We start from the raw sequence: 55,534 nt of genomic DNA, 5'->3' as shown, positions 1-55,534 counted from the left end.
TCGTGATCGAGCCGTTTCCGGTGGTGAAGAAGATCAGGTTGCAGCCGCTGCCGATCTGGCCGGCCACCGACTCGAGGTCGTTGCCGGGACTGTCCATGAAGATATAGCCGTCGCCCGGCAGTGGTTCGCCGTAGTCGATCACGTGGTCGAGGCGGACCTCCCGCGGCAGCTTGCGGGCGGCGCCGATCGACTTCAGCACGATGTTGTAGAGCCCGCGGTACACGTTCCCGCCGGACGGGTTGCCCTCGGCCGTGTGCCCGTGCCAGCCGACGCGTTCCTTGAACGACTTGATCGTGGCCAGAAAACGTTTCGCGGTGGCCAGGTCGCGGACGTTCGTCAGCACGTACGGCTCGGCGCCGATCAGTTCGTCGGTCTCCGCGAGGACTGCCGTACCGCCGTGCCGGATGACCTCAGCGCTGACCTGACCGGCGAGCGGGTTCGCGGAAATTCCGGAAAACGCGTCAGAACCACCGCACTGCAGGGCGATCTTGAGGTCCGCGAGCGGGACCTCCTCGCGCTGCTGCGCGTCGACGACCGGCAGCCACGGCTCGATCAGCGCACCGGCGGCCGTCAGGTCGTGCTCGAAACCTCCGCTGCGGGTGAAGTACGCGTGCGGCACCTTGATCGACGGGTAGCCGTTCTCGGCCAGGAAGTTCTTGATCGCCTCACCGGAGACGACATCGCCCTCGGTGTCGACGATCAGGACGGCGCCGACGTTCGGGTTCAGCGTGAAGCCGCCGAGCGTGGCGAGCAGGAAATGCAGGTTGTTCGGGACCTCGTCCTCGCCGCCTTCGGTGTGCGCCACCGGTACGACGCCGTCGCCCGCGGCCGCACCGTCGAAGCGCCGGGCCAACTCGGTGACGAACCCGCTGCTGCGTGAACTGGTCGCCAGCAGTACGACGTGATTTCGCGTGCCGGCCGGGCCCTGCTCACGGGGATAGCCGAGGAACGTACCGGGCTGCTCGACGCTCGTCACCTGGGCACCGAAGTTCAGCGCCGACTCGTCCAGCTCGAACGGGTCGAGCGGTTCGTTGGTCGCACTCGGCTCCTCGGGCAGGCCCTCCACGCCGCGGGCAGTGACCGCTGCGAGGCTCGTCGGCGTACAGACGTAGTCGCCCGGGACCAGGTCGCGGGAGGCGCGCGCGAACGCGGTGTTCCACGAGGTCAGCGCGTCGCCGGTCGCGACCGGTGCGACCACGAAGCGGTGCCCTTCGAGCACGGTGTGCGGCAGCGTGATCGCCGTACCGTCGAGCTCGACCTCCGTGCCCGCCTCCAGCAGCCGGGAGGCGATCGCGACGTTGTCGCCGGGCTCGGGCAGGACGCCGATCTCTTCGAACCTCATCATTGCGCCTTCCGATAGCTTGCCCATGGTCTACTCTACGCAGAATCGTGCATGATGCACGATTACCAGTGTTACCCTGCCGAAACCTATGGGGTGGGGTCAAGACCGCGACCAGAATCCGGAGACACCTGATGAGCGAGCCAGTGGCACCGGTGGACCGGCGGCTGCTCCGGCGGCAGATGCTCGCCGACGACGTCTACGAGACCATCAAGACGATGCTGATGGACCACGTCATCCGGCCCGGGGCGCGGATCTCGATCGACGGACTCGCGCGGGAGTTCCAGGTGTCGTCGACGCCGGTGCGCGAGGCGCTGGCCCGGCTGGAGTCGGAAGGGCTCGCGGTCAAGGAGCCGCTGAAGGGTTACCGCGCGACTCCGCTGCTTTCCCTCGAGGAGTTCGACGATCTCTACCGATTCCGGCTCCTGCTCGAGCCCTGGGCGGCCCGGCGGGCGGCCGAACTGATCTCCGCCGAGGGTGCGGAACAGTTGCGCGCCGAGCTGGCGAACGCGGTCGAGCCGACGTCGAGCGACTACGCCGGGTACAAGTCGCTGACCGTGCACGACAACCGGTTCCATTCGCTGATCGCGTCGCTGTCCGGGAGCGAGCAGGTTCGATCGGCTTTCGAGCGGACCCACTGCCACCTGCACATCTTCCGGTTGCACTACGACCGCGACATCGGCCCCGAGGTCCTCACCGAACACCGCACGCTCGTCGAGGCGATCACCTCCGGCGACCCCGCCGCCGCCGAGGCCGCGATGACCCAGCACATCGAGAACTCGATGACCCTGCGGTTGCGCCACATCTACGAATGACCCGCCGCCCCTTCCCGCTGACAGTCCCACCGGAACTCACGGCGTACATCCTCGACTTCCACTGGGACCTCGAACGGCTGCACGCCCTCGACCTACCGACAGTCGAGCTACCGGTCGCCGACCTGACCCATCATCTCGACCTACCGTTCTGGGCGTACGACGGACCTTTCCAAGTCACGCCCCGCCAGGTCGCCGCGGACCCCGTCACGTACCGCGCGCAGCACGAACGCACCTTCGCCGCCGACCTATGCCACCCCATCGACGTCGTCCACCGGCCCGATGACCGCATCACCATCCTGGACGGCATCCACCGCCTGCTCCGAGCAGACCTCGAACACCACAGGACCATCACCGCCCGAGTTCTCCCGTGGTCCGAGCTGGACCACATCGCCGTACCGTCCTGAGATGGTCTAAGGACAGGAGGTAGTCGCTCGAATCGGGTCGGGCGCGGCCGGGGACAGGCTCAGCATCCCAACGGCGAGGGGACTACCTCCTGTCGTTACGTCACGCGGGGGCGTCGCCGTGGTCGGGGATTTCCAGCTGTACGCCGCCTTGGAGGGCGGACTGGTGGGCGTAGATGCCGGGGAGGGTGTAGCGGGCCGAGACCCAGGCGTTGATCGGGGGAAGGGTCTTGTCGGCGACTGCGCGGACGAAGTCGTCGGCGAGGAAGTGGTGGGAGCCCTCGTGGCCGTTGTGCAGGCCGGCGAACTCCTCCGGCAGGCGGGAGCGGTCGTGGACCGGGGACAGCCCGGAGCGGAACGCGTCCCGCAGCGCCGGGTCGACGTTCGCGAGGTCTGCGTCGTCCGCGGAACCGCTCGGCTTCGTCTCCATCAGCTGGCTGATGTCCTCGACGCCTTCCTTGTTCTGCCACAGGGTCGTGGTGGCGAGCTGCTCGAAGCTGCCCTCGGTGCCGAACACCCGCAGCCGCGACTCGCGGATGTGCGACGGGTACCCGACGCGGCGCATCTCGTTCGTCCGCATGATGCCGCCGTCGGCGAGCTTGAACAGCGCGGTCGCGTTCGAGAAGTCGTTGTCGAACTGGCTGACGTCCTTGTCGAAGACGCCGTCGCCGCGGTCGTCCTTGACGCCGATCGCCGACACGTGGGTGGCGTGCTGACCGGTCACCGAGAGCACGTTTCCGACGGCATGCGTCGGGTAGAGCAGCGGCGGGAACGACGCGGTCTTCTTCCAGTCGTCGCCACCGGAGTACTGGTACGCCGCATAGAACCCGAGGTCCATGTCGTGCACGTAATCGCCCTCGGAGTAGAACACCCGCCCGAACGCGCCGTCGGCGAGCTTCTGCCGGCAGTACACCGACGACGGGTAGTAGAAGCTGGTCTCACCCATCATGTAGGTGAGGCCGGTCTCCTTGACCAGTTCGATGATGCGCGCGATCTGGTCAGCCTCGATCGCCATCGGCACCGTCGAGTACACGTGCTTGCCGGCCTCGAGCGCCTTGATCGCCATCTCGCCGTGCAGCCAGCGCTGTGTGAAGATCGCGACCGCGTCCACGTCCGACTCGAGCATCTCCTCGAACGACGCATGCGTGACCTTGATGCCCTGCTTGGCGGCCATCTCGTCCGTCCGCTCGGGGATGACGTCGGTCAGCCGCACGTCGGACACGTCCGGGTGCGCGGACCACAGCCGCAAGAACGAAGGGGCGAACTGTCCGGCCCCGGCCACACCGATGCTGATTCCCATGCGGAAGAGCCAATCACACATTTATGTTCCATGGAAGAACATATTCAGACGTTGGAACGTGTGACTCCAACCACGCCCCAGCTCACTTTGAGGGGGTTATGAGGTGGGGGTTGTCCGTGGTGATGCCGTCTACGGCGAGGGCGGTGGCGTGGGCGAGGGTTTCGGGGTCGGGGACTGGCCAGGCGGTGGCTTTCAGGCCGGCGGCGTGGAGGTTGGCGACGGCCTCGGCGGTGAGGCCGGCGATTCCGCAGAGTGCCCACGTGGCGCCGGCGGCGCGGGTACGGGCGATGACGTCGGGGATGTCCGGCGTACGGCCGAAGATGTGGCCGGTCGTCACCTCGGGGAACGCCTCCCGGACGGCGAGCAGGATCTCCGGGTGGAACGACGTCACCAGGGTCCGCGCGGCCAGGGCAGGGTCCGACTTCAGGGACTGGGCCAGCAGCGGTACGGCGGCCTCGGCCTTGACCTCCGCCTGGAACCGTACGTCGATCGCCGCGACCGTCTCGGCCCACGTCGGGACCTGCTCACCGAGACCGGCATCCAGCGCCCACAGCTCCGCGAGCGTCAGGTCCGCGACCGCGCCCGATCCTGACGTAGTGCGGTCGACGGTGGCGTCGTGCATGATCACGAGCTCGCCGTCCGCGCTGACGCGCAGGTCGAGCTCGATCTCGTCGCAGCCGTCCGCCACCGCGCGCCGGAACGAGCGCAGCGTGTTCTCCGGTTCGGCCCCGAGCGCGCCCCGGTGGCCGGTGACGATCACAGCACCTTCTCCTCGTAGATCTGCGGCCAGTCCAACCTTGAGCGCGCACCAATCATTTCGCAGCCCCGGAAACGGTTGATGGGGGCTCAAAGTCCTACTACGCGGAGACGAGCCCCACAGGGTCCTTTCCGGTGAGGAAGGCGGCGACGGCCTGTGCTGCGATCGAGCCGGCTCGGTGGGCGGTCTGCCGGGTGGCGCCGGCGAGGTGTGGTGTCATCACGATGTTCGGTGCGGTCAGTAGCCGCGATCCCGCAGGCACCGGCTCGGACGGAAACACGTCGAACGCCGCCGCGCCCAACTGCCCCGACTCCAACGCGTCCACGGTCGCGTCGTAGTCGAGCAAACCACCGCGCGCGGTGTTCACCAGTACGGCGCCGCGCGGCATCGCATCGATCTGCTTGGCGCCGATCATGCCGCGGGTCTGATCGGTCAGCCGCGCATGCAGACTGATCACGTCGGACTGCGGCAGCAGCTCGTCGAGCTCGACCAGTTCGATGCCCTCGGGTGCTTGTTCGACGTACGGATCGGCGACCAGGACGCGGGCGCCGAACGCCAGCATCACGCGCGCGACCCGCTGCCCGATCGCGCCGTACCCGACCAGGCCTACGGTCGACCCGTCGAGCTCGCCGCCGCACTCGTCGTACGCGTAGAGATCGGAGCGCCATTCGCCCTGTTCCAGCGTCCGCTGCAAGCGTGGAAGGTTGCGCAGGGCACCCATCATCAGGGCGACCGCGTGCTCGGCGGCCGCGACCGCGTTCCGCCCGGGCGTCGAGGCCACGGCGATCCCCCGATCGGCCGCCGCGGCCACGTTCACGTTCACCGGACCGCCACGGCACACGACCAGGAAGCGCAGGTCGGGCGCGGCGTCCAGCACCCGCTCGGTGAACGGCCCCATCTGCGTCACCGCGAGCTCGACCCCGGCCAGCGCCTCGATCAGCTGGTCCTCCGCGTCACTCGCCTCGTCCACCTCGGCAACCCGCCCGTACGGCGTCAGCGGCCAGGGCAACGTCACCTCACGGAACTCGAACGCGACGTCCGGAATCGTGCTCAAAGCAGCGGCCAGCAGATCGTTCCGCACGAAATGGTCACCGGCGAGCAACGTCTTAACGGTTCTCATCGATTGAGTCGCGGCGCGAGCCTGTCGTTTGCTCTCGGAGCAACCGCGACTGCCTCCCCTCGGGATTGTCGGTGCAAAGTGTTTGGATCGGTGTGTGTCCCGGTTCCGGCTGTATCCGACTCCCGCGCTGCAGACTGCGTTGCTGGAGCAGTGCAGGTATGCGCGGCACGTGTGGAACCTTGCCCTTGAGCAATGGTCGATGTGGACTCGGGACAAGGGCCCGACGCCCGGATACGTCGAACAGGCTCGGCAGCTCACCGAGGCACGTGCCGCGTTCGCGTGGCTCAAAGCCGGCTCGCAGACTGTGCAACAGCAAGCCCTTCGAGACTTCGACCAGGCTGTGACAAGCTTCTACGCTGGCACTCGTCGACGACCGACCTGGCGCAAGGCCGGTCGGCACGAGGGATTCCGCATCGTCGGTGGTCAGGCGTCTCGAGTCGTCCAGCTCAACCGCAAGTGGGCCAGAGTGAACATACCGAAGGTCGGTTGGGTTCGATTCCGCCTCTCCCGCGCCGTACCTGATGCCAAGTCCTACCGCGTGACTCGTGACCGGGCGGGTCGCTGGCATCTTGCCTTCGCCACCGTCCCACCTCCGATCCCGGCGCCAGGCACGGGCGACGTCGGCGGCGTGGACCGCGGCGTCGCTGTGTCGGCGGCCTTGTCCACCGGCGAGCTCTTGACCTGCCCTCGGCCGCCCGAGACCGAAGAGGCGCGCCTCAGACACCTGCAGCGCCGCCTCGCCCGATCCTGCCGCGGCTCGAACAGGTGGCGACGGGTCAAGGCTGCGATCGCGAAGATGCATGCCCGTGCGCGTGACCGGCGCAAGGACTGGGTGGAGAAGACCAGCACCGATCTTGCCCGCCGGTTCGACGTCATCCGTGTCGAGAACCTGCGCATCGCTCAGATGATCAGACGCCCGAAGCCGAAGCCCGATCCCGAACGACCCGGTCTGTTCTTGCCGAATCGCCGCAGAGCGAAGGCTGGGCTGCACCGTGGCATTCTGGCCAGCGCCTGGGGTTCCCTGGTGCGTCGAATGGAGGACAAGGCGGCCGGACGACTCGAGAAGGTCAACCCAGCACACACGTCGCAGACTTGCAGCATCTGCGGGCATTGCGCTCCGGAGAACCGTGAGAGCCAAGCGGTGTTCCGGTGCGTGGCCTGCGGACACCAGGCACACGCAGACGTCAACGCAGCAATCAACATCGCGGCCGGACGGGCCGTCAGCGCACGCCAAGAGACGCCCGTACGGGTCTCGCCGAAGCGTGAACCTCAACTCGCTACCTCCGCGTAGTAGTTGGAATCCCCGTCCCAGGGCAGGGAGGACGTCAACGATCTCCTGTGAACGTAGGTGCTGGGTCGGACCAGCGTGGGCGGGCCGACTCGATGCGGCGCAGGTAGTGGGCGTAGCCCTCGGCGTAGAAGGCGGCGCGCGCCGGGTCCGGGTCGACCTGGCGGGTCTCCGCAATCCATTCGGATCCAGCGCTTTCCGGGTCGATCGCGCGCCGCGCGCAGATCACCGCACCCCGCGCCGCGACCTGCTCCGCTTCGGCGGTGTGCAACGGCGCGTTCAGTACGTCGGCGAGGATCTGGGTCCACTCGCTGCTCCGAGCGCCACCGCCGCACACGGTGACTCGACCGGTCCAGCCGGCTGCGTCGAGGCAGTGGCGGGCGGCGTACGCGATGCCTTCGCAGGTCGCCCGGACCAGATCGGCCGTCGTCGTGGACAGCGAGATGCCGTCGATCGTGCCGCGCGCGCGGGTGTCGACGAACGGGGCACGTTCACCCGCCTCCGACAGATAGGGCAGGAGCGTGACGCCGGACGCGCCGGGCGGGCTGTCCGCGAGCAGCGACGGCAGCTGATCGGTGGTGACACCAACGAGCGCGAGTACGCGGTCGAGGGCCGCCGTACCGACCATTGCGGGCATCGCGCGGAGCCAGACTCCCGGCGTCCACGTACCGAGGAACAGGCCGGCCGGCTCGCCGTCGACGGGCAGCTCTCGCGTGATGACCTGGCAGGCCAACGTGGTGCCGACCGTCAGCAAGGCGTCGCCGGGCTCCGTGACACCAGCTCCCGCCGCCGCGGCCGGAAGGTCGTACGGGCCGGCGGAAACGCGCGTTCCGGGCGCCATTCCGGTCGAGTCGTCACGCAGCTCACCGACCGGTCCGGCAGCGGCGACCGGTGCAAGCAGGTGACTGACATCGGACAGGCCCGTGGCCGCCAGCGCCTCGTCGTCATACCTGCCGGTCCTCGGGTCGAGGAACGGCGCCGACGCGTCCGACACGTCCGTCGCGCGGACACCCGTGAGCGCCTGCATCACGACGTCCTTGCAGTACGCCGCCGTACCGGCCCGCTCGATCACGTCGGGTTCTTCCGCGAGTACGGCGGACAGCAGCGGGCCGGATGCTCCGGGGAACATGCGATTTCCGGAACGCCGGAACACGTGTTCCGCGACCCCGTCCGCGGTCCACCGGTCGAGGATCGAGCTACTGCGCGCGTCCAGCCACGAGATCGCCGGGCGCACCGCCGTACCGTCCGGGTCGACCAGCCACAGGCCATCGCCCTGGGCGGTGATCGCGAGGACATCGGGACGGGTTCCGACGGCGGCCGCCAGTTCACCGACCACCTCGTTGACCGAGGCAACGATCTCGGCCGTCTCGTGCTCGAACCGCCCCGGACCGGGACGTACCAAGCGCGTCGGCCGCGCCGCCTCGGCAACCGGACGGCCGTCCGCGTCGAACGCGACGGCCTTCGTGACGGTGGTGCCTACATCAACGCCGATGTCCACGCACAACCCCCTCCTAGAGTTTGGCGACCTCCACAGTCGCGCCGTGGTCGCGCAGCGGTTCGATCAGGTCCTTCGGGGTCTTCTCGTCGACGATCACGACGTCGAAGTCGGTCAGCGGAGCGAGCCGGTGCAGGGCGGTGCGCTGCAGCTTGGCGTGATCGACCAGCAGCACCTTGGTCCGCGCCGAGCGCAGCATGGCCCGCTTGACCAGGACGATCTCCTCCTCCTGGTGGAACGCGTGCGTCGACGACACCGCGGACACCGAGCAGAACAAGAGGTCGGCGTGCAGCGCCTCGACCGCCTCTGCGCACGGAAGGCCCCCGAACGAGTCGTGGGTCGCCGAGTAGATCCCGCCGAGCGCCAGCAGCGTGACGTCTCGCAACTGCGCCAGCTTGGTGATCGCGGGCAGGAAGTTGGTTGCCACGGTCAACGGAGCGATGTCCTCGAACAGGTCGACCAAGGCCAGCGCGCTGGTCGAGTCGTCGAGCATCACCGACATCCCCGGCTCGATCATCGCCCGCGCGTGCCGGGCGATCGCGGCCTTCTCCGCGTGTGCGGTGTTCAGCCGGTACGCGACGTTGCTCTCGAACACGCTGGTCGGCTGCGCACTGACCCCGCCGCGGTACTTCCGCACCACGCCTTGCCGCTCGAGCTCGTCCAGGTCGCGGTGCACCGTCATCACGCTCACGCCGAACGCCTGGACCAGGTCGTTCGCCGACACCGAGCCGTGTTTCACGACGTACGCCGCGATCTCGGCCTGCCGGCGCGCGGGACGACTCAGTTCGGTGGCGTCGCCGTCGACATCGGTTGTCATGTCAGGGTCTCCAAAGGCAGAGGAGGAACGTTGTACGCCTCGAGACCCACTGTGCCGTCCTGCCAGCGCAAACGCACCAGCGCCGCGGGACCGAGTGCAGGTAGCAGTCTGCGGTAGTCGTTCAGTCGCAGTCCGAGCACCCTGCACACAAGCAGCCGGATGAGCGTGTTGTGCGCGACCACGAGAACCTTCTGGCCCTGATGCCGCCGCCCGATCTCGTCGAAGACCTCGCGCGCCCGATCGGCCGCCGCGACCGGGTCCTCGCCGCCCGGAAAGTGGTCCCGCACCGGGTCGAGCTCGAACGCCTTACCCACCGCCGGCGGCAGCTCGCTCAGCATCTTGCCCTCGGCCGACCCGAAGTCGACCTCGCGTAACCGGGCGTCCAGCGTGGGCGTCAGCCCGAGCAGTTCCGCGGTCGGCGTGATCGTCTGCCGCGCACGCAGCATCGGCGATGCCCACAGGGCGTCCGGCGCATAGTCCGCGGCCCAGTCCTTCAGTTGCTGCGCCTGCCGTACGCCGACCTCGTCGATCGGGAGGTCCGTGGAACCCGTGTACCGGTTGCCGTGGTGCCATTCGGTCCGCCCGTGCCGGGCCAGCACGATCGTCGTTCTCATCCCCGGTACCCCCGGCGGTCGAGTTCGGCGACAAACTCGCCGTACAGATCGTCAAGGCGTTCGCCGCGCGGCTCGAGGACGTGATCCACGCGGACCATCCGTCGCGCCGTCCCGGTGAGATCCGTCCCGCCGGACGCGGCCAGAACCGCCATCCCGTACGCCGGATCCGGGACGGCGGGAAGCTCTACCGGTACGCCGAGGACGTCGGCGCGAAGCTGATTCCAGTACCCGGCCCGGGTGGCGCCGCCGGTGAGCGAGACCGAGCGGACCGGGTCGGCACCGAGCGTCTCCAGGTGCTCGAACGCGAGTCGCTCGATGAACGCGACGCCTTGCAGCACAGCGGCGTACGTCTGCAGATCATCGGAGATCGTGCCGAGCGTGAACCGTTCGGCCTGCGGTGCGACGAAGGGGAATCGCTCGCCGGTTTTGGTGAGGGGGTAGGTGACTGCATCGATCGGGTGCGCGGCGCGATCCAAAGCGTCGAGGTCGGCGCCGGGAAGCAGTTCGGTGAGTACGCCGGCGCCGGTGCTGGACGCGCCGCCGGGCAGCCAGCCGCCGTCGGGGTGACGGTGGCTGTAGACAGCGCCGGTGGGGTCGGTCAGCAGCTCGGTGCTGACGCCTTTGAGGACGAGGGTCGTGCCGAGGACCGAGTTCCACGCGCCGGGAGCGAGGGCGCCGGCGGCGATCTGGGCCGCGCAGCCGTCGGTCATCCCGGCGTAGACGGGCACACCCATCGGCGTGCGACCGAGCTCGGTGCCGGGGCGGACGACCTCGGGGAACGCGGCGAGCGGGAGTCCGAGCTTGTCGAACGCTGCGGCCGGCCAGCCGTCGGCGATCAGGTCGTAGCCGGACTTGAGGGCGTGGCTGGTGTCGGTCGCGACCGGGTGACCGACGAGATGCGCCGCGACGAAGTCGGCGCTGTGGACGACGCGACGGTCGGTGAGGTCGAGCTCGAGGATCTTCGGGAGCGCCCAGGTGGGTTGCATGCTGGTCGCCCAGCGATCCGGGTCGGCGTCCACGATCTGGTCGCGACGGGCGGCCGCGCGCGCGTCGTCGTACATCAGGGCCGGTGTGACGGGGCGGCCGGCGCGGTCGGTGAGCAGGAAGGTGCCGGACGTGGAGCAGATCGCGATGCCGTCGATATCGGTCGCCCCGACCTCCGCGAGGACCGCGTCGACGGCGATCAGCCAGGCCTGGGGGTCCTGCTCGTGGCGGACGCCGTCACGGTGGCTGGCGAGCGGACGCGTTGCACGGGACAGAACGTGACCCTTGGCATCGGCCAGGACGGCACGCACACTTTGCGTGCCGAGGTCGAGCCCGATCCAGCCCACCACGAGCCTCCCAGATGAGTGTTATCTACGTTGATAACATAACACCAGAAGACGGTAAGAACGCGCCAGCCCTTGGCCGAAGGCGGACAGGAAACGGCTCCCGCAAGCCGGTCGGCCTGCGGGAGCCAGAAGCGTTGGGTCAGGAGTCCAGCTGGGTCAGGAGTACATAAGGACCAGGGCCGGGTCGGCCGTGGCCAACTCGAGCCGACCGGCGTCGACGGCGCCGTAGGCACCGATCGGGCCGTTACTGCGGCGACCGTTGCGGCTGAGCCAGAAGCGCCATCCGGCGGGAGCCTCGGGCCACGTCGGGTCCGGCGTCCAGCCGAGCGGCGGACGCCAGCCGGCCGTCGGCGGCTCCGGCCAGTCCGGCGGCGAGTTGAACTTGTGCACGGGCGGTCCCTCCGGATTCCCCAGCGATCCGCTGAGCGTGAACTGTCTGACAGGTCAACGATCTGGCGCACCGAACGTCACGGATAAATCTTCGTAAAGTTTCACCCGCCGTACGGGGACCCATCTCAGCACCGAAACCGCAACTCGGCAACCGTTCTCTCAACTACCGGACTGCACGTGCATCGGCAGAGCCATTAGTTGCCTCCTCCACAGACAACCCCCAGTTGTCCACAGCAACCACCCACATATCCACAGCTCGAGCTCGTTATCCACAGGCAGATGGTGAGGGCTAGGCGGCGTTGGCGCGGGTCTCGCTGAGGCGGGGTGGTGTGGCGCCGGCGGCGATCGACTGGTCGAGGGCGGCGAGTTCGGTGCAGGCGACGGCGATCGCCTCGGCCTGGGTGCGGCAGCCGTCGGCGTACCAGAAGGGGTCGTCGGGCTGCCGGTCGTCGGCGTCGTCGATGTCGGCGTACCAGCAATCGTGCCGGTAGTGCACGACCCGGACCTTGAGCTTCATGTGCGGTGAGACGCCCGCTGGCGGGCTTCGGTTCCTGTTTGAAGGGTTTACAACGTTGGAAGTCATCCGGTACAACCGAGAGCGAGACCGGTCCGCCCCCAGGTTTCGAGAGGTGTACGCCGATGAGACTGTTCCGCGTTGCCGCAGCCGCCCTGCTACTGCTCGGCGTACTCGCGCCGACCGCACCGGCCGCCGAGATCCAGGAGAAGGCTGTGACGTCGCAGACGTTCCGGAACCCGCTGAACCCGTCGGCAGACCCGTCGTTGATGTTCTACAACGGCAGGTACTACGTCGCGACCACGCGCGGCGACCGGATCGGGATCTGGTCGTCGACCAGCCTGGCGACCCTGCTCGTGCAACCCGAGCAGGTGGTGTGGCGGGACTCGGACACCACCCGCAACACGCAGATGTGGGCGCCGGCGTTCCGGCACGTCGGAAACCGCTGGTACATCTACTACACGGCCTCCGACGGCGTGGACGCCAACCACCGGATGTACGTGCTCGAGTCGGCCGGCGACGACCCGCTCGGCCCGTACAGCTTCAAGGCGAAGATCGCGGACTTCGGCGAGTACGCGATCGACGGCGAGCCGATCACGGTCAACGGGCAGCAGTACTTCGTCTGGACCGGCCCGGGCCGCGGACAGGGCGGACCCGCCCAGCTGTACATCGTCCGAATGAGCAACCCGTGGACCGCGACCGGCGACCGCGTCGCGATCCCGGCCGACGGCGGGTGCACCGAAGTACGGGAAGGGCCGACCCCGCTGTACGGCGCGACGCGCACGTTCCTGACCTACTCGACGTGCGACACCGGCAAGCCGGACTACCAGCTGTGGATGAAGAGCATCGCGAACGGCGCCGACCCGATGGTCGCGGCGAACTGGGTGCAGCACCCCGGCCCGGTCTTCTCCCGCAACGACGAGACCGGCGTGTGGGGTCCCGGGCACCACTCGTTCTTCAAGTCACCGGACGGGACCGAGGACTGGATCGCCTACCACGGCAAGAACACCAGCACCTACACGTACTCGTACCGCACGACGCGGGTCCAGAAGATCACCTGGAACGCCGACGGTACGCCGAACCTCGGCCGGCCGCTCGCCGCGGGCGCGACGCAGAGCCTGCCGTCGGGCGACCCGGGTTCGCCGAACTACTGGATCAACGACACCGACGCGGCCGTCGCCTACACCGGCGCGTGGAGCTCCGGATCCGGTTGTGGCAACCAGTGCTTCTGGGGCAACGACCACTGGAGCTGGGAACCGAACGCGACCGCGACGATCCAGTTCACCGGCACTCGCGTTGCCCTGCTGAGCGTGGTGGACACCGGCAACGGGATCGCGGCGATCTCGGTCGACGGCGGACCCGAGCAACGGATCGACTACTACAGCTCGATCCGCGTCGGCGAGCAGCTGATGTACATCAGCCCGGCCTTGCCGTCCGGCCCGCACACCCTGAAGGTGCGCGTGACCGGCGACAAGAACCCTGCCTCGACGAGTGCGGTCATCAGCCTCGACCGCATCGAGGTCTATTAGACGAACGTCTTGACGACGGTCTTCCCGTTCACCATCCGGAGGTGGCCGTCGTCGGTGAGCTGGAGGACGCTGCCGGCGCGGCGGGTCTCATACATCCAGGTGATGTCACCGAAATTGTTGAAGTTGTAGAACGTGCCGTCCGGTCCGACCGACCCGTACGACTCCGGCGCGTTCTTCTTCCCGGTGCTCCACAGGACCGTGGTGCCGTTCTTGTACAGCACCAGATTGCCGGTGGTCAGGAACTTGAGCGTGTAGATCCGGTTGACGGAGTACATGATCACTTCCCGGCCGCCCGGGTCCGGAGCATGGAGCTGGCTCTGCGGCATCAGCGTGCCGATCACCATGTGCCGGTTCCAGTTCGCCTTACCGCGGGTGTTGTAGATCGCGAGGTTCCCGTTGTCCGGCAGCACCAGCTTCGCGCCGACACTCTTGATGCTCATCGACCAGTACTTCGTCCGGCCGTAGACCATCTGCAGCGTCCCGTCCGTGCCCATGACCAGCACGGACCCGGCGCGTCCGGTCCCGGAGCTCCACAACCGCCACGACACCCCGCGCTGGAACAGCTTCGCCTCCCCGCGCGAATCCATGATCAACGTGTAGACCCCGTTGTGCGACCGGATGTACTGCCCGGCCAGCAGCTTCTGTCCCGGTAGCAGGGTGTCCGACACCGCCATTGTCTTCGCCTCGGCCGGTGCGCTTCCCACCAGCACGGCCCCACCCAACAGTGCCCCGACGGCCAGGACCCCGGCCACGAGTCGACGTACCATTTCCACACCCCTTGTTTTAGAAGAAGATCTTGACGACGGTCTTGCCGTTGACCATCCGGAGGTGGCCGTCGTCGGTGAGTTGGAGGACGCTGCCGGCGCGACGGGTCTGGTAGAAGAACGTGAGGTCCCCGAAGCTGTTCACGGTGCCGAACGAACCGTCCGGGTCGACCCAGCCGGACGCACCCGGGGCATTCTTCACGCCGGTACTCCAGAGTGCGGTGGTGCCGTTCTTCAGCAGCACCAGGTTGCCGGTGGTCAGGAACTTGAGCGTGTAGATCCGGTTGACGGAGTACATGACGACCTCGTCCCAGGCCGCGTCCGGGCCGGCGAGCTTGCTCTGCGCCATCAAGGTCCCGACCACCATGTGCCGGTTCCAGTTCGCCTTGCCGCGGGTGTTGTAGATCGCGAGGTTCCCGTTGTCCGGCAGCACCAGCTTCGCGCCGACACTCTTGATGCTCATCGACCAGTACTTCGTCCGGCCGTAGATGATCTGCAGCGTCCCGTCCGTGCCCATCACCAGCACCGAGTTCCGCTGCCAGGTACCCGAGGCCCACAGCGGAGCCTTCACTCCGCGCTGGTACAGCTTGACGTCGCCGGCCGGCTGCACGATCAACGTGTAGACCCCGCTCCGCGACCGGATGTACTGCCCGGGCAGCAGCTTCTGACCCGGTAGCAGGGTGTCCGACACCGCCGCCGTCTTCGCCTCGGCCTGGGTGCTCCCCACGACCGCGACCCCGCCCAGCAGCGCTCCGACTGCCAGAACCCCGGCCCACAACCGACGTACCACGCCGATCCCCCCTCTGTACGTTTGTGAGTGCTCAGTGTCCTGGGCGAAGAGGTCATCCCTTCAGACCGGACGCGAATCCGCGGATCACGTAGCGCTGCAGGAAGAGGAAGAGCAGCAGGATCGGGAGCGCCGCGAAGATCAGGCCGGCGGCGACCAGGCCGTAGTTCGACGTGTACTGGTTGACGAAGGCGAACACCCGCACCGGAACCGTCTCGTGACCGGAGCCGCCGAGGTACAGCAGCGGCGTGAAGAAGTCGTTCCAGATCTGTACGGCGTTGAGGATCAGCACCGTCCCGGTGATCGGACGCAGCAGCGGGAAGATCACGTGGGCGAACGCCTGCAGATGCGACGCGCCGTCGATCAGCGCGGCGTTCGTGTAGTCGGCCGGCAGCGAGCGGATGAAGCCGGTGTAGAGGAAGACCGTGAACGGCAACTGGATGCCCGTGTAGAACAGGATCATTCCCTGGTAGGTCCCGAGCAGCCCGAGATCGTCGACCAACTGGTAGAGCGGGATCATCCCGAGCTGGAACGGCAGGATGATCCCGACCAGGAACAGGATGTAGAGGCTGTAGCTCAAGCGGGTCGCCGTACGGGCCAGGAAGTACGCCGCCAGCGAGCCGAGCGCGATCAGCAACAGCACACTCACGACCGTGATCAACGTGCTGTTCAGCAACGCCGATCCGAGTCCGGCCGATCGCCAGGCCTCGCCGAAGCTCCCCAGCGTCGGCGGCGACGGCAGCGACAACGGCTTGTTCGCGATCTGCTGGGGATCCTTGAACGCGAGCGTGACCAGCACGTACACCGGGAACAGGAACCCGATCGCGACAGCGATCATCACCAGCTCCAGCACGAACGTCCGGGGGCGATACCTCATGCCGTCGTCTCCCTCGATCGCAGGTACCCGATCTGGATGAACGACACGGCCGCGACGAAGATCGCCAGGACCAGCGCGACCGCGGTGCTGTACCCGAACTTCCCGTACACGAACGCCTGCTTGTACAACACGGTCGACAACGTGTCGGTGGCGTACCCCGGCCCGCCGTTCGTCATCGCGATGATCTGGGTGAACAACGTCAACCCACCCACCGTCGACAGCATCACGTTGATCGTCACGGCCGGCGCGAGCAGCGGCCAGGTGATGTGCCGGAACCTCTCGAGTGTCCCGGCGCCGTCGACCATCGCGGACTCGAGCAACTCGGCCGGGACGCCTTCGAGCCCGGCCAGGAAGATCACCATCGAGTACCCGGCGCATTGCCAGATCACCGTGAACGCGACCGACCACAACGCGATCGACGGATCACCCAGCCAGTCCTGGCGCAGCGACCCGAGGCCGACCGCGCCGAGGCCCGCGTTCAGGCCCGCATCCGGCGCCGGGTTGTAGACGAACTTCCACAGGAACGCGACCATCACCGGACTCACCACGACCGGCGCGAAGAACACCAGCCGGAGGATCAGCCGGCTCTTGATCCGCGTGTGTACGCCGAGCGCCAGCAGCAGCCCGATCCCGTTCTGGACCACGACGATCGCGACCGTCAGCAGCAACGTGTTCCGCAACGCCCCGAGCGCCTGGTCGTCGTGCAGCAGCTGCTTGAAGTTGGCGGCACCAACGAACGACTTGGCGTTCCCGATCCCCGACCAGTCCGTGAACGCCGATCCCGCACCGGCGATGCTCGGATACAGCACCACCACCGCGTAGACCAGGACCGCAGGGACCGCAAACCACCACGGCGGCACGATCCCACTGCGCCGCCGGGTCCGTTTCGCCGCTTCCGTCCCGACCGCCACCACCGAAGCCGTCATGCGCCCTTCTTGTACGCGTCGTCCATCTTCTTCAGTGCGTCCTGCACCGTGGTCTTACCGCCGAGCAGTTGCTGTACGACGGCGAAGTGGGTCGGCTGTACTTCGGCGTTCGGCCAGCGCTGGTCCATGAACGGGACCGCCTTGTTCGCCTTCAGCGCCGGGAGGAACGACGTCAGCACGGGATCGACCTTCGCGTCGCCGTACAGCGGGACGCAGGAGACCGCCTCGGCCCAGGTGTTCAGGTTGTCCTGCTGACCGCAGAAGTCGAGGAATCCCTTGGCGTTGTCGGCCTGCTTGCTCTTGGCGCTGACCGCGATGCCGACCACCACACCGGCCGGGATCCAGTTGTCGGCGGCAACATCCGTCGCCGGGAACGGGAACATCGACAGGTCGTCCGGCGACGGCGCCGCGGCCCGGAACGCCGACAGCACAGCGGATACCTGGACCGCCATCGCGGCCTTCCCGGTACCGACCATCGAGGTCGCCTGTTCGTACGTCGTACCGTTCGGGTTGGCGTTGAAGTACCCCTTCTTCTGCAGTTCGAGGTACTTGTCCATCGCGTCGACCCAGCCGGAGTCCGCGAACGACGCCTGACCGGCCGTCATCTTGTCGTCGAAGTCGGGGGTCTTCGCGTAGACGGTGCCCGGGACCAGCGCGTACGGAATCAGCTGCGTGATCCACGGGGTCTGCGCGCCGAGCGCGATCGGAGTGATGCCCTTCGCCTTCAGCTTCTCGCAGACCGTCAGCAGCTCGGACCAGGTGGTCGGCGGCTCGACGCCGGCGGTCGCGAACGCCTTCTTGTTGTAGATCGCGCCGAGCATGCTGGAGCCAGGCGAGAAGATGTACGTCTTGCCCTCGTTCTGGAACGCGCCCTTGAACCCGGCCGGGATCTTCTGCGTCCAGGACTGACTACTGAGATCGGTGAGCAGCCCGGCCTTGCTCAGCTGGGCCATCGACATCGCGCTGCCGTTGCCGGGGTAGACCACGTGGACGTCGGGCGCGTTGCCACCGCCGAGCTGGGTCCGGAGCGCGGTCTGGACCTGGTCCGCGGGGGCGAACGACAGGTTGAAGTCGAACCCGGAGTGCCCCGTCTTGTACGCGTCGAGCACCTTGCGCAGGCCGGCCTCCTGGTCGCCGACGCCGATCACCTTCAGCGTGCCGCCGGACGACGAGCTGCCGTTGCCGCCGCCGCAGGCCGACAAGGCGCCGGCCAAGGTCGCACCACCGGCGAGTTGTAGGAGCCGCCTTCGGCTGACGGACCGTTCGAGTGCCATGGTTCCTCCTGAGCGCCGAAGTACCGGCCAATAATGTGAAGTAACCGCAAGATCGTGTTACTTTCGTCACGGGGACGCTACGTATGGCCCGAGAGGGTGTCAAGACCTCGTTGAAAGGATTCAGTCGGGAGCGGTGCGAAAAGCGCTCCACCGGGGTTTGGGAGCCGACCTACCTCGCCTGAGAAGATGGGCCACGTGCCCGTGACCGCCTTCCCGCATCCGGCCGGTACGACGTCCGTCGTACGGCCCGCACCGACCTGTGGACGGGTGCGAGCGTGAGACGAGTCCTCCTGGCCGGCCTCCTGCTGCTGGCCCTGGCGCTCGGCGCCGGAAGTGGCTACTACGCGGGCGACTACCTCGACACCCCAGAACCGACCGCCTCCGGCACCGCCGGCCCGCTCGGCGACATCTCGCCCTCGCCGACTCCGACGCCGACCGAACCCCCGCTCCCGGTGAAGACCCCGATCCCGAACAACCTGGACCCCCTCGAGACAGGGCTGAACTACACCAACCACACCTTCACCGTGACCCCGAAGGACGCGGAGCCCGTCCAGCTCACGATCGAGACCCCACAGGGCTGGAAGATCGCCGACAGGGATCCGAAACGCCCCGGCGAGGTCAAGTACCTCGACAAACTCAGGGAACGCGGCGTACGGGTCGAGGCAGTCGCACCGGCCAAGGTGACCCCCAAGGACGAGATGGCCCAGCTCATCGTTGACCTCAAGAAGAGCCAGGCACCGGAGAACGACGTCCAGGTCATCAGCGACACCACCGACGTGGTCACCGGCGACGACGGCGAATCCCGGTCGGTCGCCACGCTGATCTACACCTTCATCCCGGGCCAGACCCTGCGCTACGTGATCGTCCGCTGGATCGCCATCAACGGCGAACTCACCAACGTGGAGATGAGCATCACCGGCCTCCCCCAGGACGCCCCGGCCCTCGACGAGGTCCTCCAACGGGCAACCGCATCGGTCGGCGAGGTCGGCTGAACCCTTTTCACAGAATCGTTACTTATCCGGTGCAACCTCTGCGGGGGCTGAGGTGTCTTCTGTTAGTAGGTCTGGGGAGGTGGGGGCATGGCGAGAACGGTGAGTAGGCGCGCGATGCTCGGCGCCGGTCTACTGACGCTGGCGGGGGTAGGCGGAGCGGGAGGCTACGGCGTCGGCCTGTTCCTCACCAAGGAACCAAGCCTCGCCGGTACGGCGGCACCGCTCGCCGTGGGTTCCACCCCGGGTACGACGCCTACCCCGACGCCGACGTCGCCTCCGCGCAAGGTCACCTACGACAAGTCGCCTGCGCTGAATGCGGACGATCTGCACTACAAGAGCCAGACGTTCGAAGTGAAGAGCATGGTCAGGTCACGGGTGTCCGTGCGGATACCAAGCGGATGGGGCCTGACCCAGCCGGACCCGCCGAGGACCGGGCGGTTCACCGACCCCACCGGAAAGCGATGGATCCGGATCGAGGCGGGCTTCACGATCACGCGCCCCCCTGCGACGTCGATGCAAGCCCGCATCGCCGACCTGAACCGTCTGCAGGCCAACCAGATGCTGCACCTGATCTCACAGCGCGTGGACAGCCGTTACGCGACCATCACCTACACCTATGTACCGCCTCCGGAGCAGTCCCCCGAAGGCGTCCTGCGTTACGTCATCGTGCGTTGGGTTGCGGATGACAGTGGCAACTGCGCGGTCGAGATGAGCTCCACCGGCCTTCCCCAGGACAAGGACGCATTGCTCGACGTGCTGGACCACGCCACCGACAGCGTCGAACGCCGCGACACTCCGCTGTCAGGTTAGAGCAGCTGCGCGAGACCGCGACGGCTAGCCGCAAGCGGGCAGGGTGTTGCGCGCGAAGCTTCGCAGGTGGGTGGTGGACTTCTTGTCGGAGTCGGTCCTGCTGAACACATCGAACGTCCACGAGGCGGTCGACGCCCGAGCGATTGGCGTGGAGCGGGGCGGAGGTTGGGGAGGATTTCCCGCCCGATTTGGAAGGCAGATCTCCCCGATCCAGCCGTATAGGCAACCCGCCACCACGCAGCGTGCAGCCGGTCGGCGTCGCCGTGGAGTGATCTCAGTCGGCCGGCCAGATGGTGCGGAAGATGGTGGTGCGGAGGCGGTAGAACTTGCGGCGGGCGGACTGGAGCAGCGCCGGCGACGGCCGGAGCCGTTCGGTCGGAAAACGCATGGGGACTTCCTAGGGGGTGTACTGCACCGAATCGGCGATCGCCGTGGCCCGGTGGACATCCGATCCGGGTACGACCACCTGTACGAGGAGCGAGCCGTCGTCCCCGTGATCGACGACTCGTTGGAGCAGCACGATATCGGCACCGAAGCAGTCGGCGGACAACCGGTCGGTCACAGAGAGTTCACGGACCATGTGCGGCAACGGAGTGCCTTCGTTGCTGCACTGGTTGCCGTTCGGGACCGCCAGCTTCGACTTCGACACCCCGATGAACACGCCCGGTGTCTTCCCCGACCAGTCCGGATCGCGGCTGACCCGGAACGCGGGACCGGTGCCGGTGCCGCCGGGCAGGTTCCAGTCCGACTGGGCCATCGACTGCGCCCACGCCTCAGGCAGCGTCACCGAGAACTGGCCCTGTGAGACCTGGATCAGCTTGCGGCCCTGGAGGTACCAGTGGCCGCCGTACCCGACGCCGCCACCGACGACCAGCGCCAGCAGCGCGGCAACTACCCATCGCCCGCGCCTGCGCTTCCTAGGAGCCGCCGTCTCAGCCTCAGCGGCTGGCTCACTGGCGTCGGGCTCCACCGGGGCGCTCTCCACCGCGACCGTCTCGGCCTCCGCGGTCTCCGACGGCTCGGCGGGTTTCACGATTGTCGGCTGGTTCTCGTCGCTGAGCGCGGTCTTCGCGTCCAGGTCGTCGGACGCGACGGTGACCGTCTCGCGGGTCGACAGCGGGAAGTCGCGGGTGTTCTCGTCGAGCGCGCCGACGAGTTGCCGCGTGAACGACTGCACATCCGGCCAGCGCTTCTCCCGGTCCGGGTCGAGCGCCCGGACGATCGCGGCGTCGACCTCACCCGGCAGCTCGAACCCGAGCGAGCTCGGCGGCGGCGCAACCTTCACCCGGCTCGCGGCGCCCAGCCCGTCGACCTGGTGCGGGGACCGCCCGGTCAGAGCGGCGTACGCGACCGCGCCCAGCGAGTACTGGTCGGCGCGCTGGTCCAGCCGCTCACCGAGCGCCTGCTCAGGAGCGACGTACGACGGGGTGCCGCCGGGCATCGTGATGCGGGAGATCTCGTCGAGGGACTTGCCCAGCCCGAGGTCGGACAGCACCGCCCGCTCGCCGTCGTCGGTGCTGCGGAACAGGACGTTCGCCGGTTTCACGTCGCGGTGCAGCAGGCCGCGCCGGTGCAATGCCTGCAGGCCGCGGCCGACCTGGACGACCACGTCGACGGCGTCGGCGAGCGCCAGCGGCTCCTGCTTCAGGCGGTCGGCCAGCGTGCCGCGGTCGGCGTACGTGAGCACCAGGAACGGACGCCCGTCCTCGAGTTCGCCGACGTCGTGCACCTGGACGACGTGCTCGGACTCGACGCGGCGCAGGAACCGGCCTTCCTCGAGGAACCGTTTCCGGACCGAGTCGTCATGCCCCCAGTTGTCGGCGAGCACCTTGATCGCCACTTCGGCGTCGAGCTGCTCGTCGTGAGCGAGCCACACCGTGGCGAAACCACCTGAGCCCAGGCGTCGGCGCACGACGTACCGACCGAGTCTGGTTGGGACCCCCATAGAGGGCATTATGGGTCATTGAAGTGTCCCTCACCGGGGCCGATCGAGAGCAAAGGCGCAGATGAGCGAGAGCACGAGTCCGACCGACGACCTCGCCACCCTGGCGGAGCAGGCGCAGGCGGGCGACAAGAACGCGATGGACGACCTGCTGCGGCAGGTGTATCCGCGCGTCCTGCGGATCTGCCGCAGCGTCCTGCCGTACTCCGCGGACGCGGAGGACGCCGCTCAGGAGGCCCTGCTCAACATCGCCACCAAGATCAACTCGTTCTCCGGCCGCAGCAGCTTCTCGACCTGGGTCCATTCGGTCGCGGCGAACTCCGCGCGCTCGACGTACCGCAAGCTGAAGCGCACTGCCCAGGCGGCGCACAGCCCCGAGCAGATGGAGAAGCCGGACCCGCGCACCACGAGTGTGATCGCCGGCACCCGCCTGGATCTCCTGGAGGCCCTGGAGACCCTGGAGCGGGACCGCCCGCAGATGGTCACTCCGCTGGTACTGCGAGACGTCTACGGCCTGTCGTACGAGGAGATCGCCGCGGTGGTCGACGCCCCGCTCGGCACCATCAAGTCCCGGATCCACGACGCCCGCGAGGTCGTCCGCCCGCTGCTGCGCCCCAAAGACTGACCCAAGCCTGACCTGACCCGGGCATACCCTCGCGGTTATGACTGCCCGGGGGCTGCTGCACAACGGTGACTACCTGAAGCTGCTCAGCGGTCAGACGATCAGCTCGATCGGCTCCTCGATGAGCTCGTTCGTGTTCACGCTGCTCGGCCTGGCCATCACCGGTTCCCCGGTGCAGGCAGGTCTGGTCGGTACGTCGGCTGCGCTCGGGTCGATCGTGGCGGCGTTGCCGGGCGGCGCGCTGGCGGACCGGTGGAGCCGGCGCAGGATCCTGATCGGGTACAGCCTGCTCGGCACCGTCCTGTTCGGATCGGTGGCTGTCGCGGGCTGGCTCGGCCACCTGACCCTCCCGCACCTGATGGCCGTCGCCCTGGTCAACGGCGCGGGCTACAGCCTGTTCATGCCCGCCGAAACCGGTGCGCTGCGGCAGCTCGTTCCGGCCGAGGACATCGGCACCGCGCTCGCCGCCGCGCACGGCCGGCAGAACCTGGCGGGGCTGGCCGGCGCGCCACTGGGCGGCCTGCTCTACTCGATCGGCCGGGCGATCCCGATCGCCGTCGACGCGGTCTCGTATCTGGTGATGGCGATCATGCTCACCACGATCCGCCACCCGTTGCCCGCCACGAAGCCCGAAGGCGGCACGCACGAGCCGATGGTGAAGGCGATCCGTTCCGGGTTGACCTGGCTGCTCCGTCAGCGCGACCTGCGGACGATCGCGATCGTCGCGACCCTGCTGAACTTCGCCGCGAACGGGACGATCCTGGTGCTGATCCTGAGCATGCAGCAGCGCGGCGTACCGGCCACCGTGATCGGCCTGCTGGAGACCGCGATGGGCGTAGGCGGCCTGGCGGGCGCGTTCGCGGCGCCCAGGCTGCTGGCCAGGTTCAGCACCGGCAGGATCACCATCGTCGGCTCCTGGATCATCACGGTCGCCTTCGCCTCGACGGCGGCGAGCACACGGCCCGTAGTCCTGATCCTGCTGCCTGCGTTCGCGGTCTTCCTGCTGCCCGCGCTGAACTCCGGCCTGTTCGGCTACCAGATGCTGATCACGCCGGACCACCTGCAGGGGCGGGCGCAGAGCGCGTTCATGTTCATGGCCAACACCGCCGCCCCGCTGGCGCCGTTCCTCGGCGGTGTCTTCCTCGGCACTCTGGGTGCACGGGAGGCGTTGCTGATCTTCGGCGGGCTGCTCGCGGTCGGCTCCGTACTGCTCACGATCAGCCGTTCGATCCGCTCCATTCCGTTGCTCTCCGCGGTCGAAGCCGCCTGATTCGGGGGCTCCCGTTCCGGGCCCGGGTGTGCTCAGATGGGGAGCATGAAGAAGCTCATCAACGACCCGGCCGATGTTGTGAGTGAAGCGCTGCAGGGGATGGCGGCGGCGCATCCGGACCGGCTCCGGGTGGACCTGGAGAACCGGATCGTCTACCGCAAGGACGCGCCGAGACCTGGCAAGGTCGGCCTGATCTCCGGTGGCGGGTCCGGGCACGAGCCGATGCACGGCGGGTTCGTCGGGCTCGGCATGCTGGACGCGGCCTGCGCGGGTGAGGTGTTCACCTCCCCGGTGCCGGACCAGATGATGGCCGCGACCAAGGCGGTCGACGCCGGCGCCGGCGTACTGCACATCGTGAAGAACTACACCGGCGACGTGATGAACTTCGAGATGGCCGCCGAACTGGCCGCCGCCGACGCCGGCACCGAGGTGCTGTCGGTGGTGACGAACGACGACGTCGCCGTCCAGGACAGCCTCTACACGGCCGGTCGCCGCGGCGTCGGCGTGACCGTACTGCTGGAGAAGATCGTCGGCGCGGCCGCCGAGGAGGGCCGCCCGCTGCAGGAAGTCGCCGACCTGGCGAAGCGCGTCAACGACAACGGCCGCAGCATGGGTATGGCGCTGACGTCGTGCACCGTCCCGGCCGCGGGCAAGCCGACGTTCGAGCTGGCCGAGAACGAGATGGAGGTCGGCATCGGCATCCACGGCGAGCCCGGCCGGCAGCGGTTGCCACTGGCCCCGGCGCGCGACATCGCTGCGATGCTCGTCGACCCGGTGGTGTCGGATCTTCCTTATCAGCAAGGCGATTCGGTGATCGCGTTCGTCAACGGCATGGGCGGTACGCCGTTGCTTGAGCTGTACCTGATGTACCACGAGGTCGCGCAGCTCCTCGACCGCGCGGGCATCACGGTCGCCCGCTCACTGGTCGGCAACTACATCACCTCGCTGGAGATGGCCGGCTGCTCGGTCACGCTCCTGAAGGTGGACGACGAACTGGTACGTCTCTGGGACGCACCGGTGAACACCCCCGGCCTACGCTGGAACGCGTGAGCATGGGAGTCGATTCTTTCGTCAGCTGGTTGCGTGACAGCGCTCAGAGTCTGCACGAGCAGGCGTCGTACCTGACCGAGCTGGATTCGGCGATCGGGGATGCCGATCACGGCGCGAACATGGATCGCGGGTTCCAGGCGGTGGTCGGGGTGCTGGACGAGACGTCGTTCGACAGCGCCGACGAGCTGCTGAAGAAGGCCGGAATGACGTTGGTCAGCAAGGTCGGCGGGGCCAGCGGGCCGCTGTACGGGACGTTCTTCCTGCGGTTCGGGACCGCGCTCGCCGGGGCCGACCTGACGCCCGAGACGATCGGGAAGGGGCTGCACGCCGGGGTCGAAGGAGTGCTTGCCCGCGGCAAGGCGGAGCTCGGCGACAAGACCATGTACGACGCCTGGGCGCCCGCGCTGGACGCGTACGACGCCGCGGTGGCGGGCGGATCGGATCTCGGTACGGCGTTGACCGCTGCCGCCGAGGCCGCTGCGAAGGGCCGGGACGCGACGATCCCGCTGGTCGCACGGAAGGGCCGCGCGAGCTACCTGGGTGAACGCAGCGCCGGCCATCAAGATCCCGGCGCGACCAGTACGACACTGATCTTGGAGTCCGCGGCCCGAACACTGTCATGATCGGGATTGTGGTGGTGTCGCACAGCCGCGCGCTGGCCGATGCAGCGGTCGGGCTCGCCGCGGAAATGGTTGCCGAGGACAAGCGTCCGGTGATCGCGGTCGCCGCGGGACTGGACGCGACGACCTTCGGGACCGATGCGATGGCGGTCTCGGAGGCTATTGGTACTGCGGACAGTCCGGACGGCGTCCTGGTGCTGCTCGATCTGGGGAGTGCGGTGCTGAGCGCCGAGATGGCGCTGGAGTTCGTCGATCCTGATCTGGCTGGGCGGGTGCGGCTGACGAGTGCGCCGCTGGTCGAGGGCCTGGTGGCGGCGGTTGTCACCGCGTCGACCGATGCGTCGCTGGATGCGGTCGCCGCGGAGGCCGAGCGGGGGCTGGCCGGTAAGCAGGATCACCTTGGCGTCGCGACCGCGGACACCGCTTCGGTTGTTGAGGCGGATCGCACCGTCGAGGTTGTTGTCGGCAACGAGCACGGCCTGCACGCGCGGCCGGCGGCGCGGTTGGTGGGTCTCGTCAACAGGTTCGACGCGGTCGTGACGCTCACCGATCTGGATACCGGTAAGGGGCCCGTCGACGCGGGCAGTTTGAGCATGGTCGCGACGTTGAACGCGCAGCAGGGGCACCGGGTGCGGGTGGGTGCGAGCGGTCCGCAGGCGGCCGAGGCGCTGGCGGCAGTCGAGGAGCTGGCGCAACAGAACTTCGGCGACGGGCCTGGCGGCGCGGGTAGTGGCGATCGCTTGGGGCCTGCCGGTGGGGGTAGTTCGGTGGGGTCGCAGGTCGGCTCGGCTGCTGGTGGGTCGGGGCTTGATGTGGCGATCGGGCCGGCGGTTCTTGCGGGGGCTCAGGTCGAGCTGGGTGATTATGTTGCCGGGGACAACGAGCTCGCGAGGCTGGACGACGCGCTCGCGACCGCGGGCGACCAGCTCCGGGAACTGCGGGACGTGCACGGCGAGATCTTCGCGGCGCATCTCGCCTTGCTGGGCGATCGCAAGGTGCTGGACGACGTACGTGCTTCGATCGCGGCCGACGCATCGGCCCCGGTCGCGTGGCAGCAGGTGTACGACGAGCTGGCGGCCACCTTCGAACGGCTCGATGACGCGTACCAGCGCGAGCGGGCGCAGGACGTCCGTGCAGTGCGGGATCGCGTACTGCGACTGCTGGTCGGAGCGACCTACGAAGCGCCGACGGACGGCATCCTCGTCGTACCGGAGCTGGATGCGGCGACCGCTGCCACTCTCGACGCGATCCGGATCGTGGGCATCGCCGTACGGGCGGCCGGGACGACCGGGCACGGTGTGATCGTGGCTCGGTCGCGGGGGATCCCGTTGATCACCGGGATTGGAGACGTCGACGTGCCGCCCGGCGCGATCGTTTCGTTCGACGCTCGGACCGGGTCGTTCGAGGTCGCGCCGGACGAGGAGAGGGTCCGCGCGACGATCGCCGAGCGCCAGGGCGAGCGCGCGCAGGCAATCGCGGACGCCGACCGGCCCGCCACCAGCATCGACGGCCGGACGATCGACGTGCTCGTGAACGTCGGCGTCATCCAGGATGCCGTCGACGCGCATGGTGCGGACGGGTCCGGGCTGGTGCGGACAGAGGTGCTCTTCGGGGATCGTCGTACGGCGCCGACCGTCGACGAGCAGGTCGACGCGTTCCGCGCGATCGCACGAGCCCTCGGCGGTAAGCCCATCACGATCCGGACCTGGGACATCGGCGGCGACAAGCCGCTCCCGTTCCTCCCGCAGGACCGCGAGGCGAACCCGTTCCTCGGCGAACGCGGTCTTCGCGTGTTCCGCCGTCGTCCCGAACTGCTCCGCGATCAGCTCGAAGCGGTCCGGCGTACGGCGGCCGAAACCCCTGTGCACGTGATGTTCCCGATGGTGACGACCGCCGACGAGGTCGCGTGGGCGTTGCAGGAGCTCGGCCCGCGTGACGGGCTCGAGGTCGGCATCATGGTCGAGGTCCCCGCGGCAGCGTTGCGGGTCGGCAGTCTCGCGGCGGAACTCGACTTCGTCAGCATCGGCACCAACGACCTCACGCAGTACACGACGGCTGCCGACCGGACCAACGCCGCGGTCGCTCCGCTCGCGGACGGTCTCGATCCCGCCGTACTCCAGCTGATCGACCACGTCGTCCGCAACGCCGGCGTACGCGTCGCAGTGTGCGGGGACCTGGCCAGCGACCCGCAGTCCGCCGTACTGCTCGCTGCTCTCGGTGTGACCGAGCTGAGCGCTGTCGGACCACAGGTGCCGTTGGTGAAGGCCCAGCTACGGCAGGCCGACCTGGGACGGGTCGACACTGCCGCTGTGCTGGCGGCTCGCGACGCGGCTCAGGTGCGCGGGCTGCTGTAGTAGCGCAGCTCTACCAGGTTGAAGCCGGAGGTGCGCTCTGGCTTGACTGGGAGCGTGTAGCTCTCGCCAGGCTCGAGGTAGGTGACGTCCGGGCTGGCCAGGTCCAGGTCGACGACCAGGGCCGGGTAGGCGCCGGTGTGCCAGGTGTACGACTCGCCGGCCTCAGGGGTGACGTGCTGGACGCGCACGTCGTCCTCGTCGACAACTACCTTCGTGGGGATCTCACCGGCCTGCTCGAAACCTGCCTCGGCTGTGTCAACGCCGAAGTACGGGTCGCCGGAGGCCTCCTCGCCCAGGTCGAGCACCTCGATGAGGCGGTTGAGGTACAGCGCGTCGCCGTCGTTGGTGAGCATGTGCACCGGCGACACCGGGCGGTAGACCGATCCGCCGACCGTCTCGCTCAGCTCCCGCGCCGCACTGCCGTCCAGCCAGTCCATGTGGCAGGGCGAGGTCGAGAGGCACAGGACGACGTACGGGTTGTGGTGCAGGTGCCAGCCCTGGGCCTCACCGGGCTCCAGCTCCACCTCCCAGACACGGACGCGCGAGTTCTTCAGCAGCACGCGGGTCCCGATCTCACCGAGGACGACCTCCGTGCCGTCAGGGGCGGTGACAGTAGTACCGGCGGTCATGCGGTCTCCTCAATCGGTCGTTCCATCGCGACACCGGCGAGTGTGGTGCCGTCCGGCATCGGTAGCAGGGTGGACTGCACCTCGGTGAAGCCGAAAGCCTTGTAGAGCGGTACGCCGGGCAGCGTCGACATCAGTGCGAGCCGGGTGAACCCCTCCGCGCGGGCCGCCTCGGTGCACGCGGTCAGGATCGCCCGGCCGAGTCCACGCCGCGTCCAGTCCGCCCGGACGAACATCGCCCGGATGCGGGCCGGCTCCGTTGCAGGGTCCAGGAGCCGCTCGTCCGCTCCCGCAGTACTCGCGTTGAACAGCTTGTTCCGCCGGCTCCACCCACCACAGGCGACGACCTCACCACCCGCCTCGAGCACGTAGTAGGTGCCGTCGTCGATCAGCGCGGTGTCCAACGTGGTGATGTGCTCAGCCGCACTGGCTGTCTGCGCTGCGTCGTAGTACGCCGGAAACTGCGTCTCCACCGCAGCCCGAGCCAACTCAGCCACCGCAGCCCCATCCGCCACCACAGCCAACCGCAACACAGCCTCCACGCCCACAGGCTAGTTCACGCGTCAGCCGAGCCGCCACGCAGGCAGAACCCCCTCAATCACGCACAAACGGAGCCTTTCGGCGGGTTGTATATGCGTGGCGGTCCGCACGCGCGGTCATCGAACCCAAACAGAACGGTGCAGGAAGCTGCAATCTCAGTCACCGACATCAACTACCTCACCGGAGACGGTCCCAACCTTGGGACGCGGTGGTCCTGGTGCGGTAGGTCCACTCCTTGCCGTCTGGAGTGACCTGTGGGAACGACGTGACGCGTAGCCGCGCCGCACCCATCGGGATGAGCGTCACGGTCTCCACAGGTTCGTCTGACTTCGCTGGACCCGGTTGGAGCAGTCCCACCACGTCCTCGGTGTCTGTCTCCCACTGCGGGATCCGCCGGGCCAGCGTGGTGAGTGCGAGCGGCACTCCGTCCGTGGTGAAGGGGTTGTCGCCCGCCTCCCGTCGTACGACGTCGAATGACGCGTCGGCGACCAGACCGTAGTTCCACGGCGATTCCGGGTAGACGGAGAGCTCCGGCCACTCGTCTGTACCGCCGATGCGCTCGTAGCGTTCGTCGATCTGCAGCGAGTAGGTCAGCGGGCCGCGATCGACTGACACCGAGTGCTGGTTGTCGTCCCACACTCGCGTCGTGGTGCGCATCGGCAAGGTGAGCTCGACGCGATCGCCTGTGTGCCAGGTGCGGTCCAGCTTCATCCAGTCACCAGATGTCTGCACCTGTTGTCCGTTGACCTTCACGGATGCATCAGGAGCCCAGCCAGGACGCCTTAGATAGAAGGGGAATCGGACCGGTCGCTGCGTCTGCACCGTGAACGTAATGGTGTCCGAGAACGGGTACTCCGTGTCCTGGACGACACTGACCGTCTCACCCGCTCCGACTGTCGCGGTGACCTTGCTGGCGGCGTACATCGACGCAGCGAGACCGTTGTCCGTCGTGGCCAGCCAGAGCTCCTGCACGTAGTACGGCCAACCCATGCCGTAGTTGTGCGGGCAGCACCGGTACTGGTGTACGCCGTACTTGTACGACTGCATAGCGAACGGGTTCTCGAACTGCCCGTGCTTCGGCCGGTCGTCGAGCTGCACGCTGTTGGCACAGGTGATGTAGTGCACAACCTGCTGCTGGGGGTCGTACGACGCCGGCAGCGAGTTGAACGCCAGCTCCTCACATCTGTCCGCCCACGCAACGTCGCCCGTGAAGCGGGTGAGCAGCTCGCAGCTGTGCATCAACTCGACGATCCCGCACGTCTCGAACCCCTGTCGCGGGTCACCGAACCCGGGCCGCGAGTTCTCGTCGCCAGCGAACCCACCACCCGGGAACTGGCCGTACAAGCCCATGACCGTCGCATAGTTCCGGTACGTCGCCTCTCGGTGCTTGGCGTCTCCGGACAGCAGCCAGTACTGCAACGGCTCCCGAAACCCTTGCGCCAGGTTGACGTTGTGCCACGTAGGAACGCCGCCGACGTAGTCCGCGGACCCGTTGTGCATCTTCGTCACCAAGTCGAGCAGCCACTGCTCTCCGGTGCGGTTGTAGAGCCAGTAGGCACTGTCGATGTTGTCGCCCCAGCGGAACGCACCCCACGACCGGTTGAACACTTCCGGCGGCTGCGTGTTCTGGAACCGCAGGTACTTCGTCATGAACGGAATGACCCGCTCGTCGCCGGAGTACTCGTACCAGGATCGGAACGCGGCCAGCAGCGGCATACCCGGCCAGAAGTCCGGTCCGTTCTCCAGCGAGGTCCGCAGCCGCTCCGGGCCGAACCACCCGTCGGCTGCCTGGGTCGCGAGGATCCCGTCCATCCACCGCTGCGTCCTGGTCAGTACGCCACTGTCCCCGGTCACGTACCCGAGGTCACCGAAGCCCCGGAGCCAGTACGGCAGCTCCTCCCAGGCGTCCAGCGCCGGGTCGACCCAGCCGTTCTTCTCGTATACGAGGAAGTCCGAGATCTCGTCGTACCGGCCGCAGAGCCCGTCGACCTGCAACGCGAGCTGCTGCGCGAGCCAGCCGCGCGGCTCGATCGCACCGGGCGGAAGCTTCTGGAACGGGACCGGCTGGAGCGGAGCGCGCTGCGGGACGTAGTGCCCGCCGCGGCCGGCAGGTTCGGGCATGGCCATGGTTATCGGACCTTTCGGAGAGCGATCGACGGAAAAACCGCACACGTTTTCCGTGGATGACAACGTAGGACTGCCAACCGTGCCGGTCAAGCTCAAAGCGCAGGTCAGCGAGGTTGCCCAGGTGATCCTGCTAGGCTTCGCCGAACGACCGGAAGGAAACAAGGATGAAGAGGCCAGGCGTGCGGATGGCGGATGTCGCCGCGCTCGCCGGGGTGTCCGCCGGGACCGCGTCGAAGGCCCTCAACAACACCGGCCAGCTGAGCCAGGAGACCAGGGACCGGGTACGCCGGGCCGCGGCGACGCTAGGGTTCACGCCGGATGCCCGCGGCCGTGCGCTCTCGTCCGGCCGGACGTACACCGTGGCGCTGCTGACCACCGACAGCTCGGGCCGCTTCAGCATCCCGATCATGCGCGGCGTCGAGGACGTGCTGAGCGCGGGCGAGCTCGCAACCGTCCTCTGCGACACCCGCGACGACCCGCTACGCGAGCTGACCTACCTACGTTCTCTCGTCGCGCGCGGCGTCGACGGTATCGTCGTCACCGGCCGCCGGACCGAGCCGCGGCGGCGCATCGACGTACCGCTGCCTGTTGTCTACGCACTCGCCGCCTCCACCGACCCGGCGGACGCCTCGGTGATCGTCGACGACGCTGCCGGCGCGGCCGCGACAATCACCCATCTACAGGGTCTCGGCCGGACCCGGATCGCCCACATCACCGGCCCGGCCAACCACCGCTCCGCCGCCGAACGCGCCCAGGCCATCGCCTCCGCTCTCTGCACCGAGCCGCTCTACGGCGAGTGGAGCGAACGCTGGGGCCGCCAAGCCACTGATCTGGTACTGCGTCAGAACCCCGACGCGATCACCTGTGGCAGCGACCAGATCGCCCGCGGCGTCTGCGACCGCCTCCGCGAACTCGGCCACTCGGTACCCGAGGACATCGCGGTCACCGGCTACGACAACTGGCCCGTCATGGCGCTCGCCAGCCGCCCGCCGCTCACCACCGTCGACCTCCGCCTGGAAGACCTCGGCCGCCGCGCCGCCACGCTCCTGCTCGAAGCAATCGCCGGCAAACCACACCACGGCGTACTGCAACTCCCCACGCAACTGGTGACGCGCGAGTCGACCCTAGGAACCTGACTCCCGCCGCGGTTTAGAGGCCCACCGATACGCGTACACGACCCAAGCCACCGCAGGTACGCCGAAAATAGCCGCCGCAATCTCCCGCCCGAACACCAGGAACAGCAACCCAGCCAGCACAAACGGCACCGCCAACCACACGGCCCCGGCAAACGCCGCCCACCGCCACTTCCCAGCCTTCCGCGCCGGCGGCGTATACAACGAGGACACCGGCAACCCGGCCAGGGCGGGCTCCAGCTCCCCGTGCGTCACGGCACTGTTCACCAGGTCGACCCGCCGATGCAGCTCATCCTCGTCCAGCCGGCCGACGGCGAACTGCTCCGCCAACTCGTCGGTGGCGATCCGGCGTTCCTCATCGGTCAGCCGCACCTGAGCCATCCGCCGCCGTGCGGCGGCTGCCCGTGCCTCCTGGCCGGCAGCAGCAGCCAGCCCCATCAGATCGGACGGCTTCACCGGTCGCCGCTCCACCATCCGCCTCACCTCACCTCGTCCCTTCGAGTGTGCCAGACGGCCGCCAACCCGCAGGGGGGTCAGTTGAGGACGGACGGAAGGGTTGCCGTCCAGGCCTCGCGGAGTTCGGTGAGCGGGACCTCGAACTGGTCCTGGACGTCGAGGGTGTCGCCGGTGATGACACCGATCTTCGCGTGCGGGAAGCGGCGGGCGGTGCACATGTCGGTGAACCGCACCTCCTCGGTCCGCGGTACGGCGACGACCGCGCGGCCGGCCGACTCCGCGAACAGGAACAGGAACGGGTCCAGCCCGTCCGGCGCCCACACCCGCGCGCCGACGCCGCCACGCAGGGCGGACTCGACCAGCGTCTGGGCGACGCCGCCGTCGCTGATGTCGTGCGCCGCGTCGATCAGCCCGTCGCGGGACGCGTTGATCAGGATGTCGGCCAGCTGCTGCTCCGCCGCCAGGTCCACCGCCGGGGGCCGCCCGCCGAGGTGACCGTGGACGACGTGCGCCCACTCGGATCCGGACAGCTCCTCCTCGGTCTCACCGAGCAGGTACAGCTGGTGGCCCTCCATCTCGGCCGTGAACCCAATCGGCGTACGGCGGGTCACGTCGTCGATCACGCCGAGCACACCGACCACCGGGGTCGGCAGGATCGCGGTCTCGCCGGTCTGGTTGTAGAACGACACGTTCCCACCGGTGACCGGGATGCCGAGCTCCTTGCACCCGTCGACCAGGCCGCGGATCGCCTCGGTGAACTGCCACATCACCGCCGGGTCCTCCGGCGAGCCGAAGTTCAGGCAGTCGGTGACCGCGACCGGGCGGGCGCCGGTGGTCGCGACGTTGCGGAACGACTCGGCGAGCGCGAGCTTGGCGCCGGTGTACGGGTCGAGCTTGGCGAACCGGCCGTTGCAGTCGGTCGACACCGCGACGCCGAGGCCGCTGGTCTCGTCGACCCGGATCATCCCGCTGTCCTCTGGCTGCGCGAGCACCGAGTTGCCGAGCACGTAGCGGTCGTACTGGTCCGTCACCCAGGACTTGTCACAGAGGTTGGGCGAGGCGACCAGCGTGAGCAGCGTGTCCCGCAGCTCCGCGCCACTGCTTGCCCGCGGCAACTTCTCGGCGCCGTCCGCTTGCAACTCGTCCTGCCACGACGGCCGCTCGTACGGGCGGTTGTACACCGGGCCCTCGTGCGCAACGGTCTCCGGCAGTACGTCGACAACGCGCTCACCGTGCCAGTCGATCTCCAGCCGGCCGGTGTCGGTCACCTCACCGATCACGTCGGCCTGAACGTCCCATTTCTCGCAGATCTTCAGGAACGCCTCGACGTTCTCAGGGGTGACGCAGGCCATCATGCGTTCCTGCGACTCGCTCATCAGGATCTCTTCGGGCGACAGCGAGGCATCCCGCAGCGGCACCTTGTCCAGCGACACCCGCATGCCGCCGTCGCCCGCACTGGCGAGCTCGGAGGTCGCACACGACAGTCCGCCGCCGCCCAGGTCCTGAATGCCCTCGACAACATGAGCGGCGAACAGCTCGAGCGTGCACTCGATCAGCAGCTTCTCCATGAACGGGTCGCCGACCTGGACCGCGGGCCGCTTGGTCGGGCCGCCCTCAGCAAAGGTCTCCGACGCCAGCACGGACACTCCGCCGATCCCGTCGCCGCCGGTCTTGGCGCCGTACAGGATCATCTGGTTGCCGACACCGGTCGCGTTCGCGAGGTGCAGGTCCTCGTGCCGCATCACGCCGATGCAGAGCGCGTTCACCAGCGGGTTGCCCAGGTACGTCGGGTCGAAGACGACCTCGCCGCCGATGTTCGGGAGCCCCAGGCTGTTCCCGTAGCCGCCGACGCCGGACACGATTCCCGGCAGCACCCGCTTGGTGTCCGGAGCGTCCAGCGGACCGAACCGCAGCGGGTCCATCACCGCGACCGGGCGGGCGCCCATCGCGATGATGTCGCGGACGATGCCGCCGACCCCGGTCGCCGCGCCCTGGTACGGCTCGACGTACGACGGGTGGTTGTGCGACTCGACCTTGAACGTGACGGCGTACCCCTCGCCGATGTCGATGACGCCGGCGTTCTCACCGATCCCGGCCAGCATCTTCCCGGCCGGTGTCTCCTGCGGGATCTCGCCGAAGCGCTTCAGGTGAACCTTGGAGGACTTGTACGAGCAGTGCTCGCTCCACATCACCGAGTACATCGCCAGCTCGCAGCTGGTCGGGCGCCGCCCGAGGATGTCCCGGATCCGCTGGTACTCGTCCGGCTTCAGTCCGAGCTCAGCCCACGGCTGCTCGACATCCGGGGTGCTGGTGGCGTTACTAACGGTGTCGGTAGACACTTCAGGACTCCTGCACTAGGTGGGACTCAGGTAAAACGGTAGCGGGCTGAGTGGAGACCATCAGATGGGCTACCAGCAGCGGGAGGGCGAAACCGATCATGATCGCGGGTAGGGCGATGCCGGCGTCGTTGAGCAGCCCGCCGACCAGACCACAGACCGACATCGCGATCAGGGCCGGACGAATCATCGGGAAGCTGCCGTAGAAGTCTCGGTAGGACTGCGAGGGCACCCGGTCCGGGAAGACCGTGGCGAACATGCACGCGAGTACGGCGATCAGCATCAGCCAGCCGACCGGACTGCTGAAGAACATGACGGCCATCTGTAGCTTGCGGATGAACACGTCACTGACCTGCTCGTCGAGCAGACGCGCAAAGAACGTGCCGAAGTGGCTGCGCTGCTCTGCAGGACGCAGGTAGTCGAGGAAGGCAACCGCGGTGACGGCAAGCAGACCAGCCACTCCTACTGCGATCAGTGCGCGGAGCGAGATGCTCCCCCGCCACGTCAGCCACGCCATGAGCAGTACAGCCGGGACGAGCGCGATGATGCCACCGAAATCGGTCCCCCAACCCGGCTTACCGTCTACGACGATCGCAGCACCACCGATGATCAGTACGGCGATCGCAGCCTGCACCCCGCTCTTGTCGAGCAGCTTCTGCGCGGCCCACCCGGCGGTGACGAGCGCACCGACCGCAAGGGCCGCGAAGGTCGAGTTACCGAAGCCGTAGAACCGTCCGCCGATCACAGGTCCGTCGGCGTACATGCTGCCGAGCTGCATCGGCGTCCCGAGCACACCGTCGACCAGCAGGAGCAAGTACGCCCCCAGCGCCAGCCCGAGGAACGCCCACCTCTTCAAGACCAGTACTGCGATCGCTGCGGACAGCACGCTGATACCGATCGTCACGGCGTACAAGGAGAACCCGGGCGACGGCCAGCGCCACCAGACGGTCGCCTGTGCCAGGAAGACCGCGATGTAGAACCCGCCTTGCGTCAGCAACGTGAAGACCGCGGTACGGCGGGACGCGGGCGAGCGGCGGATCAAGAACCACAGCAGTGCGAGTACTTCGGCGCCGACGATCGTGAGCGCTACCGAGAACAGCACCGGTCGCGGCTGCTCGTACCGCTGGTTGGCGTCGAGGCGGTCCTCGATCACCGCGGCCGCGTTGGTGTGTACCTTGCCGGTGGAGCGGAGCTCCGTACCGTCCAGCGGACCCGCGGTCTCAGCGCCGGCCGGATCGACCGACTGCGCCCGCCCACGCAGGATTGTGGCGGTCAGATCGGTCAGCTGGATCAGACCGGGCCGACGGGTCGAGTCACTGGTCAGCCAGCGCGCACCGTCGTCCGGCGGCAACTGCATGGCGACCAGGGTCTGCTTGTGAGCGTCGTACGTCTCCTGGCTGACGCCGGCGAGCACCACCCAGCCACCGGCAGCACGGGCCTGCCCGACCAGGTCAGCGACGCGGGCAAGCGCCTCAGCCCGGCCCTCGCGCAGCGGGAGGACCCCGGCGTCGATGATTGCGTCACCGCAGCCGGCGCTCGCCAGCCGTTGCGGATCCACGTCGGCGGACCAGTTCGCCACAGTGCCGTCCGGCTTCGCGACCGCGATCGCCGCACCCGGACCGAACCCGCAGACGTTGTTACGGCTCACGCCGAGGCGGCCGATCGGCGCCCCGGTGTGGTGCTCGGCCTGGCGGTCGACGTACGTCTGCCAGTCGCTCACCTTGCCGTTGGTCACCGCAGGCAGGTCACCGCAGGACTGGTCGGGAACACTCCCCCACGCCCGGGTGCCCGCGCTGATCGTCAGCCAGCCGTCGATCGGGCAGGTGTGTGGGCCGGCCGTCTTCACCGACATCGAGCCGACGTTCGACTGGTTCACCAGCGCGGTCAGCTCCGGCGAGGCGTTGACGTCGCCCCAGGTCAGGCCGGAGACGCCGATCACCACGACCTTGGCGAACAGACCAGTAGGCTGCGCGGCCGCCGTACCGCTGCTCAGGAGCAGGACCGCCGCCGTCAGCAGGATGGCGCGAACCAGCCCGGTGAACCTCATCAGGAGGCGACGACGGCCTTCAGCACCGAGGTGAAGAAGCCCAGGCCGTCCGTGGTCGGGCCGGTCAGTGTCTCGACGGCGTGCTCCGGGTGCGGCATCAGGCCGACCACGTTGCCGCGCTCGTTGGTGATGCCGGCGATGTCGCGGTACGAGCCGTTCGGGTTGCCCAGGTAGCGGGCCACCACCCGGCCCTCGCCCTCCAGCCGGTCCAGCGTCGCCTCGTCGGCGACGAACGAACCGTCCTGGTTCTTCAGCACGATGGTGATCTCGTGGTTGGCGTCGTAGTCGCTGGTCCAGGCGGTGCTGTTGTTCTCGATCCGCAGCGTCTGGTCCTTGCAGACGAACTTGCGGTGGTGGTTCTTGATCAGCGCGCCGGGCAGCAGATGCGACTCGCACAGCACCTGGAAGCCGTTGCAGATACCGAGCACCGGCATCCCCTCGCCGGCCCGCTTGATGACGGTCTCCATCACCGGCGCGAACCGGGAGATGGCACCGGCGCGCAGGTAGTCGCCGTACGAGAAGCCGCCGGGCAGGACGACCGCGTCCACGCCGTGCAGGTCCTCGTCGCCGTGCCAGAGCGCGACCGCCTCGGCGCCGGCCACCGCCGCCGCGCGTCGGGCGTCGGCGTCGTCCAGCGAACCCGGGAAGGTGACGACCCCGATCTTCACTGTCCGTTCTCCACGTGCAGCGTGTAGTCCTCGATCACCGGGTTGGCCAGCAGCGTGTCGGCGGCCTTCCGGATCTCGGCGACCTGCTCCTCGGTCGCCTCACCGTCCAGGGTGATCTCGAAGCGCTTTCCCTGCCGTACGTCGGCCACGCCGACGAAGCCGAGCCGGCCGAACGCGCCGCGCACCGCCTTGCCCTGCGGGTCGAGGATCTCGGGCTTGAGCATGACGTCGACGACAACGCGAGCCACTGACTACTCCAGGTTCGTTGCGGGGTGACGCCTGAATCCTACCGACCCCGGCGTGGATTCCTGCATCCTGGACTATTCACTGAGTACATACACGCGATGTATAGTTCTGGTCATGGCCACTGCTGAGCTCGTCCTCGGGCTGCTGTCCGCCGGCCCGGCGCACGGGTACGACGTGAAGCGCGGCCATGACGCCTGGTTCCCGGACAGCCGGCCGCTCGCCTTCGGACAGGTGTACACGACACTCGGGCGACTGGAGCGGGACGGACTGGTCGAGGTGGTCGACAAGACCTCCGGCGGCGGACCGGACCGGACGGTCTACGGGCTGACGAACAAGGGCCGCGACCACCTGAGCGACTGGCTCAACGATCCGGTGCCACCGGCCTGGGGAAGTGCCGACGAGGTACTGCGCAAGCTCGTGGCAGCGATCCGGACCGGAGGCGACGCGGTGGGGTTCCTCGCCCGCCAGCGCGCCAGTCACCTGCGCCGGATCCGTGAGCTGCGGGAGACCCCGGCCGACAACGACCCGACCTCACCACTGGTCCGCGAGTACATCGTGGCCCATCTGGACGCCGATCTACGCTGGCTGGACGGCGCACTGGACCGCATCTCCGAGCAGAGGGGGGCTCGCTGATGAATGCTGCTCTGGAACTGGAACGAATCGAGTACGCCTACCGACGGAACACGGCGCTCCGCGGCGTCAGCCTGCACCTCAAGCCGGGCGAGGTCGTGGCAGTGACCGGTGCGAGCGGATGCGGCAAGTCGACGCTGCTGCACTGCGCGGCCGGCATCCTCACTCCGGACTCCGGTGCTGTGCACGTGGACGGTCAGGACCTGGCTGCTCTGCCGGAAGAGCAGCGTGCGGCGCTCCGCCGTACGAAGGTCGGCATCGTGCTGCAGTTCGGGCAACTGGTGCCGGACCTGCCACTGGTCGACAACGTGGCGCTGCCGCTCCTGCTGGGTGGCCATGAGCGCGGGGAGGCACACCAGGCCGCGATGAACTGGCTGGACCAAGTAGGCATTGCCGACGACGCCGACGCGGTGCCCGGCGAGCTGTCCGGCGGCCAGACGCAGCGTGCAGCAGTAGCGCGCGCACTGGTCACCGGACCGTCCGTCGTACTGGCTGACGAGCCCACCGGCAGTCTGGACAGTCGGGCCGGCCAGGAGCTGCTCGACGTACTGCTGGAGGCTGCCCGCTACCGGGGTGCCGCTCTGCTGATGGTGACGCACGACAACCTGGTCGCCGCGTCAGCAGACCGCGAGATCAGGCTGCGCGACGGCCTGATCCAGCACGAGGTGTCGCTCTGATGACGCTCGAGACACTGGTGCAGCTAGCGCGGTCACGGACCCCGGCGGACCGTAGCCGGGTTCAGCTGGCCACTGCTGCGCTCGCACTCAGTGGAGCCCTGCTGCTCGGCGCACTGCGCATCGTCCGCCTGGGGAAGGGTGAGCTGGGCAACGATGTCTACAGCAACTACATCGCCGAGAGCGGCCTCCGCTCCGGACTGATCGCGATCCTGATCATCCTGGCCGCCCTCACCGGAGGCCTGGCGGTCCAAGCCTTACGACTGGGTACGGCGGCCCGCGAACGGCGACTGACTGCGCTACGACTGGCAGGTGCCTCCCGCAAGCAGCTACGCCAGCTGACCGTCACCGACGCGGCCATTGCCGGTCTGGCCGGTGGACTGCTCGCTGGACCTGCCTACCTGGTCCTCAGCCTGCTGTTCGGTGCGCTACCCCTTATGGCCCGGGTCCTGCCCGGTGCAGAGCTGATGGACGCGGCTCTGTGGGTTCCTGTGGTGGTGATGATGACGGCAGCCGGTGCGTTGATCGGCAGCCTTCTGCACCGAGACGGTCCAGAGTCGCGGCAACCACAGTCCGCGACGCAGCGTCGTACCGGCATCATCGCTGGACCTGTACTGATCGCGCTCGGCCTGCTCGCCTCGCCGTACATGGGGTACGTGGCATCCACGATCCTGCTCGCCGGCCTGGCGCTGTTCTTCCTCAGCACCTCAGGAGTCTGGATCCGCGGGCTGGGGCGGCGGCTGCAGCGGTCCGGCGACCCTGCCAACCTGCTCACCGGTCTCCGGCTGGCGACCGACTCCCGGCCCGCCTCCCGGATCTGCATGCTGCTGGGCTGCTGCGGTTTCCTCGTCGGCACCTTGGCCAACGGGATCGCCGGCGTCCAGGTCGACGACAACCTGGGCGGTACCACCGCGTTCTACAGCACCGGTTTCGGTCTGACGATCGCCGGACTCGTCCTGGTCGCGCTGACCGCCATGGCCGCGTTGATCGTCGGTGTCGCCGACCAACTGGTCGACCAGCGCCGCCAGTTCGCCAGCCTGACCGCACTGGGCGTCGACCTCCCGTTCCTCCGCCGAGTCATCCGCCGCCAACTGACCGCGGTCGCTGCTCCCGCACTGGCCGCCGGTCTGCTGTTCGGCACGGTGATCGGCATCAACCGAGTAGCCGGTGGCGCGGTCGGGCCGTTCGAGCCCGGCACACTGCTGCTCGCGGCGATCCTGACGATCGCGGGCTGGCTGCTCGGTCACCTCGGCGGCACCGCCGCCGGTTTTCTGCTTCGCAACCAACTGCGGGACGCACTCGATCCCGAGAATCTGAGGGCCGCCTGATGAGCTCGATACCACTGGCAGTCCGACCCGCGTTGCTGCTCGGGGTGCCGAACCGGATCACGCTGGCCCGGACCGTGATCGCGATGGCGGTCGCGACGTACGCGTTCCGCACCGGCGATCTGCTCTGGCTGGTGATCGGGTACGTCGCCTACTGGTTCGGCGACAGCCTCGACGGCTGGGTGGCGCGCCGGCGGAACGAGGAGTCGCTGTCCGGTGCGGTGTTCGACATCGTCTGCGACCGGGCCTGCTCGTTCCTGCTGGCGGCCGCGTTCATGGCGACGTACCCGGACACGATCGGGCCGCTGGCGATCTACCTGGCGCAGTTCGGCGTACTGGACACCATGCTGACGTTCTCGTTCCTGCTCTGGCCGTGGATGCTCAGCCCGAACTACTTCTACAAGGTGGACCGGCCGATCTACGTCTGGAACTGGTCGAAGCCGGCCAAGGCGCTGAACACCGGCGCCGTGGTGGTCTCGCTGGTCGTCGCCGGGCAGACCGGTGCGCACTGGCTGCCGTACGTCGTCGCGGTCGCGGCCCTTGCGGTCAAGGTCGTCTCGTCGTACCGGCTGATCCAGATCCTCTGCGGCCGCACGGCCGCCGCCCCGGGTGAGGGACGATGACGGGGTGGACCCTGAACCACCCCTGGAAGGGGGCCTGAGTTCCGTGGCAACAGGGGGGATGGCGCTTAGCCTCGGTGTCATGTGGGTGTGGCAACTGGCACTGGCGGTGGGCTTCGGCATCGGCTCCGCCGTCATACCGTTCGTGAACGCGGAGGCGTACGTCCTCGCGCTCGGCGCCACGCATGCCCTGAACCCGGTGGTCGCCGCGATCGGCGTCGCGATCGGCCAGACCATCGGCAAGGTCGGGATGTTCCTGGCCGTGCGCCACCGGCCCGGCTACGCGGCCAGTAAGGCCAAGAAGGAGCCCAGGCCGGTCAACCTGGACACCCGCTGGGGCCGCTTCGTGCAGTGGAACCGCGACCTCAGCAAACGCCTCCTGGACGCCATGAGCGACAGCCGCTGGGGCGCGCCGGTCACGCTGCTGAGCGCGTTCGTCGGCATCCCGCCGCTGTACGGCGTGGCGCTCATCGGTGGCGCCTCGCGGATGCGGACCGTCGTCTTCGCGCTGTCGGTCCTGGTCGGCCGCAGCGGCCGCTTCGTCCTGCTCGCGCTGGGCGTGGGGCTCTTCTAGGCCTCGAACTTCAGCCCGGTCAGCTGCTCGTACGCCGCGATGTACGACGTCCTGGTCCGCTCGACGACCTCGTCGGTCAACGGCGGCGGCGCCTCACCGGACGTGCGGTCCCAGCCTGACTCGAACTGCAGCCAGTCCCGCACGATCTGCTTGTCGTACGACGGTTGCGGCTTGCCCGGCGCCCACTGGTCGGCCGGCCAGAAGCGGCTCGAGTCCGGTGTCAGCACCTCGTCGGCCAGCACGAGCGTCCCGTCCGCGCGGGCGCCGAACTCGAACTTCGTGTCGGCCAGGATGATCCCGCGCTCCTCGGCCATCGCCCGCGCCGTCGTGTAGATCTCGAGCGTGGCGTCCCGCAGGGCAGCCGCGGTGTCCGCGCCGACGGTCGCGACCACCACGTCGTACGACACGTTCTCGTCGTGCTCGCCGAGGTCGGCCTTCGTGGCCGGCGTGAAGATCGGGGTGCCGAAGCGCGAGCCCTCGACCAGACCGCCCGGCAGCGGGATCCCGCAGACCGCGCCGGTGGCGTTGTAGTCGAGCAGGCCGGTGCCGCTCAGGTACCCGCGGGCCACGCACTCCACCGGGTAGATCGCGAGCTTCTCGCACACCACGGCCCGTCCGGCGACCTCGGCCGGCACGTCCGTGGAGATGATGTGGTTCGGCACGTCCAGCTGCTCGAACCACCACAGGCTCATCGCGGTGAGCACCTTCCCCTTGTCGGGGATCACCGACTCCAGGATCCAGTCGAACGCGCTCATCCGGTCACTCGCGACCATCAGCAGGTCGCCGGACTCGAGCTCGTACAGGTCCCGGACCTTGCCGGAGTGGAGGTGCTTCGCACCGGGAATCTCAGGCGCCTGCGGAAGTGTGGTCACGGGCCCGATTGTTCCATCCGGCTACTTGCGGGCTCGCAGGGCCACCAGCTTCCCGCCGACGGTGAGCAAGGCGTCGCGGATCGTGCAGAGGATCGGACTGTCTGTCTGGTTCAGGCGGCCGACGCTGCGGGAGCGCTTCACCAGCTTGGTCGTCGCGGGCCGACGTTCGGCGTCGTACGCCGTCAGCGCCGCCGACAGATCGCTGGTCCGTCCGAGTTGCCGGGCTAGCGCACCGGCGTCCTCGATCGCGGAGCAGGCGCCGCGACCCAGGTTCGGCGTCATCGCGTGCGCCGCGTCGCCGAGCAGCACCACCCTGCCCTGCACGAACGGCACCAGCGGCACCGTCAGGTCGTAGATGTCGTTCTGCAGGATCTTCTCGCTGCCCGCGATCAACTGCGGCAACGGATCGTGCCAGCTCTCGAACACGGTCGGCGCACTCTTCGTGCCGGCCGGCTGGTTCGCGGTCGCGTACCAGTAGAACCGCCCGTCGATCAGCCGCGCGAACCCGAACAGTTGCCCGCGGCCCCAAGTCTCGCCACCACCGTCGTCGAGGTCCATGTCCGCGATCCCGCGGTACGCCGTGAACCCGGAGTACCGCGGCCCTTTGTACTGCGGATACATCGCTCCCCGCACCGCGCTCCGGATCCCGTCCGCGGCCACCAGGAGATCCGCCCGCAGCTCACCGTTGACCGTGACCCCGTCCGCGTCCTGCGTCACCGTCCGTACGTCGTACCCGGTCCGGACCGTCACCGCCGGACCGAACTCGGCCGTGATCAGGTCGTGGAGCTGCGCGCGATGGATCATCACCGGCAACTCCATGCCGAGATCGGCCGCGCTGACCACCCAGCGACCGTCGGGCTTGCGTATCCCGGCCGGCTTGGACTGCACCGACGCCTTCTCGACGCCCTTGACCCCGAGCTCCTCGAGCACGGCGACCGCCGACGGCCAGACCGAGATGCCGGCCCCGACCTCACCCAGCTCCGGAGCGCGCTCCAGGACTGTGACCTGCCGGCCACACCGTTGCAGCGCGACAGCAGCGATAACCCCTCCGATACCCGCCCCGACCACGATCGCCGTACTCATGATCTCGACTCTACATCTGTAGAGTTCGGTTGGGAAGTGCGAGACTGTGCCATGTGACGAAAGAGGTTCCGCGGGGTGCGGATCGGCAGGACGCCATCGCGGACGCGGCGATCCATCTCGTCGCGACCCGCGGGCTGCGCGGCCTGACGCACCGCGCCGTCGACGCCGAAGCGGGCCTGCCGCCGGGCTCCACGTCGTACTACCTGCGGACGCGGAACGCCTTACTGACCGCATGCGTGCGCCGGATGCTCACCCGGGACGTGGCCGGGATGCCGCCACCCGGAGCGGATCCGCTCGAACTGATGGTGGCCATGACGGTCGGACTCGCGCAGGCGCGGCCGGACGATCTGGTCGCGCGGTACGAGTTGTCGCTGGAAGCGAGCCGTCAGCCGGAGCTCCGGGCCACGATCGACGAGGGCGGGCGGCAGTTGCGGGCGATGCTCGCACAGTTGCTGGCCGAGCTCGACGTACCCGAGCCGGAGGCGGCGGCGTGGCCGGCCGCCGCGATGATGGACGGACTGCTGTACGACCGGGTCGCCGGCGTCGGCACCACGCTCTCACCAGAAGCGTTCGAGGCCGCCGTACGACGCTCTGTCACGGCGCTGATCGCCGGACTCAGAGACGGTCCGTGACCGCGACGAAGGTGAAGTAACCGACGCCGAGCAGCATGCCCACGTGGCCTAGGACCGAAAGACCCGCGCCGGAGCCCCAGGCGTCACTCTGCGCATCCTCGGAGTGCTTCCCGGCGCTCGGCAGCCAACGGGCCAGAATCAACAATCCGATGACCGTCAGCAACCACCAGCCGACCAGCATCAGCAGAGCGATCTCGCGCCGACCGGTGATCAGGGCAACGACCCAGCCGATCAGCGTGATCACTCCGACCACGGTGTGCAACCGCAACAGCGTTGCGGAGTACCCATGCCGGCCGGCGCCGTGACCGGTGCCGTCGACAACAGTCCCGCCGAGCCGGACGCGCGTGATCAGTACGACGACCGCACCGAGCGCGGTCAGGAACCAGGTGACGTTCGACCATTCCACGCACCGTTCCTACCCCACCCCACGACCCGACGAACCATTCCGCGTGTCGTCCCACCCATCTCCCCCACCAACTTTGTGCACCCACCAACCACTTTTCAGCCTCCGAGATGGTTGATGGGTGCCCAAAGCCGCCGGTACGGCGAGGCCCGGCGGGCCGAGTGTCCGCTCGGGGCCCGCCGGGCTGAGTGGGGCGCGCGAGGGTCAGCTGGTTCGCGTTTGGCCCGGGACCTGCTGCGTGCCGCTGCCTTGCTGCGTACCCTGCCCCTGCTGAGTTCCCTGGCCTTGCTGGGTTCCCTGGCCTTGACCTTGGCCGGGGAGTGTGCCCTGGCCGGTGCCTTGGCCGTTGCCCTGGGGGAAGCCGCCGCGGAAGCCGCCGCCGGGGCCGCCGACCTGGCCCTGCTGGTTGCTGGTGCCGTCCCACGAGTGCCCGACCGCCATGCCGCCGAGGAAGGCCAGCACGGCGAGAACCGAACCGGCGCCGGCGAGCACCAGATTGCTCGGCCGCCCACCACCCTTCACAACCTCAGGCTGCTGCGGTGCAGGCTGCTGCGCAGCGGGGTTCTGCGCTGCCGGGTTCGGGGTGGCCGGGTTGTTCTGGGCGGCCTGCGCCGCCTGGAACTGGGCTTCTGCGGACTGTGTCATATTCATGCTCCTGTTCCGGTGGAAAGGTCGTACACGGTGGTGCTGCCGACGGTCTGGGCCGTGAAGTTCTCGCTGACCCAGGTGGCGATCTCGCTGGAGGTGCCGTCGCGGCCGCCCATCCGGCCGCCACCGTCGCCACCGCTGCCGATGAAGTAGTGAACCTTGCCCTGGGCAACCAGCTCTTTGAACTCGGCGAGCGACGGCGCCGGGTCGGTCCCGTTGAACCCGCCGATCGCCATGATCGGCTCGCCGGACGCGATCTGCACCGGCGCGGCCCCGTTCGCGGTGACTGCCGCGGCGGCCCAGGTGTAACCCTTCGCGCCCTGCTGCAGCAGCGTCACCAGCTCACTAGAGACTCCACTGATTCCGCCACCACCAAGGAATCCGCCCATACCGCCACCACCAGGCCCTTGCTGCTGCGTGGCACCAGTGCCTGTGCCCGGCTGTTGCGTCGTACCGGTGCCGGTCTGGCCTGGCGGCGTACCCGTCCGGCCGTCACCGCCCGTGCCACCGCGTCCGCCACCCATACCGCCCATGCGACCGGCACCCGCCGGTCCAGCGGACGGCAGCGCACCGGCGTGCGCCGTGTTGATCGTCGCGACCGAATACGCCGTCGGTCCGGCCAGCGCGCTCACCGTGAGCAGCGCCGCCGTGAACAACCCGGCCCGCCGAGCCGCCGTACGATGCATCTTCAACTCAGGCAGCAGCATCAGCAACCCGGCGGCCACCACACCGGTGGCCAGAATCACCCAGCGCAACCACGGCTGCCACGTCGGCGTCTGGTTCAGCAACGCGAAGCTCCACCCGGCCGTCAGCAGGATCCCGCCCGCCAACGTTGTCCGTGGCAACCATTCCGTACGCCGCTTCCAGAGGGTCGACATCGCCGCACCCATCAGCGCACCGATCGCCGGCGCCAGCGCGATCATGTAGTAGCTGTGGATGATGCCCTGCATGTAGCTGAAGGTCAGGCCGGTACCGAGCAGCCAGCCGCCCCACAGAATGGCGAACGCCCGGGTCCGGTCGGTCCGCGCAGCCTTGCCCGCGGCAACGACCAGCACGATCGTCGAGAGCAGCGCGGCCGGGAGCAGCCAGGAGATCTGTGACCCGAACTCACCACTGAACAAGCGCTGCACCCCGGTCGCACCACCCCACATGGCACCGCCGCCGCCACCGCCACCGCCGACCGAGCCGGTCTCGTTGCCGGTCAACCGGCCGAGGCCGTTGTAGCCGAGGGTCAGTTCGAGAATGCTGTTGTTCTGCGAGCCACCGATGTACGGGCGCGCCGACGCCGGTATCAGCTCGACGATCGCGATCCACCAGCCCGCACTGACGATCAGCGAGACCAGCGCGAGCACACTGTGCAGTAGACGCTTGCCCAGCTTGGGCTTTCCGGCGACCAGGTACGCCAGGCCGAACGCCGGCAGGATCAGGAACGCCTGCATCATCTTGGTCAGGAACCCGAAACCGACCAGCGCACCGGCCAGAATCATCCACCGCGCCGCGTGCTTCTCGGAGTCGATCGCCCGCGTCACCGCCCACGCACCGGCGCACAGCAGCAGGATCAGCAGCGCGTCCGGGTTGTTGAACCGGAACATCAGGACGGCGACCGGCGTCAGCGCGAGGACCGCCCCGGCCAGCAGCCCGGCGTTCGCGGAGAACCACCGGCGCACCGAGACGTACACGAACCCGACACTCGCGACGCCCATCAGCGCCTCGGGGATCAGCATGCTCCAGGTGTTGAACCCGAAGATCCGCCCGGAAAGACCCATCACCCACAGTGCGGCCGGCGGCTTGTCCACGGTGATGAAGCTCGACGCGTCGAACGACCCGAAGAACCAGGCCTTCCAGCTCTTCGACCCGGCCTGGACCGCGGCCGCGTAGAACTCGTTCGCGTAGCCGTTCTTGGACAGGCCCCACAGGTACGCGATCGCGGTCAGCGCCAGCAGCCCGCCGTACAGGACCTTGTCCTTTCCGAGCGTGTACTGCGTACTGATCGCCCGAGGTCTGCTCGCCTCGACGGGATCGGTCAGTGTTGCCATGTCAATTGCTCCGGGTGTTTTCGAGAACCGCCGGGGGTTCGAAGGTGGGGATGGTGGGTGCGTCGTCGTCGAAGACCCAGGCCTGGAAGAGGCTGAACCGGACGATGGTCGCGGCCAGGTTCGCGACGGTCAGGACGGTGATCTCGACCGCCTGGTGCGGTGCGGAGACCGCGGTGTGCAACAGCCAGAGCGAGGCCGCGGTCAGGCTCCACCCGATTCCGAAGGTGACCAGCCCGCGCAAATGATGCCGCCAGCGGCCTTCCACGCCGCGCACGCCGAACGTGATGCGCCGGTTGAGCGCGGTGTTGCCGACCGCGGTGATCAACAGCGCCAGCAGGTTCGCCACCTGGGCCGGCATGCCCTGGCGGAGGACGAGATAGAGCAGCGCGTACGCCGCCGTACTCAGCACTCCGACCGCGCAGAACCGCAGGACCCGCGCCGCCATCGCCGTGCGCGGATCGAGGATCCGCGGCCGGCCGTACTTCTGCCGGATCGGCTCCAGGTCGACGCGTCCACGTGCCAGATCGCGCATCAGCCGGGCGATCCCCCGCAGGTCCTCGCCCACCGTCTTCGCGATCGCGACCCGGGAGTCGAGGTCGTCGATCCAGTCCACCGGTACTTCGTGGATCCGCAGCCCGGCCTGTTCCGCGAGCACCAGCAACTCGGTGTCGAAGAACCAGCTGGTGTCCTCCACCAGCGGCAGCAGTTCGCGCGCCACGTCGGCGCGGATCGCCTTGAACCCGCACTGTGCGTCGGAGAAGTGCGCGCTCAACGTTGCTCGTAGCAACAGGTTGTACGAGCGCGAGATGAACTCCCGCTTCGGCCGCCGGACCACCCGGGAGCTCTTCGCCAACCGGGTGCCGATGGCAACGTCACTGTGCCCGGCCAGCAGCGGCGCCACCAGCGGGAGCAGGGCGTTCAGGTTGGTGGACAGGTCGACGTCCATGTAGGCGAGCACCTCGGCGGTGCTTGCGGACCAGACCTGTTTCAGCGCGCGGCCGCGCCCGGACTGCTCGAGCCGGACAACCCGGACCCCGGGCAGCTCGGCGGCGAGCAGCGTAGCGATCTCATATGTCGCGTCCGTACTTCCGTTGTCCGCGATGCAGACCTCGGCCGGAAACGGGAAAGCGGTGTCGAGGAACTCCCGCAACCGTCTGATATTCGGTCCGAGGTCGTTTTCCTCGTTCTTGACGGGTACGACGATCTCGACCCGAGGATGACCTGGAATCTGCATGTCACCGATGCTGTCCGGTGAACCTGAGTCAACCCCTCCGCGTGGCTGGCAGTTTCCTGGCAGTTACCGAGTGCGACGCAACCAGAGCAGCCCGAGCACCGGCAGCACCAGCGGCACGAAACCGTAGCCCTGCCCGAAGTGCGACCACACGGTCGCGTCCGGGAAATCGTCCGGTACGGCGTAACTGAACGCGCCGATCCCGATCACACCGACCAGCTCGATCGCGATCGCGGCGGTGGCGACCTTGCGCGACACCACGGTCGCCTTCGCCAGCGCGAACGTCGCGGCGCAATAGATGACCGCGGCAACGGCCGACAACAGGTACGCGATCGGGGCGTCGCCGAACTTCGTCGCGATCTGTACGCCGGCCCGCGCGGTCGCCGCCAGCGCGAACACGCCGTACACCGCGATCAGGATCCGGCCGGGCCCGTGCTTCGTGGCCGCTGGATCGGTCATCTCAGACCGCCCACAGGTCGTGCAGCCGCAGCTCGAGGATCGGGATCACCAGACAGGCGATCGCCAACGCGCCGGCGCCCCAGCGGCTGCTCTCCGCGAGCGCCCAGAACGCGCCGATCGGCAGGATGATCAGCGAGCCGATCAGGTACCCGATGAAGAACGGCCCGGACACATCGCGGTCGGTACCGGCGTACTGCGCGATCCCGACGACGAGTTGCGCGACCAGTCCGACCTCGATGACCCCGACCGCGCCCAGCACGGTCCAGTCGATCCGCTTGTCCCGGGCCGCCAGTACGACGGCGTACACCATCGCAAGCAGCGCCAACGCGACGAGAAACCAGGTGAGCGGTGCGAACACGAGTTAGAGGATGTCACCCGGGGTGTAGGCGGCTGCTTCGGGGTGGCGCTTGGCAAGTTCGTCGATCTTGGCGACGACCGCGGCGACCTGAGCGACGGCCGCGCCGGTGAAGGACAGCGGCTCGCCGACGATGCCGACGATCTGCTCCTCGGTCAGTCCGAGGCGGCCGTCGACGCCGAGGCGGTGGAACAGGTCGTTCGCCGCGAGACCCTTGCGCAGGTCGAGCGCGGTGGAGACAGCGTGCTCCTTGATCACCTCGTGCGCGGTCTCCCGGCCGACACCGTTCTTCACGGCAGCCATCAGCACCTTGGTCGTGGTCAGGAACGGCAGGTACCGCTCGAGCTCGCGCGACACCACGGCCGGATACACCCCGAACTCGTCCAGGACGGTCAGGAACGTCTCGAACAACCCGTCCAGCGCGAAGAACGCGTCCGGCAGCGCGACCCGGCGTACGACGGAACAGAAGACGTCGCCCTCGTTCCACTGGTTGCCGGCCAGCTCACCGGCCATCGACGCGTACCCACGCAGGATCACCGCGAGACCGTTGACCCGCTCGCAGGACCGGGTGTTCATCTTGTGCGGCATCGCCGAGGAGCCGACCTGGCCCTCCTTGAAACCTTCGGTGACGAGCTCGTGCCCGGCCATCAGCCGGATCGTGGTCGCCAGGCTCGACGGCCCCGCGGCCAACTGCACCAGCGCGGACACGACCTCGTAGTCGAGCGACCGCGGGTACACCTGGCCGACGCTCGTCAGCGTGTGGCTGAACCCGAGGTGCTGGGCGATGTCCTGCTCCAGCTCGTCCAGCTTGGCCGGGTCACCGCCGAACAGGTCCAGCATGTCCTGCGACGTACCCACCGGGCCTTTGATGCCGCGCAGCGGGTACCGCTCGATCAGCTCCTCGATCCGGGCGACCGCGACCAGCAGCTCGTCGGCAGCCGACGCGAACCGCTTGCCCAGCGTGGTCGCCTGCGCGGCCACGTTGTGCGAGCGCCCGGTCAGCACCAGCGCCGCGTGGTCGGCGGCCAGCTGGCCCAGCCGTACGGCGGTCGCCACCGCACGGTCCCGGACCAGCTCCAGGCCGGCGCGGATCTGGAGCTGCTCGACGTTCTCGGTCAGGTCACGACTCGTCATCCCCTTGTGGATGTGTTCGTGCCCGGCGAGCGCGCTGAACTCCTCGATCCGCGCCTTCACGTCGTGCCGCGTGACCCGCTCACGGTCCGCGATCGACGCCAGGTCGACCTGGTCGACCACGCGTTCGTAGTCCTCGACGACCCCGTCCGGAACCGCGACCCCGAGCCGGCTCTGGGCCTTCAGTACGGCGACCCAGAGCTTCCGCTCGAGCACGATCTTGTGCTCCGGTGACCACAGCTCCGCCATCGACTGACTGGCGTAGCGCGCGGCGAGAACGTTGGGGATCCGGGGTTTGGTCACGAACCCCATTCTCCCAGACGGCGACTACTTGACGGTCACCAGACCACAGAGCAGCGAACCGGACAGCGTGCACACCCGGTACGAGCCCGAGGGCAGATTCTTCGGCATGGCCAGCGTGTACGGACCGGCGCCCGTGTACGACGGGACCTCCATACCCATCTCACCCGTCATCCGGACCGCGTACGGCGTGGTCGGGTCGCCCGGGATCTTGGCGATCAGCGTGTACAGCGCGACGTCCGGCTTGGACGCCGAGGCCAGCGAGAAGGTCACGCCGCGGACCTGCTTGTCCGGGAACGAGGCGACGAACTGGCCGCCGGTGACCGAGGTGATCGTGGCCGCCGACTTCAGCCCCAGCGGGCCGGCCTTCTGGACCGCCGGCGCGGACGGCACCGACTCCACCGACGGCGGAACCACGGCGTTCGTGGGCACCGGGCTGTCGGCCACGGGGGTGTTGTTCGCCGCCGGTCGGAGCGTCGGGACGATCGCGACGGCGCCGACCACCGCGGCGGCACCGATCACGGTCAGACCGGCGGTCCGGCGGCGCTTGCGGGTCTTGGCCGTGGTCAGAACGGAGTCGAAGTCTCCGGCGGACTCGGCGGCGCGGCGGTCGGCCAGCGCCTGCAGGTCGTCCTGCAGATCAGGCATGGTCGTCACTCCTCAACAGCAATGAATCGGACAGGGTGTCCCGGGCGCGGGACAGGCGCGATTTGACCGTGCCTTCCGCGATTCCGAGCGTGTCCGCCACCTGAGCCACGCTCAGGTCACAGACGTAATGGAGGACGACGACCTGCCGGGTCGGCATCGGCAGGCCGGCGAGAGCCTGCTCGAGATCACCGGCGTACCGTTCGGCGGGGTCCGGGACGTGTTCGGCCGGCAGCCGGTGGAACAACTGCGTGAACCGATTGCCGTCCCGGTGCCTGTTCGCGGCCAGCCGCACGGCGACCAGGCGAACCCAGGCCTCCGGAGCGTCGTACCGCGACACCTTCTCCCAGCGGGGCACGAGCCGGACGAACGCCTCTTGGACAATGTCCTCGGCCTCGGCGCGTGACCCGGTCAGCAGCGAGATCACGCCCACCAGCCGCGGCTGATGGGCGCTGTAGAACTCTCGCAGCCCCTCCGTCTCCATACCCACCAACACCCCCGACTTCTCTGTCCGGTTCCATCGAACTTCGACTTTATCCGGAGCGGCCGTCGGGAGGGGAGGTCAGACGGTGATCTCGCCGCGCTCGGCCTTGAGGGCGATGTCGGTGCGGTGCTGCGAGCCCTTGATCCGGATCTGACTGACAGCGGCGTACGCGCGTTGGCGGGCCTCGGCGAGGTCCTTGCCGACGGCGCTCACCGCGAGCACGCGGCCGCCTGCCGTCACGAGCTCCTCGTCGTCGAGCGCCGTACCCGCGTGGAAGACGCGGACGTCGCCGCTCTCCGCCTGCTCGACGCCCGTGATCGCGTCGCCCTTGCGCGGGCTCGACGGGTACTTCTTCGCGGCGACGACCACCGCGACCGAGGACGCGTTCCGCCAGCTCAGGCCACCGTGGTCGGCGAGCTTGCCGGTCGCGGCGGCGTACAGCAGGCCGCCCAGCGGGGTCTTCAGCATCGGCAGCAGCGCCTGCGTCTCCGGGTCACCGAAGCGGCAGTTGAACTCGATCACGCGGACGCCACGTGACGTCAGCGCGAGACCGGCGTACAGCAGGCCGCTGAACGGAGTACCGCGGTGGCGGAGCTCGTCGATCGTCGGTTGCAGGACGTTCTCGGTGATGTCGGCGACCAGATCCTCCGGTGCCCACGGCAACGGCGTGTACGCGCCCATGCCGCCAGTGTTCGGGCCCTCGTCGTTGTCACCGAGGCGCTTGAAGTCCTGTGCAGGCTGCATCGGCAGCACGGTCGTCCCGTCGGTGATTGCGAACAGCGACACCTCGGGACCGTCCAGGAACTCCTCGATCAGCACCTGCTCGCACTGCGCCGCGTGCGCGAGCGCCTCCTCGCGATCCGAGGTGACGACCACACCCTTACCCGCCGCGAGCCCGTCGTCTTTCACGACGTACGGCGGCCCGAACGCGTCGATCGCCGTCGCGGCCTCCTCGGGCGTGGTGCACACGTACGCCCGCCCGGTCGGCACGCTCGCGGCAGCCATCACGTCCTTCGCGAACGCCTTCGAGCCCTCGATCTGCGCGGCCTCCATGGACGGCCCGAAGACCGCGAACCCGGCCTCCCGCAACGGGTCGGCCAGCCCGGCCACCAACGGCGCCTCCGGCCCGACGACCACCAGATCGGCGCTCAATTCCTGGGCCAGCGCGACAACCGCGTCGTGGTCGGAGATGTCCACCGGACGGCAAACGATCGTCTGCCCGTCGTACGCCGGTCGCAACACGGCAATCCCCGGGTTGCCCGGCGCCGCCACGACCTGCTCGACCTCCGAATCCTGGGCCAACGCCCAAGCCAGAGCATGCTCGCGGCCACCCGACCCGATCACCAAAACCTTCACGGGCGCTCAGCCTAGCGTGCCGTACCTCCTCGGCGGACGATGAGTCCATGACGCTGTTACTGCTGGCCGCGCTCGCGGTCGGCGCCGGACTGGTGGTCCGACGCTGGTGGCTGTTGATCATTCCCCCGGCGATGGTCGCCGGCGGACTTCTGCTCCTGGCGATGCCGGGGAGCAGCATCGATCCCGACAACCCACTCCTGTTCGTCGCACTCCTGCTCGAACTGTCCCTAGGCGCCGGCCTCCTGACTGCCCGCTCAGTTTTAGCTAGACGAGCAGCTTGACCTTCGCGAACGGCCGGCAGTGGGTGCAAGGATGCGGGCATGGAACAGGTATTGAGCCGGCCGGAGGCGTCGAAGGCGGTCGAGGGCTCTGGATGGCGTTTCTTGCTGGGCACTTTGCGAACGTCCGTCCCAGTCGGGTCGTTGGCTCAGGCGACCGCCTTGGCAGCGGATGCCGTCGCGGTGTGCGGTGACGACGCCGACCAGCACCTTCGGGTCGACGCCCGCCCCGATCGGGTCGTCTTCACTCTCCAGTCGTTGGAGCACGCAGCGGTGACCACCCTGGATGTCGAACTCGCGCACCGGATCTCTGCCACCGCTGACAGTTCCGGGTTTCTCACGGGGCCCGAGATCGGAACGGGGGCACCGCGATCCGTCCAGATACTGGAGATCGCGATTGATGCACTCGACATTGCCGGGATCCGGCCGTTCTGGAAGGCGGTGCTGGGCTATACCGCCGAGGCGGGTGCCGATGGACCGGAGGATCCGCTCGTAGACCCGGTCGGGCAAGGTCCGGCGTTCTGGTTCCAGCAAATGGACCAGCCACGCCCGCAACGCAACCGCATCCACTTCGACATCTCCGTCCCTCACGACGAGGCACCACAACGCATCGAGGCCGCACTGGCAGCCGACGGCCGACTCGTGTCCGCGACCCGCGCCCCCGCCTTCTGGGTACTCGCCGACCAGGAAGGCAACGAAGCCTGCGTAACCACCTGGCAAGGCCGAGACAACTGAGGTTCGCTTCCAACGTGCTGGCGCGTAGTTCCAACCTGCTGGCGCGCATCGACTCGCCGGCCGGCCGTGGTCACCAGCGACATCGGCTCCTGAGCATGCTCGACCGCCAGGTGGATCTTCGTCGCCAGCCACCCTGAGAGGACCCAGCCCGCGCCACCGGCTCCCGCCACGTCTGTCGATTTCCTCTTGTGGATAAGGGATTCATGCCTCAACTCGATTTGAACGAGACCCGATCGTGATCTAGAATAGAACACATGTTCGAAGGCGATCTGGACGAGCTCGACACCGCGGACCTGTTGGCCGCGGCGTCGGAGTTCGGCCGGGTCCAGGACCGGGCCGGGGTGCGGGTGCTGGAGGCCGCGCTGGTCTTCGCCGACCGTAACGCGGTCGTCTGGGCCGAGCCGCTGCCGGGCTACGAACGTATCCACGTCTACGGCGGCGACGGCTGCCCCGGCGTCGCCGAGTTCGCACCCATCGAGCTCGGCGCCGTCCTGCGCATGTCGAGCGGCGCGGCCGCCGCGCTGATCGGCGAGGCACTCGCGCTGCGGCATCGCCTGCCCAGGACCTGGGCCGCGGTCCTGGACGGGAACGCCGTCGCCTGGCGGGCCCGCAAGATCGCCCACGCCTGCCTGGCGCTGTCGCTCGAGGCCGCCGCGATCGTTGACCGCCGCGTCGCCGGGATCGTCAACACCGTCACGCCAGGTGCTCTGGACAAGATCGTGAAGGCTGCCGTGTGGGAGGCCGACCCCGAGGCGGCGAAGGCCGAGGCCGAGGCGGCCGCACGGATCCGAGGTGTGTTCGTGGCTCCGTCCGATGACGACGGCACGAAGCGGTTCTGGGTGCGCGCCGCGGCCGGTGACGTGATCCGGTTCGATGCCACGATCGA

Annotated in this window: 57 protein-coding genes and 1 pseudogene (2 of these 58 only partly in view); 22 read left to right on the top strand and 36 right to left on the bottom strand. The window is 68.3% G+C overall.

Translation table 11 applies throughout. The annotated features are described in order from the left end of the window. Window positions 1-1,345, bottom strand: partial view of a UxaA family hydrolase gene (locus ACWF0M_RS27410; RefSeq protein WP_452238584.1) — the start only. Its footprint begins 1,370 nt before the window's first position; only the first 1,345 of its 2,715 coding nucleotides appear in the window; its start codon is at window positions 1,343-1,345; its stop codon lies beyond the left edge, outside the window. Between the two features lie 128 nt (window positions 1,346-1,473). Here ACWF0M_RS27410 and ACWF0M_RS27405 point away from each other — a divergent pair, with 128 nt between their 5' ends. Further along, on the top strand, window positions 1,474-2,154 hold the full coding sequence (locus ACWF0M_RS27405; RefSeq protein ID WP_452238583.1) for a GntR family transcriptional regulator: 681 nt from the start codon (window positions 1,474-1,476) through the stop codon (window positions 2,152-2,154). Further along, complete coding sequence (locus tag ACWF0M_RS27400; protein ID WP_452238582.1) at window positions 2,151-2,558, top strand: hypothetical protein; 408 nt, start codon at window positions 2,151-2,153, stop codon at window positions 2,556-2,558. The genes ACWF0M_RS27405 and ACWF0M_RS27400 overlap by 4 nt, the downstream gene beginning before the upstream one ends. 100 nt (window positions 2,559-2,658) lie before the next feature. On the opposite strand, the gene ACWF0M_RS27395 is transcribed toward ACWF0M_RS27400, so the two are convergent. From ACWF0M_RS27395 to ACWF0M_RS27385, 3 genes are all read right to left on the bottom strand, one after another. Continuing rightward, window positions 2,659-3,855, bottom strand: coding sequence for a Gfo/Idh/MocA family protein (locus ACWF0M_RS27395; RefSeq protein ID WP_452238581.1), 1,197 nt, complete (start codon window positions 3,853-3,855; stop codon window positions 2,659-2,661). A gap of 82 nt (window positions 3,856-3,937) precedes the next feature. After that, window positions 3,938-4,615, bottom strand: coding sequence for a glycerophosphodiester phosphodiesterase (locus ACWF0M_RS27390; RefSeq protein ID WP_452238580.1), 678 nt, complete (start codon window positions 4,613-4,615; stop codon window positions 3,938-3,940). A gap of 97 nt (window positions 4,616-4,712) precedes the next feature. Further along, window positions 4,713-5,732, bottom strand: a complete 1,020-nt coding sequence (locus ACWF0M_RS27385; protein ID WP_452238579.1) for a 2-hydroxyacid dehydrogenase — start codon at window positions 5,730-5,732, stop codon at window positions 4,713-4,715. Between the two features lie 94 nt (window positions 5,733-5,826). Here ACWF0M_RS27385 and ACWF0M_RS27380 point away from each other — a divergent pair, with 94 nt between their 5' ends. Then, complete coding sequence (locus tag ACWF0M_RS27380; RefSeq protein ID WP_452238578.1) at window positions 5,827-7,023, top strand: RNA-guided endonuclease InsQ/TnpB family protein; 1,197 nt, start codon at window positions 5,827-5,829, stop codon at window positions 7,021-7,023. Between the two features lie 34 nt (window positions 7,024-7,057). On the opposite strand, the gene ACWF0M_RS27375 is transcribed toward ACWF0M_RS27380, so the two are convergent. The 6 genes from ACWF0M_RS27375 to ACWF0M_RS27350 all read right to left on the bottom strand — a co-directional run bounded on the left by ACWF0M_RS27375 (window position 7,058) and on the right by ACWF0M_RS27350 (window position 12,184). Beyond that, window positions 7,058-8,518 carry an FGGY family carbohydrate kinase gene (locus tag ACWF0M_RS27375; protein WP_452238577.1) on the bottom strand — a complete coding sequence of 487 codons (1,461 nt, stop codon included), beginning with the start codon at window positions 8,516-8,518 and terminating at the stop codon, window positions 7,058-7,060. 13 nt (window positions 8,519-8,531) lie between these two features. After that, a complete protein-coding gene (locus ACWF0M_RS27370) occupies window positions 8,532-9,332 on the bottom strand; it encodes a DeoR/GlpR family DNA-binding transcription regulator (protein WP_452238576.1) in 801 nt (266 codons plus the stop codon). Further along, a complete protein-coding gene (locus ACWF0M_RS27365; RefSeq protein WP_452238575.1) occupies window positions 9,329-9,946 on the bottom strand; it encodes a histidine phosphatase family protein in 618 nt (205 codons plus the stop codon). The genes ACWF0M_RS27370 and ACWF0M_RS27365 overlap by 4 nt, the downstream gene beginning before the upstream one ends. Next, window positions 9,943-11,277, bottom strand: coding sequence for an FGGY-family carbohydrate kinase (locus tag ACWF0M_RS27360; protein WP_452238574.1), 1,335 nt, complete (start codon window positions 11,275-11,277; stop codon window positions 9,943-9,945). Before ACWF0M_RS27360 ends, ACWF0M_RS27365 begins: the two co-directional genes overlap by 4 nt. 156 nt (window positions 11,278-11,433) lie before the next feature. Further along, window positions 11,434-11,667, bottom strand: a complete 234-nt coding sequence (locus tag ACWF0M_RS27355; RefSeq protein ID WP_452238573.1) for a hypothetical protein — start codon at window positions 11,665-11,667, stop codon at window positions 11,434-11,436. A 289-nt stretch (window positions 11,668-11,956) separates the two neighbouring features. Next, on the bottom strand, window positions 11,957-12,184 hold the full coding sequence (locus ACWF0M_RS27350; protein ID WP_452238572.1) for a hypothetical protein: 228 nt from the start codon (window positions 12,182-12,184) through the stop codon (window positions 11,957-11,959). A 122-nt stretch (window positions 12,185-12,306) separates the two neighbouring features. Here ACWF0M_RS27350 and ACWF0M_RS27345 point away from each other — a divergent pair, with 122 nt between their 5' ends. Next, complete coding sequence (locus tag ACWF0M_RS27345; protein WP_452238571.1) at window positions 12,307-13,710, top strand: glycoside hydrolase family 43 protein; 1,404 nt, start codon at window positions 12,307-12,309, stop codon at window positions 13,708-13,710. On the opposite strand, the gene ACWF0M_RS27340 is transcribed toward ACWF0M_RS27345, so the two are convergent. The 5 genes from ACWF0M_RS27340 to ACWF0M_RS27320 are packed head-to-tail and all read right to left on the bottom strand — an operon-like array spanning window position 13,707 to window position 18,338. After that, a complete protein-coding gene (locus ACWF0M_RS27340) occupies window positions 13,707-14,477 on the bottom strand; it encodes a hypothetical protein (protein ID WP_452238570.1) in 771 nt (256 codons plus the stop codon). The genes ACWF0M_RS27345 and ACWF0M_RS27340 overlap by 4 nt on opposite strands. A gap of 16 nt (window positions 14,478-14,493) precedes the next feature. Beyond that, a complete protein-coding gene (locus ACWF0M_RS27335; RefSeq protein WP_452238569.1) occupies window positions 14,494-15,264 on the bottom strand; it encodes a hypothetical protein in 771 nt (256 codons plus the stop codon). Window positions 15,265-15,316: 52 nt separating this feature from the next. After that, a complete protein-coding gene (locus tag ACWF0M_RS27330; protein WP_452238568.1) occupies window positions 15,317-16,138 on the bottom strand; it encodes a carbohydrate ABC transporter permease in 822 nt (273 codons plus the stop codon). Beyond that, complete coding sequence (locus ACWF0M_RS27325) at window positions 16,135-17,064, bottom strand: carbohydrate ABC transporter permease (RefSeq protein WP_452238567.1); 930 nt, start codon at window positions 17,062-17,064, stop codon at window positions 16,135-16,137. Before ACWF0M_RS27325 ends, ACWF0M_RS27330 begins: the two co-directional genes overlap by 4 nt. After that, window positions 17,061-18,338, bottom strand: a complete 1,278-nt coding sequence (locus ACWF0M_RS27320; protein WP_452238566.1) for an ABC transporter substrate-binding protein — start codon at window positions 18,336-18,338, stop codon at window positions 17,061-17,063. Before ACWF0M_RS27320 ends, ACWF0M_RS27325 begins: the two co-directional genes overlap by 4 nt. A gap of 275 nt (window positions 18,339-18,613) precedes the next feature. Here ACWF0M_RS27320 and ACWF0M_RS27315 point away from each other — a divergent pair, with 275 nt between their 5' ends. Further along, window positions 18,614-19,330, top strand: coding sequence for a hypothetical protein (locus tag ACWF0M_RS27315; RefSeq protein ID WP_452238565.1), 717 nt, complete (start codon window positions 18,614-18,616; stop codon window positions 19,328-19,330). 87 nt (window positions 19,331-19,417) lie between these two features. Next, window positions 19,418-20,140, top strand: a complete 723-nt coding sequence (locus ACWF0M_RS27310; protein WP_452238564.1) for a hypothetical protein — start codon at window positions 19,418-19,420, stop codon at window positions 20,138-20,140. A 397-nt stretch (window positions 20,141-20,537) separates the two neighbouring features. On the opposite strand, the gene ACWF0M_RS27305 is transcribed toward ACWF0M_RS27310, so the two are convergent. Then, window positions 20,538-22,085, bottom strand: a complete 1,548-nt coding sequence (locus tag ACWF0M_RS27305; protein ID WP_452238563.1) for a serine/threonine-protein kinase — start codon at window positions 22,083-22,085, stop codon at window positions 20,538-20,540. A 61-nt stretch (window positions 22,086-22,146) separates the two neighbouring features. On the opposite strand from ACWF0M_RS27305, the gene ACWF0M_RS27300 reads away from it, so the two are divergent. The 6 genes and pseudogenes from ACWF0M_RS27300 (at window position 22,147) to ACWF0M_RS27275 (ending at window position 27,998) form a co-directional block, all read left to right on the top strand. Then, window positions 22,147-22,707, top strand: a complete 561-nt coding sequence (locus tag ACWF0M_RS27300) for an RNA polymerase sigma factor (protein ID WP_452238562.1) — start codon at window positions 22,147-22,149, stop codon at window positions 22,705-22,707. Between the two features lie 37 nt (window positions 22,708-22,744). Then, the gene (locus ACWF0M_RS27295; protein ID WP_452238561.1) at window positions 22,745-23,974 is read left to right on the top strand and encodes an MFS transporter; all 1,230 of its coding nucleotides are present in this window, start codon (window positions 22,745-22,747) and stop codon (window positions 23,972-23,974) included. 45 nt (window positions 23,975-24,019) lie between these two features. Then, a complete protein-coding gene (gene dhaK, locus ACWF0M_RS27290; protein WP_452238560.1) occupies window positions 24,020-25,024 on the top strand; it encodes a dihydroxyacetone kinase subunit DhaK in 1,005 nt (334 codons plus the stop codon). A 2-nt stretch (window positions 25,025-25,026) separates the two neighbouring features. Beyond that, complete coding sequence (dhaL, locus tag ACWF0M_RS27285; RefSeq protein ID WP_452238614.1) at window positions 25,027-25,647, top strand: dihydroxyacetone kinase subunit DhaL; 621 nt, start codon at window positions 25,027-25,029, stop codon at window positions 25,645-25,647. Continuing rightward, window positions 25,644-26,045 (top strand): annotated as a pseudogene (gene dhaM, locus ACWF0M_RS27280) (dihydroxyacetone kinase phosphoryl donor subunit DhaM); the annotation flags it as partial. The gene dhaL and the pseudogene dhaM, both read left to right, overlap by 4 nt. Further along, window positions 26,022-27,998 carry an HPr family phosphocarrier protein gene (locus ACWF0M_RS27275; RefSeq protein ID WP_452238613.1) on the top strand — a complete coding sequence of 659 codons (1,977 nt, stop codon included), beginning with the start codon at window positions 26,022-26,024 and terminating at the stop codon, window positions 27,996-27,998. The pseudogene dhaM and the gene ACWF0M_RS27275, both read left to right, overlap by 24 nt. Here the strand turns inward: ACWF0M_RS27275 and ACWF0M_RS27270 are convergent. The 3 genes from ACWF0M_RS27270 to ACWF0M_RS27260 form a co-directional block, all read right to left on the bottom strand. Further along, a complete protein-coding gene (locus tag ACWF0M_RS27270) occupies window positions 27,977-28,627 on the bottom strand; it encodes a hypothetical protein (RefSeq protein WP_452238559.1) in 651 nt (216 codons plus the stop codon). The genes ACWF0M_RS27275 and ACWF0M_RS27270 overlap by 22 nt on opposite strands. Next, on the bottom strand, window positions 28,624-29,166 hold the full coding sequence (locus ACWF0M_RS27265; RefSeq protein ID WP_452238558.1) for a GNAT family N-acetyltransferase: 543 nt from the start codon (window positions 29,164-29,166) through the stop codon (window positions 28,624-28,626). The genes ACWF0M_RS27270 and ACWF0M_RS27265 overlap by 4 nt, the downstream gene beginning before the upstream one ends. Window positions 29,167-29,341: 175 nt before the next feature. Beyond that, window positions 29,342-31,291 carry a beta-L-arabinofuranosidase domain-containing protein gene (locus tag ACWF0M_RS27260; protein ID WP_452238557.1) on the bottom strand — a complete coding sequence of 650 codons (1,950 nt, stop codon included), beginning with the start codon at window positions 31,289-31,291 and terminating at the stop codon, window positions 29,342-29,344. Between the two features lie 164 nt (window positions 31,292-31,455). Here ACWF0M_RS27260 and ACWF0M_RS27255 point away from each other — a divergent pair, with 164 nt between their 5' ends. After that, window positions 31,456-32,427 (top strand): LacI family DNA-binding transcriptional regulator, encoded by a 972-nt coding sequence (locus ACWF0M_RS27255; protein ID WP_452238556.1) that lies wholly within the window; start codon window positions 31,456-31,458, stop codon window positions 32,425-32,427. Here ACWF0M_RS27255 and ACWF0M_RS27250 read toward each other — a convergent pair. Genes ACWF0M_RS27250 through purS form a run of 5 tightly spaced genes read right to left on the bottom strand, consistent with a single transcriptional unit; the run spans window position 32,416 to window position 38,179 of the window. Next, complete coding sequence (locus tag ACWF0M_RS27250) at window positions 32,416-32,898, bottom strand: DUF1707 SHOCT-like domain-containing protein (RefSeq protein ID WP_452238555.1); 483 nt, start codon at window positions 32,896-32,898, stop codon at window positions 32,416-32,418. The two genes, ACWF0M_RS27255 and ACWF0M_RS27250, sit on opposite strands and share 12 nt — an antisense overlap. Window positions 32,899-32,957: 59 nt before the next feature. After that, window positions 32,958-35,219, bottom strand: coding sequence for a phosphoribosylformylglycinamidine synthase subunit PurL (purL, locus tag ACWF0M_RS27245; RefSeq protein WP_452238554.1), 2,262 nt, complete (start codon window positions 35,217-35,219; stop codon window positions 32,958-32,960). Window position 35,220: 1 nt separating this feature from the next. Beyond that, window positions 35,221-37,263, bottom strand: coding sequence for a hypothetical protein (locus tag ACWF0M_RS27240; protein ID WP_452238553.1), 2,043 nt, complete (start codon window positions 37,261-37,263; stop codon window positions 35,221-35,223). Further along, a complete protein-coding gene (gene purQ, locus ACWF0M_RS27235; protein WP_452238552.1) occupies window positions 37,263-37,931 on the bottom strand; it encodes a phosphoribosylformylglycinamidine synthase subunit PurQ in 669 nt (222 codons plus the stop codon). The genes ACWF0M_RS27240 and purQ overlap by 1 nt, the downstream gene beginning before the upstream one ends. Continuing rightward, entirely contained in the window at window positions 37,928-38,179 is a 252-nt protein-coding gene (gene purS, locus ACWF0M_RS27230) for a phosphoribosylformylglycinamidine synthase subunit PurS (RefSeq protein WP_452238551.1), read from the bottom strand. The genes purQ and purS overlap by 4 nt, the downstream gene beginning before the upstream one ends. A 112-nt stretch (window positions 38,180-38,291) precedes the next feature. On the opposite strand from purS, the gene ACWF0M_RS27225 reads away from it, so the two are divergent. The 5 genes from ACWF0M_RS27225 (at window position 38,292) to ACWF0M_RS27205 (ending at window position 42,000) form a co-directional block, all read left to right on the top strand. After that, window positions 38,292-38,810, top strand: a complete 519-nt coding sequence (locus ACWF0M_RS27225) for a PadR family transcriptional regulator (RefSeq protein ID WP_452238550.1) — start codon at window positions 38,292-38,294, stop codon at window positions 38,808-38,810. After that, entirely contained in the window at window positions 38,810-39,484 is a 675-nt protein-coding gene (locus ACWF0M_RS27220) for an ABC transporter ATP-binding protein (protein ID WP_452238549.1), read from the top strand. Before ACWF0M_RS27225 ends, ACWF0M_RS27220 begins: the two co-directional genes overlap by 1 nt. Beyond that, complete coding sequence (locus ACWF0M_RS27215; protein WP_452238548.1) at window positions 39,484-40,809, top strand: FtsX-like permease family protein; 1,326 nt, start codon at window positions 39,484-39,486, stop codon at window positions 40,807-40,809. Before ACWF0M_RS27220 ends, ACWF0M_RS27215 begins: the two co-directional genes overlap by 1 nt. Beyond that, on the top strand, window positions 40,809-41,429 hold the full coding sequence (locus ACWF0M_RS27210; RefSeq protein ID WP_452238547.1) for a CDP-alcohol phosphatidyltransferase family protein: 621 nt from the start codon (window positions 40,809-40,811) through the stop codon (window positions 41,427-41,429). Before ACWF0M_RS27215 ends, ACWF0M_RS27210 begins: the two co-directional genes overlap by 1 nt. Window positions 41,430-41,508: 79 nt before the next feature. Next, on the top strand, window positions 41,509-42,000 hold the full coding sequence (locus tag ACWF0M_RS27205) for a hypothetical protein (RefSeq protein WP_452238546.1): 492 nt from the start codon (window positions 41,509-41,511) through the stop codon (window positions 41,998-42,000). Here the strand turns inward: ACWF0M_RS27205 and ACWF0M_RS27200 are convergent. Together ACWF0M_RS27200 and ACWF0M_RS27195 are read right to left on the bottom strand one after the other, a co-directional pair. Beyond that, window positions 41,997-42,872, bottom strand: coding sequence for a phosphoribosylaminoimidazolesuccinocarboxamide synthase (locus ACWF0M_RS27200; RefSeq protein WP_452238545.1), 876 nt, complete (start codon window positions 42,870-42,872; stop codon window positions 41,997-41,999). The genes ACWF0M_RS27205 and ACWF0M_RS27200 overlap by 4 nt on opposite strands. Window positions 42,873-42,893: 21 nt before the next feature. After that, entirely contained in the window at window positions 42,894-43,955 is a 1,062-nt protein-coding gene (locus tag ACWF0M_RS27195; RefSeq protein WP_452238544.1) for an FAD-dependent monooxygenase, read from the bottom strand. Between the two features lie 53 nt (window positions 43,956-44,008). On the opposite strand from ACWF0M_RS27195, the gene ACWF0M_RS27190 reads away from it, so the two are divergent. Continuing rightward, complete coding sequence (locus ACWF0M_RS27190; RefSeq protein ID WP_452238543.1) at window positions 44,009-44,587, top strand: TetR/AcrR family transcriptional regulator; 579 nt, start codon at window positions 44,009-44,011, stop codon at window positions 44,585-44,587. Here ACWF0M_RS27190 and ACWF0M_RS27185 read toward each other — a convergent pair. The 10 genes from ACWF0M_RS27185 to purD all read right to left on the bottom strand — a co-directional run bounded on the left by ACWF0M_RS27185 (window position 44,571) and on the right by purD (window position 53,635). Next, on the bottom strand, window positions 44,571-44,993 hold the full coding sequence (locus ACWF0M_RS27185; protein WP_452238542.1) for a hypothetical protein: 423 nt from the start codon (window positions 44,991-44,993) through the stop codon (window positions 44,571-44,573). The two genes, ACWF0M_RS27190 and ACWF0M_RS27185, sit on opposite strands and share 17 nt — an antisense overlap. 201 nt (window positions 44,994-45,194) lie before the next feature. Next, window positions 45,195-45,635: a hypothetical protein gene (locus ACWF0M_RS27180; protein ID WP_452238541.1), complete on the bottom strand. Its 441-nt coding sequence runs from the start codon at window positions 45,633-45,635 to the stop codon at window positions 45,195-45,197. Window positions 45,636-45,637: 2 nt separating this feature from the next. Further along, window positions 45,638-47,674, bottom strand: coding sequence for an ArnT family glycosyltransferase (locus tag ACWF0M_RS27175; RefSeq protein WP_452238540.1), 2,037 nt, complete (start codon window positions 47,672-47,674; stop codon window positions 45,638-45,640). A 1-nt stretch (window position 47,675) separates the two neighbouring features. After that, window positions 47,676-48,908: a glycosyltransferase gene (locus ACWF0M_RS27170; RefSeq protein WP_452238539.1), complete on the bottom strand. Its 1,233-nt coding sequence runs from the start codon at window positions 48,906-48,908 to the stop codon at window positions 47,676-47,678. Between the two features lie 63 nt (window positions 48,909-48,971). Continuing rightward, window positions 48,972-49,364 carry a hypothetical protein gene (locus ACWF0M_RS27165; protein ID WP_452238538.1) on the bottom strand — a complete coding sequence of 131 codons (393 nt, stop codon included), beginning with the start codon at window positions 49,362-49,364 and terminating at the stop codon, window positions 48,972-48,974. 1 nt (window position 49,365) lies between these two features. Continuing rightward, window positions 49,366-49,722, bottom strand: a complete 357-nt coding sequence (locus ACWF0M_RS27160; protein WP_452238537.1) for a hypothetical protein — start codon at window positions 49,720-49,722, stop codon at window positions 49,366-49,368. A 3-nt stretch (window positions 49,723-49,725) separates the two neighbouring features. Then, entirely contained in the window at window positions 49,726-51,162 is a 1,437-nt protein-coding gene (gene purB, locus ACWF0M_RS27155) for an adenylosuccinate lyase (protein WP_452238536.1), read from the bottom strand. Between the two features lie 15 nt (window positions 51,163-51,177). Beyond that, window positions 51,178-51,798: a hypothetical protein gene (locus tag ACWF0M_RS27150; RefSeq protein ID WP_452238535.1), complete on the bottom strand. Its 621-nt coding sequence runs from the start codon at window positions 51,796-51,798 to the stop codon at window positions 51,178-51,180. After that, complete coding sequence (locus ACWF0M_RS27145; RefSeq protein ID WP_452238534.1) at window positions 51,791-52,279, bottom strand: SigE family RNA polymerase sigma factor; 489 nt, start codon at window positions 52,277-52,279, stop codon at window positions 51,791-51,793. The genes ACWF0M_RS27150 and ACWF0M_RS27145 overlap by 8 nt, the downstream gene beginning before the upstream one ends. A 78-nt stretch (window positions 52,280-52,357) precedes the next feature. Further along, complete coding sequence (gene purD, locus ACWF0M_RS27140; protein WP_452238533.1) at window positions 52,358-53,635, bottom strand: phosphoribosylamine--glycine ligase; 1,278 nt, start codon at window positions 53,633-53,635, stop codon at window positions 52,358-52,360. A gap of 47 nt (window positions 53,636-53,682) precedes the next feature. Between purD and ACWF0M_RS27135 the strand changes: the two genes are divergently transcribed. The 3 genes from ACWF0M_RS27135 to ACWF0M_RS27125 all read left to right on the top strand — a co-directional run. Then, entirely contained in the window at window positions 53,683-53,916 is a 234-nt protein-coding gene (locus ACWF0M_RS27135) for a hypothetical protein (RefSeq protein ID WP_452238532.1), read from the top strand. A 39-nt stretch (window positions 53,917-53,955) separates the two neighbouring features. Beyond that, window positions 53,956-54,648 (top strand): VOC family protein, encoded by a 693-nt coding sequence (locus ACWF0M_RS27130; RefSeq protein ID WP_452238531.1) that lies wholly within the window; start codon window positions 53,956-53,958, stop codon window positions 54,646-54,648. A gap of 254 nt (window positions 54,649-54,902) precedes the next feature. Then, a protein-coding gene (locus ACWF0M_RS27125) for a DUF222 domain-containing protein (RefSeq protein WP_452238530.1) crosses the window boundary here: on the top strand, window positions 54,903-55,534 show its 5' portion. The gene runs 1,348 nt beyond the window's last position; only the first 632 of its 1,980 coding nucleotides appear in the window; its start codon is at window positions 54,903-54,905; the stop codon falls past the right edge of the window.

The sequence above is a fragment of the Kribbella sp. NPDC055110 genome (assembly GCF_053607525.1).
This window is presented reverse-complemented; position numbering and strand designations above follow the sequence as displayed.

Coding starts and splice junctions, on each gene's coding strand:
- ACWF0M_RS27210 (WP_452238547.1), top strand. CDS start 40,809: ATGAGCTCGATACCACTGGCAGTCCGACCCGCGTTGCTGCTCGGGGTG.
- ACWF0M_RS27300 (WP_452238562.1), top strand. CDS start 22,147: ATGAGCGAGAGCACGAGTCCGACCGACGACCTCGCCACCCTGGCGGAG.
- ACWF0M_RS27135 (WP_452238532.1), top strand. CDS start 53,683: ATGACGCTGTTACTGCTGGCCGCGCTCGCGGTCGGCGCCGGACTGGTG.
- ACWF0M_RS27260 (WP_452238557.1), bottom strand. CDS start 31,291: ATGGCCATGCCCGAACCTGCCGGCCGCGGCGGGCACTACGTCCCGCAG.
- ACWF0M_RS27215 (WP_452238548.1), top strand. CDS start 39,484: ATGACGCTCGAGACACTGGTGCAGCTAGCGCGGTCACGGACCCCGGCG.
- ACWF0M_RS27345 (WP_452238571.1), top strand. CDS start 12,307: ATGAGACTGTTCCGCGTTGCCGCAGCCGCCCTGCTACTGCTCGGCGTA.
- ACWF0M_RS27150 (WP_452238535.1), bottom strand. CDS start 51,798: ATGCCTGATCTGCAGGACGACCTGCAGGCGCTGGCCGACCGCCGCGCC.
- ACWF0M_RS27330 (WP_452238568.1), bottom strand. CDS start 16,138: ATGAGGTATCGCCCCCGGACGTTCGTGCTGGAGCTGGTGATGATCGCT.
- ACWF0M_RS27325 (WP_452238567.1), bottom strand. CDS start 17,064: ATGACGGCTTCGGTGGTGGCGGTCGGGACGGAAGCGGCGAAACGGACC.
- ACWF0M_RS27295 (WP_452238561.1), top strand. CDS start 22,745: ATGACTGCCCGGGGGCTGCTGCACAACGGTGACTACCTGAAGCTGCTC.
- ACWF0M_RS27400 (WP_452238582.1), top strand. CDS start 2,151: ATGACCCGCCGCCCCTTCCCGCTGACAGTCCCACCGGAACTCACGGCG.
- ACWF0M_RS27305 (WP_452238563.1), bottom strand. CDS start 22,085: ATGGGGGTCCCAACCAGACTCGGTCGGTACGTCGTGCGCCGACGCCTG.
- ACWF0M_RS27405 (WP_452238583.1), top strand. CDS start 1,474: ATGAGCGAGCCAGTGGCACCGGTGGACCGGCGGCTGCTCCGGCGGCAG.
- dhaK (WP_452238560.1), top strand. CDS start 24,020: ATGAAGAAGCTCATCAACGACCCGGCCGATGTTGTGAGTGAAGCGCTG.
- ACWF0M_RS27255 (WP_452238556.1), top strand. CDS start 31,456: ATGAAGAGGCCAGGCGTGCGGATGGCGGATGTCGCCGCGCTCGCCGGG.
- ACWF0M_RS27270 (WP_452238559.1), bottom strand. CDS start 28,627: ATGACCGCCGGTACTACTGTCACCGCCCCTGACGGCACGGAGGTCGTC.
- dhaL (WP_452238614.1), top strand. CDS start 25,027: ATGGGAGTCGATTCTTTCGTCAGCTGGTTGCGTGACAGCGCTCAGAGT.
- ACWF0M_RS27250 (WP_452238555.1), bottom strand. CDS start 32,898: ATGGTGGAGCGGCGACCGGTGAAGCCGTCCGATCTGATGGGGCTGGCT.
- ACWF0M_RS27205 (WP_452238546.1), top strand. CDS start 41,509: ATGTGGGTGTGGCAACTGGCACTGGCGGTGGGCTTCGGCATCGGCTCC.
- ACWF0M_RS27395 (WP_452238581.1), bottom strand. CDS start 3,855: ATGGGAATCAGCATCGGTGTGGCCGGGGCCGGACAGTTCGCCCCTTCG.
- ACWF0M_RS27350 (WP_452238572.1), bottom strand. CDS start 12,184: ATGAAGCTCAAGGTCCGGGTCGTGCACTACCGGCACGATTGCTGGTAC.
- ACWF0M_RS27370 (WP_452238576.1), bottom strand. CDS start 9,332: ATGACAACCGATGTCGACGGCGACGCCACCGAACTGAGTCGTCCCGCG.
- ACWF0M_RS27365 (WP_452238575.1), bottom strand. CDS start 9,946: ATGAGAACGACGATCGTGCTGGCCCGGCACGGGCGGACCGAATGGCAC.
- purB (WP_452238536.1), bottom strand. CDS start 51,162: ATGGGGTTCGTGACCAAACCCCGGATCCCCAACGTTCTCGCCGCGCGC.
- ACWF0M_RS27310 (WP_452238564.1), top strand. CDS start 19,418: ATGGCGAGAACGGTGAGTAGGCGCGCGATGCTCGGCGCCGGTCTACTG.
- ACWF0M_RS27320 (WP_452238566.1), bottom strand. CDS start 18,338: ATGGCACTCGAACGGTCCGTCAGCCGAAGGCGGCTCCTACAACTCGCC.
- ACWF0M_RS27385 (WP_452238579.1), bottom strand. CDS start 5,732: ATGAGAACCGTTAAGACGTTGCTCGCCGGTGACCATTTCGTGCGGAAC.
- ACWF0M_RS27180 (WP_452238541.1), bottom strand. CDS start 45,635: ATGACACAGTCCGCAGAAGCCCAGTTCCAGGCGGCGCAGGCCGCCCAG.
- ACWF0M_RS27175 (WP_452238540.1), bottom strand. CDS start 47,674: ATGGCAACACTGACCGATCCCGTCGAGGCGAGCAGACCTCGGGCGATC.
- ACWF0M_RS27340 (WP_452238570.1), bottom strand. CDS start 14,477: ATGGTACGTCGACTCGTGGCCGGGGTCCTGGCCGTCGGGGCACTGTTG.
- ACWF0M_RS27145 (WP_452238534.1), bottom strand. CDS start 52,279: ATGGAGACGGAGGGGCTGCGAGAGTTCTACAGCGCCCATCAGCCGCGG.
- ACWF0M_RS27170 (WP_452238539.1), bottom strand. CDS start 48,908: ATGCAGATTCCAGGTCATCCTCGGGTCGAGATCGTCGTACCCGTCAAG.
- ACWF0M_RS27130 (WP_452238531.1), top strand. CDS start 53,956: ATGGAACAGGTATTGAGCCGGCCGGAGGCGTCGAAGGCGGTCGAGGGC.
- ACWF0M_RS27225 (WP_452238550.1), top strand. CDS start 38,292: ATGGCCACTGCTGAGCTCGTCCTCGGGCTGCTGTCCGCCGGCCCGGCG.
- ACWF0M_RS27165 (WP_452238538.1), bottom strand. CDS start 49,364: ATGACCGATCCAGCGGCCACGAAGCACGGGCCCGGCCGGATCCTGATC.
- ACWF0M_RS27220 (WP_452238549.1), top strand. CDS start 38,810: ATGAATGCTGCTCTGGAACTGGAACGAATCGAGTACGCCTACCGACGG.
- ACWF0M_RS27195 (WP_452238544.1), bottom strand. CDS start 43,955: ATGAGTACGGCGATCGTGGTCGGGGCGGGTATCGGAGGGGTTATCGCT.
- ACWF0M_RS27240 (WP_452238553.1), bottom strand. CDS start 37,263: ATGAGGTTCACCGGGCTGGTTCGCGCCATCCTGCTGACGGCGGCGGTC.